38 protein-coding genes and 2 tRNA genes (1 of these 40 only partly in view) are annotated in these 42,754 nt (G+C 60.0%); 25 read left to right on the top strand and 15 right to left on the bottom strand.

Annotation, left to right across the window (positions count from 1 at the left end; all coding sequences use genetic code 11):
* Together AB5Z05_RS15490 and AB5Z05_RS15485 are read right to left on the bottom strand one after the other, a co-directional pair.
* Window positions 1–85, bottom strand: a tRNA-Tyr gene (locus AB5Z05_RS15490).
* A gap of 34 nt (window positions 86–119) precedes the next feature.
* Window positions 120–204, bottom strand: a tRNA-Tyr gene (locus AB5Z05_RS15485).
* A 124-nt stretch (window positions 205–328) separates the two neighbouring features.
* Between AB5Z05_RS15485 and AB5Z05_RS15480 the strand changes: the two genes are divergently transcribed.
* Window positions 329–838 carry a VC2046/SO_2500 family protein gene (locus tag AB5Z05_RS15480; protein WP_265061165.1) on the top strand — a complete coding sequence of 170 codons (510 nt, stop codon included), beginning with the start codon at window positions 329–331 and terminating at the stop codon, window positions 836–838.
* Between the two features lie 110 nt (window positions 839–948).
* Here the strand turns inward: AB5Z05_RS15480 and raiA are convergent, their stop codons facing one another.
* Window positions 949–1,287 (bottom strand): ribosome-associated translation inhibitor RaiA, encoded by a 339-nt coding sequence (gene raiA / locus AB5Z05_RS15475; RefSeq protein WP_005334257.1) that lies wholly within the window; start codon window positions 1,285–1,287, stop codon window positions 949–951.
* Between the two features lie 368 nt (window positions 1,288–1,655).
* Between raiA and AB5Z05_RS15470 the strand changes: the two genes are divergently transcribed.
* From AB5Z05_RS15470 to AB5Z05_RS15460, 3 genes are all read left to right on the top strand, one after another.
* A complete protein-coding gene (locus tag AB5Z05_RS15470; RefSeq protein ID WP_368152119.1) occupies window positions 1,656–4,160 on the top strand; it encodes a putative bifunctional diguanylate cyclase/phosphodiesterase in 2,505 nt (834 codons plus the stop codon).
* Between the two features lie 99 nt (window positions 4,161–4,259).
* The gene (locus AB5Z05_RS15465; protein ID WP_368152118.1) at window positions 4,260–6,161 is read left to right on the top strand and encodes a transglycosylase SLT domain-containing protein; all 1,902 of its coding nucleotides are present in this window, start codon (window positions 4,260–4,262) and stop codon (window positions 6,159–6,161) included.
* 177 nt (window positions 6,162–6,338) lie between these two features.
* Window positions 6,339–7,337, top strand: coding sequence for a LacI family DNA-binding transcriptional regulator (locus AB5Z05_RS15460; protein ID WP_069527099.1), 999 nt, complete (start codon window positions 6,339–6,341; stop codon window positions 7,335–7,337).
* Window positions 7,338–7,414: 77 nt separating this feature from the next.
* Here the strand turns inward: AB5Z05_RS15460 and AB5Z05_RS15455 are convergent, their stop codons facing one another.
* Both AB5Z05_RS15455 and AB5Z05_RS15450 read right to left on the bottom strand, forming a co-directional pair.
* Entirely contained in the window at window positions 7,415–8,479 is a 1,065-nt protein-coding gene (locus AB5Z05_RS15455; protein ID WP_368152117.1) for a 3-deoxy-7-phosphoheptulonate synthase, read from the bottom strand.
* A gap of 125 nt (window positions 8,480–8,604) precedes the next feature.
* Window positions 8,605–10,557 (bottom strand): TonB-dependent receptor, encoded by a 1,953-nt coding sequence (locus AB5Z05_RS15450; RefSeq protein ID WP_368152116.1) that lies wholly within the window; start codon window positions 10,555–10,557, stop codon window positions 8,605–8,607.
* A 266-nt stretch (window positions 10,558–10,823) separates the two neighbouring features.
* On the opposite strand from AB5Z05_RS15450, the gene AB5Z05_RS15445 reads away from it, so the two are divergent.
* From AB5Z05_RS15445 to AB5Z05_RS15395, 11 genes are all read left to right on the top strand, one after another.
* A complete protein-coding gene (locus tag AB5Z05_RS15445; RefSeq protein ID WP_368152115.1) occupies window positions 10,824–11,972 on the top strand; it encodes an isochorismate synthase MenF in 1,149 nt (382 codons plus the stop codon).
* Window positions 11,969–13,615 carry a (2,3-dihydroxybenzoyl)adenylate synthase gene (locus AB5Z05_RS15440; RefSeq protein WP_368152114.1) on the top strand — a complete coding sequence of 549 codons (1,647 nt, stop codon included), beginning with the start codon at window positions 11,969–11,971 and terminating at the stop codon, window positions 13,613–13,615. The genes AB5Z05_RS15445 and AB5Z05_RS15440 overlap by 4 nt, the downstream gene beginning before the upstream one ends.
* Window positions 13,612–14,544 carry an isochorismatase family protein gene (locus AB5Z05_RS15435; RefSeq protein ID WP_368152113.1) on the top strand — a complete coding sequence of 311 codons (933 nt, stop codon included), beginning with the start codon at window positions 13,612–13,614 and terminating at the stop codon, window positions 14,542–14,544. The genes AB5Z05_RS15440 and AB5Z05_RS15435 overlap by 4 nt, the downstream gene beginning before the upstream one ends.
* A complete protein-coding gene (gene dhbA / locus AB5Z05_RS15430; RefSeq protein ID WP_368152112.1) occupies window positions 14,541–15,308 on the top strand; it encodes a 2,3-dihydro-2,3-dihydroxybenzoate dehydrogenase in 768 nt (255 codons plus the stop codon). The genes AB5Z05_RS15435 and dhbA overlap by 4 nt, the downstream gene beginning before the upstream one ends.
* 125 nt (window positions 15,309–15,433) lie before the next feature.
* A complete protein-coding gene (locus AB5Z05_RS15425) occupies window positions 15,434–19,423 on the top strand; it encodes an amino acid adenylation domain-containing protein (protein ID WP_368152111.1) in 3,990 nt (1,329 codons plus the stop codon).
* Window positions 19,420–20,289, top strand: a complete 870-nt coding sequence (locus AB5Z05_RS15420; RefSeq protein ID WP_219263623.1) for a hypothetical protein — start codon at window positions 19,420–19,422, stop codon at window positions 20,287–20,289. The genes AB5Z05_RS15425 and AB5Z05_RS15420 overlap by 4 nt, the downstream gene beginning before the upstream one ends.
* 286 nt (window positions 20,290–20,575) lie before the next feature.
* A complete protein-coding gene (gene pdhA, locus AB5Z05_RS15415) occupies window positions 20,576–21,664 on the top strand; it encodes a pyruvate dehydrogenase (acetyl-transferring) E1 component subunit alpha (RefSeq protein ID WP_064338306.1) in 1,089 nt (362 codons plus the stop codon).
* Entirely contained in the window at window positions 21,657–22,643 is a 987-nt protein-coding gene (locus AB5Z05_RS15410; protein WP_368152110.1) for an alpha-ketoacid dehydrogenase subunit beta, read from the top strand. The genes pdhA and AB5Z05_RS15410 overlap by 8 nt, the downstream gene beginning before the upstream one ends.
* Window positions 22,640–23,740, top strand: coding sequence for a dihydrolipoamide acetyltransferase family protein (locus AB5Z05_RS15405; RefSeq protein WP_368152109.1), 1,101 nt, complete (start codon window positions 22,640–22,642; stop codon window positions 23,738–23,740). Before AB5Z05_RS15410 ends, AB5Z05_RS15405 begins: the two co-directional genes overlap by 4 nt.
* A gap of 208 nt (window positions 23,741–23,948) precedes the next feature.
* Window positions 23,949–24,158, top strand: coding sequence for a cold-shock protein (locus AB5Z05_RS15400; RefSeq protein ID WP_005302803.1), 210 nt, complete (start codon window positions 23,949–23,951; stop codon window positions 24,156–24,158).
* A 90-nt stretch (window positions 24,159–24,248) separates the two neighbouring features.
* Entirely contained in the window at window positions 24,249–24,554 is a 306-nt protein-coding gene (locus AB5Z05_RS15395) for a hypothetical protein (RefSeq protein ID WP_108540234.1), read from the top strand.
* Here the strand turns inward: AB5Z05_RS15395 and AB5Z05_RS15390 are convergent.
* The gene (locus AB5Z05_RS15390) at window positions 24,541–24,789 is read right to left on the bottom strand and encodes a TIGR02647 family protein (protein WP_005334209.1); all 249 of its coding nucleotides are present in this window, start codon (window positions 24,787–24,789) and stop codon (window positions 24,541–24,543) included. The genes AB5Z05_RS15395 and AB5Z05_RS15390 overlap by 14 nt on opposite strands.
* 245 nt (window positions 24,790–25,034) lie before the next feature.
* On the opposite strand from AB5Z05_RS15390, the gene AB5Z05_RS15385 reads away from it, so the two are divergent.
* Both AB5Z05_RS15385 and AB5Z05_RS15380 read left to right on the top strand, forming a co-directional pair.
* Window positions 25,035–25,583, top strand: coding sequence for a hypothetical protein (locus AB5Z05_RS15385; protein WP_151287064.1), 549 nt, complete (start codon window positions 25,035–25,037; stop codon window positions 25,581–25,583).
* Window positions 25,584–25,742: 159 nt separating this feature from the next.
* Window positions 25,743–26,135: a DUF2750 domain-containing protein gene (locus tag AB5Z05_RS15380; RefSeq protein WP_005334204.1), complete on the top strand. Its 393-nt coding sequence runs from the start codon at window positions 25,743–25,745 to the stop codon at window positions 26,133–26,135.
* 94 nt (window positions 26,136–26,229) lie between these two features.
* On the opposite strand, the gene AB5Z05_RS15375 is transcribed toward AB5Z05_RS15380, so the two are convergent.
* The 4 genes from AB5Z05_RS15375 to AB5Z05_RS15360 form a co-directional block, all read right to left on the bottom strand.
* Window positions 26,230–28,080 carry an extracellular solute-binding protein gene (locus AB5Z05_RS15375; RefSeq protein WP_368152108.1) on the bottom strand — a complete coding sequence of 617 codons (1,851 nt, stop codon included), beginning with the start codon at window positions 28,078–28,080 and terminating at the stop codon, window positions 26,230–26,232.
* A gap of 127 nt (window positions 28,081–28,207) precedes the next feature.
* Window positions 28,208–28,954, bottom strand: coding sequence for a DNA-binding transcriptional regulator YciT (locus tag AB5Z05_RS15370; RefSeq protein WP_098969024.1), 747 nt, complete (start codon window positions 28,952–28,954; stop codon window positions 28,208–28,210).
* Window positions 28,955–29,048: 94 nt separating this feature from the next.
* Window positions 29,049–31,481: a formate C-acetyltransferase/glycerol dehydratase family glycyl radical enzyme gene (locus AB5Z05_RS15365; RefSeq protein WP_368152107.1), complete on the bottom strand. Its 2,433-nt coding sequence runs from the start codon at window positions 31,479–31,481 to the stop codon at window positions 29,049–29,051.
* Window positions 31,482–31,485: 4 nt separating this feature from the next.
* Window positions 31,486–32,382, bottom strand: a complete 897-nt coding sequence (locus tag AB5Z05_RS15360; protein WP_368152106.1) for a glycyl-radical enzyme activating protein — start codon at window positions 32,380–32,382, stop codon at window positions 31,486–31,488.
* 128 nt (window positions 32,383–32,510) lie between these two features.
* Here AB5Z05_RS15360 and fsa point away from each other — a divergent pair, with 128 nt between their 5' ends.
* Together fsa and AB5Z05_RS15350 are read left to right on the top strand one after the other, a co-directional pair.
* Window positions 32,511–33,164 (top strand): fructose-6-phosphate aldolase, encoded by a 654-nt coding sequence (gene fsa / locus AB5Z05_RS15355; RefSeq protein ID WP_202001364.1) that lies wholly within the window; start codon window positions 32,511–32,513, stop codon window positions 33,162–33,164.
* Window positions 33,165–33,292: 128 nt separating this feature from the next.
* Complete coding sequence (locus AB5Z05_RS15350; RefSeq protein WP_368152105.1) at window positions 33,293–33,472, top strand: hypothetical protein; 180 nt, start codon at window positions 33,293–33,295, stop codon at window positions 33,470–33,472.
* Window positions 33,473–33,489: 17 nt separating this feature from the next.
* On the opposite strand, the gene AB5Z05_RS15345 is transcribed toward AB5Z05_RS15350, so the two are convergent.
* On the bottom strand, window positions 33,490–34,689 hold the full coding sequence (locus AB5Z05_RS15345) for an HD-GYP domain-containing protein (protein ID WP_019446125.1): 1,200 nt from the start codon (window positions 34,687–34,689) through the stop codon (window positions 33,490–33,492).
* A 168-nt stretch (window positions 34,690–34,857) separates the two neighbouring features.
* Here AB5Z05_RS15345 and rsuA point away from each other — a divergent pair, with 168 nt between their 5' ends.
* Entirely contained in the window at window positions 34,858–35,550 is a 693-nt protein-coding gene (rsuA, locus tag AB5Z05_RS15340) for a 16S rRNA pseudouridine(516) synthase RsuA (protein WP_368152104.1), read from the top strand.
* Between the two features lie 19 nt (window positions 35,551–35,569).
* Here the strand turns inward: rsuA and AB5Z05_RS15335 are convergent, their stop codons facing one another.
* Entirely contained in the window at window positions 35,570–36,469 is a 900-nt protein-coding gene (locus AB5Z05_RS15335; RefSeq protein ID WP_115520927.1) for a DMT family transporter, read from the bottom strand.
* A gap of 156 nt (window positions 36,470–36,625) precedes the next feature.
* Between AB5Z05_RS15335 and AB5Z05_RS15330 the strand changes: the two genes are divergently transcribed.
* Window positions 36,626–38,263 (top strand): peptide ABC transporter substrate-binding protein, encoded by a 1,638-nt coding sequence (locus AB5Z05_RS15330; RefSeq protein ID WP_368152103.1) that lies wholly within the window; start codon window positions 36,626–36,628, stop codon window positions 38,261–38,263.
* A 10-nt stretch (window positions 38,264–38,273) separates the two neighbouring features.
* A complete protein-coding gene (gene yfcE / locus AB5Z05_RS15325; RefSeq protein ID WP_144712502.1) occupies window positions 38,274–38,816 on the top strand; it encodes a phosphodiesterase in 543 nt (180 codons plus the stop codon).
* Between the two features lie 36 nt (window positions 38,817–38,852).
* On the opposite strand, the gene AB5Z05_RS15320 is transcribed toward yfcE, so the two are convergent.
* The 3 genes from AB5Z05_RS15320 to flgA all read right to left on the bottom strand — a co-directional run bounded on the left by AB5Z05_RS15320 (window position 38,853) and on the right by flgA (window position 40,361).
* Complete coding sequence (locus AB5Z05_RS15320; protein WP_268011325.1) at window positions 38,853–39,269, bottom strand: flagella synthesis protein FlgN; 417 nt, start codon at window positions 39,267–39,269, stop codon at window positions 38,853–38,855.
* The gene (flgM, locus tag AB5Z05_RS15315; protein WP_005334177.1) at window positions 39,266–39,586 is read right to left on the bottom strand and encodes a flagellar biosynthesis anti-sigma factor FlgM; all 321 of its coding nucleotides are present in this window, start codon (window positions 39,584–39,586) and stop codon (window positions 39,266–39,268) included. The genes AB5Z05_RS15320 and flgM overlap by 4 nt, the downstream gene beginning before the upstream one ends.
* A gap of 91 nt (window positions 39,587–39,677) precedes the next feature.
* Complete coding sequence (flgA, locus tag AB5Z05_RS15310; RefSeq protein WP_268011342.1) at window positions 39,678–40,361, bottom strand: flagellar basal body P-ring formation chaperone FlgA; 684 nt, start codon at window positions 40,359–40,361, stop codon at window positions 39,678–39,680.
* Window positions 40,362–40,505: 144 nt separating this feature from the next.
* On the opposite strand from flgA, the gene AB5Z05_RS15305 reads away from it, so the two are divergent.
* From AB5Z05_RS15305 to flgB, 3 genes are all read left to right on the top strand, one after another.
* Window positions 40,506–41,417 carry a chemotaxis protein CheV gene (locus AB5Z05_RS15305; RefSeq protein WP_005334174.1) on the top strand — a complete coding sequence of 304 codons (912 nt, stop codon included), beginning with the start codon at window positions 40,506–40,508 and terminating at the stop codon, window positions 41,415–41,417.
* A 17-nt stretch (window positions 41,418–41,434) separates the two neighbouring features.
* A complete protein-coding gene (locus tag AB5Z05_RS15300; RefSeq protein WP_005350656.1) occupies window positions 41,435–42,259 on the top strand; it encodes a protein-glutamate O-methyltransferase CheR in 825 nt (274 codons plus the stop codon).
* A 296-nt stretch (window positions 42,260–42,555) separates the two neighbouring features.
* A protein-coding gene (gene flgB / locus AB5Z05_RS15295) for a flagellar basal body rod protein FlgB (protein ID WP_005334169.1) crosses the window boundary here: on the top strand, window positions 42,556–42,754 show its 5' end (the start). Its footprint extends 200 nt past the window's final position; 199 of the gene's 399 nt are visible here — the first part of the coding sequence; the start codon lies at window positions 42,556–42,558; the stop codon falls past the right edge of the window.

The following is a 42,754-nucleotide window of genomic DNA, read 5'->3' as shown; positions in this document are numbered from 1 at the left end:
TGGTGGAGGGAGAAGGATTCGAACCTTCGAAGGCAGAGCCGTCAGATTTACAGTCTGATCCCTTTGGCCGCTCGGGAACCCCTCCACGGGGTATTGCTTTCAACTTGTCGCACTTGAAATGGTGGAGGGAGAAGGATTCGAACCTTCGAAGGCAGAGCCGTCAGATTTACAGTCTGATCCCTTTGGCCGCTCGGGAACCCCTCCACAAGTGCGAGGCGCATACTAACAGATCTTCCGGTTTTGTGAACCCCCAAGCAGGATTTTTCCATTAAAAGAATTGGATTTGTGGCCGATAACCAGTGAAATCGCCATTTTCGAGAGTTATCTCATGCTGCCCAGTTCAATCCGTAATCACCTGCTCGTTGATGAGGGCCAGTTGGGGCAGCGCCTCAACCGTGACCTGCAGCATGGGGATCGGGCGGATTTCCGGTTGCATCTGGCCCTGCTGACCGACGCGGTGGAGGAGCAGCCCTGGTTTGATGCCAAACCGGTGGCCACTCCCCAGAGCCGTGACTGGCGTCTGCACTTTGCGCTGAGACCGGCAGAGGTGCTGGTGGCTGAAGGGGCGGGGAGTGACTGCAGTGCCATCAATGAGCGGCTGCAGCAGGGGGGAAGCATGGTGGATGTGCGGCTCTGGCTGGCGCTGCAAACACCGCCGCTGGCGGTCAAACAACCGCTGCTGGATGAGGCTGTCTACGACAACCTGTCACCGCTGGCGCGGGAGCGGTTGCAAGGAAAGCTGGCCGATATGCCACGCCAGGAGGATCCGCTGGTACTGTTGCCGATCCTCGACCGTTTGCAACAGGGGGTGGATACCCGGTTGCACTGGCTCAGTTGATGGCGCCTGTTCACTGGTGTAACGCGATGCTTGTCGGCAAATCATAGGCAACAAAAAGGCGGGTGACCCCGCCTTTTTGCTCTTTAGAATTTTAGCCTTGCGGCATGCTATCAAGCGTCAGCTTCATCCGGTTGCGGCTGCTCTTTGAGCGCTGCGTTGGCACGACGGGCAATCGGCTTTTCGGTGTGACGGTTGAGTTGGCGCTCCAGTTTTTGCCCCAGTTCGTTGATGGCGGCGTAGAGATCCTCATGCTCTGCCTGGGCAAACAATTTGCCGTTGGGGATGCCAGCACTGGCTTCGACAGTGAACATCAGACGCTCTTTGGAAACAATCACATGGGGTGTGATGAGAGGCACCTGAAGACGTTCGAGCTTTTCAAAACGGGATTCGATGCGCTCGCGGATAGCCGGGGTGATGTCGATGATTTTGCTGGTAATTTCGATTTTCATATTGGCCCCCTTCGGGTCGTCTTGCTTGTGTCTTCACCTTCAGATTACTCATTGGTAAAGATTGAAATGTGATCCATGTCACATAACCTTCCCTTGGCTATTCAGCAACTTATAAATTGTGATCTTTTCCGGTTTCGTGCCAAAAACAGCTTGAGCTCCATGAAACTGGCAGGCAGTATGACGGGAATAGGATCGTTTCTGTCCCTTCTTGGCAGCACTTCGTGTCGACCTCATGTCCGGTTTCCACTGCTTGATATCGCATGTTTGTACTCTTCCCTCGCAACCTCTGATCTGATGAGCGGATGCAGGGGGCGTTGCTATGCCTGATTGGACATCAAACGTGGTTGGTTGTTGTGTTGGAGTGGTAAATGAAGCAGCAGGCCACGCAAGTCATGTGGTTTTTCGATCGGCAACATGATCAGTGGAGTCTCTCTGATCAGGGGGCCTACCAGCAGTGGCAAGGGGAGGGCAATCATCCCTGGGCCGCTCGCCTGTTACCGGAAGATGAGGCAGGCTTTGCCGACTTTCTCGTCCGGCTTCATGAATCATATCTGCCTGAACAGTTCATCGGTCATCTGAAAGATGATCAGGGGCAGCTCAACCATGTGCTCTGGAGCGGCCAGTTTGTGCCCACCCAGCAGATCTGCTGTGGCTGGCTGGCCCCTCTTGATACCGCCAACAGTGCGGTCTCCTCCCTCAATCTCTCTTTGCCGTTGCTGCAAACCACCCTGCTCACCCAGTTGGCGCAGGCGCTCTCTGCCCGCACTGGGCTCGATTTCTTCAATACCCTGGTCAGCCAGCTGGCTCATATTCTCAAGGTGGATGCGGTCTGGGTGGGGGAGTTGTGCGGTGCCGACCGGGTCAAAGTGCTGGCCGCCGACGGGCTGGCGCAGAAGGACTATCCGCTGGCGGGATCCCCCTGTCAGGAGCTCTACAAGCAAGGTGCCATCTGTTTCGAGGTGATCGACGAGTCGCAGGAGTATCAACCCTGGCTGGCGGCCGGGCAGACTTATTATGGTCAGCCGCTGTTTGATGCCAGAGGCCAACTTCTGGGCCATCTGGCGCTGCTCTATTCGGCCCCGGCAGATACCAGCAATCTCACCTCGGTGCTCAATACCTTCTCGGTACGGATGGTGGCCGAGCTGGAGCGATTGCAATCCGATGCCCAGATGCGCCTCTCTGCCGTGGCGTTTGAGACCCACGAAGGGATCATCATCACGGATCCGGGGTTCAAGATCCTGCGGGTCAACAACGCCTTCAGCCAGATCACCGGCTTTGACAGCCAGTCGGTGCTGGGCCTGCATCTGGAAGAGGATCTCTGGCCCAATCTGGGTGGGCTCGGCTACGAGCTCAATACCCTCAGCCGCTGGCAGGGGGAGACCCAGCGTCGCCATGTCGATGGTCACACCTATCCCCAGTGGGAGATAGTGACACCGGTGCAGGATGAAAAAGGGGTGATCAGCCACTTTGTCATCTGTTTTGAAGATATTTCCGAGCGCAAGGCGGCCGAGCGACGCATTCAGGATCTCGCCTATTACGACGAGCTGACCGGATTGCCCAATCGCCGTCAGCTCCACGAGACTCTGGTGCAGACCTTCAACGAGGCGACCCGCGACGGTCTGATTGGCGCCCTGCTCTTTATCGATCTCGATCACTTCAAGACCATCAACGACTCCCTCGGCCACGCCACCGGTGACTGGCTGCTCAAGGAGGTCGCCGCCCGTCTCAAACGGCTGGTGCGACAGGGGGATTGTCTGGCCCGCCTTGGTGGTGACGAGTTTGTGTTGCTGCTGCCATCGCTCTCGGCCAGCCCGCCCCAGGCGGAGATGCAGGCCGATATCATTGCCGAACGGCTTATCACCGAGATTGCCGCTCCTTATACCTATGTGGGGCAAGTGCTGCACATCGGCGCCAGTGTCGGCATTACCCTGTTTCCGGATCGGGAGCAGGGGGTCGATGATCTGCTCAAGCAGGCGGATACCGCCATGTATCAGGCCAAGTCCGCTGGCCGCAAGACCCGTCGCTTCTTCGATGCCTCGATGCAGCAGCAGGCGGATCGCCGTCTGCTTATTCACAACGAATTGCGTAACGCCCTCAGCCAGCAAGAGCTGACTCTCTACTATCAGCCCCAGCATATGGTCGATGGCGGCGATATCATCGGTGTCGAGGCGCTCATTCGCTGGCAGCCGGCCGGTCGCTCGCTGGTCTCGCCGGCCGAGTTTATTCCCATTGCCGAGGAGACGGACCTGATTGTCGATATCGGCAACTGGGTACTGCACGAGGCGTGCGCCCAGTATGTGCTGTGGGAGGAGAACGGCATCCATATTCCGCAGATCTCGGTCAACGTCAGTGCCAAGCAGTTCCATGCCACCGACTTTGTCGAGCGGATCCACGATGTGTTGGCGCAAACCGGCATGGATCCGGCCTGCCTCAATCTGGAGATCACCGAGTCCGTGGTGCTGGGCCATGCCGAGGACACCATCAGCAAAATGACCGAGCTCAAGGAGCTCGGCATCAGCTTTGCCATCGACGATTTTGGCGCCGGTTACTCCTCCCTGAGCTACCTCAAGCGGCTGCCTGCCGATGAACTCAAGATCGACCGCTCCTTCATTCAGGACATCCCGAAAGATGGCGACAACATGGCCATCGTCGAGGCGGTGATCGCCATGGCGCGACATATGGGGTTCAACGTCACGGCGGAAGGGGTGGAGTCCCGTCAGCAACTGGAGTTTCTCAAGGCGCAGGGGTGCAGTTTCTATCAGGGCTATCTCGCCTCCAAGCCGCTGCCGGTGCCCTATCTGGAGAAATATGTACAGCGGCTGACCAGACCGGAGCAACTGCGTGAAATGCAGCTGAGCGAGTCAGAAAAATAGTCCCTGCTCCCCGCTGTAGCGCTGCCCGGCAACGGGTAGAATGAGAGGCAGTAGACCCACCGCCACCGGGCGGTGTATTGCCCTCAATGGAGATGTTCAGTGAAAGCTGTATGGGGAATTGTTTTGTCGGCGCTGTTTGTGCCGACCCTGATGGCGCAGACTGCCGACCAGACGCTCTACCGTCAGGCGTATGACGCCGTACGGGCCAATGATCAGGCCCGTTTCCAGCAAATTCGTGCCCGTTTGACCCATTACCCCCTGCTCCCTTACCTCGATTACTATCAGCTCGCCTTTCGTCCGGGGGCGGCGGATTACAACGATGTGACCCGCTTTATCCGCCAGCATGGGGATACCCCCCAGTCCAACCGGCTGGAGCGCAGCTATCTGACCTATCTGGCCCAGAGCGAGCAGTGGTCGCAGTTCCTGCGCTTCTATCCGGCCAAGCCGAGCTCCACCGATCTGCTCTGCATGCACTATCAGGCGCTCTATTACACCGGCAAGCCGAAAGAGGCGTTGCAGGGGGCGGGCAAGATCTGGATGAGTGGTCAATCGCGCCCCGATGCCTGCTCCCCGCTGTTCCAGCTGTGGCAGGCATCCGGTCAGCGTACCCAGGAGAAGATCTGGCAGCGGATGACGCTGGCGTTCGAGGCGGAAAACCCCAATCTTATCCGCCACCTTGGCGCGACCCTGGGTAGCGGCTTGCAGAGCTATGGCGATCAGATGGTGACCCTGTTCGAGCAGCCTGCCAAGGCGATGAACCCGGCCTATTTCAGCAGCAACCCCTATTCCCGCAAGCTGCTCTCCCTCGGTTTGACCCGCTATGCCAATCAGGAGCCGGAGTCGGTGCTGCGCCAGCTTGCGCTGTTTCGCAGCCGTTTTGGCCTGACCCAGGCCGAGGTGAAACCGGTAGAGCGTGCCATTGCCCGCCGCCTGCTGCTGGATCGCTCCATAGCCCAGCGCAGCTGGGTCGACAGCACGGTGAAAAAGCTGGCGGATCCTGATATCACCGAGCTGCGGGCACGACTGGCCATCTGGGAGCAGGATTGGCGTGGCCTCTCCGGCTGGGTGAAGATGATGCCGATGGCCCGTCAGAAAGAGGATCGCTGGCGCTACTGGATGGCGCGCTCTCTTGAAGTACAGGGGCAGCAAAAACCGGCGCGGGATCTCTATCTGGAGACCGCCAACCTGCGCGGTTTCTACGGCTTTATGGCCGCCCAGCGCACCGGGGTGCCTTATCGCATCAAGAACCAGAGCGTCAAGCATGTACCGGACTGGCGTACGGCCAGCCAGCGCTGGCCCTTCCTGTTGCGGGTGCGCGAGCTGCTGTCGATGAACGAGATTGCGGCGGCCCGCTCGGAGTGGATCCACAACATGGATCGCAATCCGGTGGCCCAGCGTATCGAGTTTGGTCATATCGCCCTCAATCAGGGGTGGCACGAGCTGGCCATTCTCGCCAGCATTCGCGCCGAAGCGTGGGATGCCCTCGACCTGCGCTTCCCGCTGCCGCTCAAGCGCACCTTCTCCCAGATGGCGCAAGAGCGCACCATGAACACCAGCCTGCTCTATGCCATCTCCCGTCAGGAGAGTGCCCTCTATCCGCTGGCCCAGTCGCCGGTGGGGGCGCGCGGCCTGATGCAGCTGATGCCTGCTACTGCCAAAGAGACTGCCGGCAAGCTGGGGGTCCCCTATCGCAACGAGCAGCAACTGTTTGATCCGGCGATGAATATTCGTCTGGGGAGCGCCTATCTCAAGCGCTTGCTGGATGTCTATGACGGCAACCGGATCCTGGCGGCGGCCGCCTACAACGCCGGGCCAGGACGGGTAAAACGCTGGCGAGAGCAGAGTGACAACAAGCCGATGGACGTGTGGGTCGAGAGCATCCCCTACAAGGAGACCCGCAACTACGTGCAAAACGTGTTGTCGTTCGATCTCATCTATCAGCACAAGCTGCAGCAGCCGCTGCGCTTCATGTCAGAGCGGGAGCTCAATCACGCCTATTGAGTCGGGGGCCGCCAGCCGGCCCCTGTTTTCAAATTTCCCTGCTGCCGGGTATCATCGGGTAAGGTTTTGTTACCAAAGGAAACATGCCTGGTGACCTGGCTCCGGGAATTGCATCAGGCCGCAGGGTATACTCGGGCGTCGGCACCGACAGGTTCCCCCACAATAAAGGAATGGATAGTGGCAACGATTAAAGACGTTTCTCAGCTGGCAAATGTGTCTATCTCCACCGTGTCGCGGGTTATCAACAACACGGCACAGGTAGCACCGGAAAAGCGTGAGGCCGTACTGGCGGCCATGAAGGAACTGAATTTTCGACCCAACAGTTTTGCCCAGGCACTGGTCAGCAAGCGTTCCAACTGCATTGGCGTGCTGGTTGGCGACCTCTGCGGCGGCCCCTTCTTTGCCCAGATGATGCGTGGCATCGAAACCATGGTCGATCAGGCCAACAAGTTCACCATCGTCATGTCTGGCAACCACGATATCGCACGCGAGCGTCATGCCATTCAGGCGCTGCTGCAGCGCCAGTGCGATGCGCTGATCCTCCACAGCAAGGCGCTCCCGGACGAGGAGCTGAGCGAGCTGGCGGCAGGCTCTACCCCCATCGTCTTTATCAACCGTCAGGTGCCGGGCTTTGAGGATCGCTGCGTCTGGCTCGATAACCAGGCGGGGATCACTACCGCGTGCCAGCACTTGCTGGATGCCGGTCATCGCAACATAGCCTTTATCACCTCCGATGATGAAGAGTTTGTCGATGGTCAGCAGCGGATGGCCGGTTACACCCAGACCCTAGCGAGAGCCGGGATCGCCTTTGATCCTGCTCTCGTCAGCCGTGCCTATGCCGACGAAAATGGCGGCTATGTGGCGATGAGTGAACTGCTGGCCCGTGGCGTCGAGTTCACGGCCGTGCTCGGTTTCAACGACGGTATGGTGGCGGGGGCGATCTCTTGCCTGCTGGAGCGGGGTTACAAGATCCCGCAGCAGGTGTCGGTGGTGGGGTTCGACGATATCCCTTACGCCCGCTACATCTATCCCAAGCTCACCACGGTGCGCTACCCCATCGAGGAGATGGGCAGCCGCGCTGCCGAGCTGGCGCTGCGCCTGCTCGATCACAAGCCGGTGGACGGCCTGGCGCTCAAATTTGAAGCCCAGCTGGTGGAGCGTGAGTCAGTCGCCTGACGTGCGTCAGACAGCGAACAACAAGGTGGCCCCATCGGGGCCACACTCTTTTCTGCGTTATCTCTCTAATCCGCTATTTATCCCGCTAGGGCGATCCGCTGCTGGCGGCGTGCCTCCACCCCTTCTGCCACCATATCGAGCAGTTGCCTTGTCTGTTCCCAGCCGATGCAGCTATCGGTGATCGACTGGCCGTAGCACAGCGGTTTGCTGCCAATCTCCTGACGCCCTTCGCAAATAAAACTTTCCACCATGATGGCGGCGATGGCATGGCTACTTGCCCCCAGCTGGTTGGCAATGTCACGGGCAACCAGCAGCTGGCGGGCATGCTGCTTCTGGCTGTTGCCGTGGCTGCAATCGATCATCAGCCGGGGTGACAGATGATGCTGGCGCAGCAGCTCGCCAGCCTCTGCCACATGACAGCTCTGATAGTTGGGCAGGCGGCCACCGCGCAGGATCAGGTGGCAGTCGGGGTTGCCATGGCTGCGCACCAGTGCCAGCTGGCCATCACCGGAAGGCTGGGTATAGAGGTGGGCCGCTCGGCTGGCGAGGATCGCCTCTACCACGATCCGGATATTGCCGTCGGTACCGTTTTTAAAACCGATGGGGCAGGGAAGGGCCGAAGCCAGCTGGCGGTGGAGCTGGGATTCTGTGGTGCGAGCACCGATGGCGCCCCAGCTGATGAGGTCCCCCAGATAGAGCATGCTGGTGAGATCGAGAAATTCGGTGGCACAGGCGAGCCCTTCCTGTCCAAGGGCCAGAAGTAACTCGCGGGCTTGGGTTAGTCCCTTTTCCAGTTGATCGCTGCCATCGAGGTCGGGATCGAAGATAAATCCTTTCCAGCCGAGCGTCGTGCGCGGCTTTTCGAAATAGGTGCGCATCACCAGTTGCAGCTGCTCCCCGTATTGGCCCTGCAGTTCAGCGAGCCGGCCACCATAGTCGCGGGCGGCTGCCGGATCGTGAATGGAGCAGGGGCCGATCACCAGCAGCAGGCGGTCGTCCTCTCCCTGCAGAATATGGCGGGCTTGCTGGCGGCTGTGTGCGATTTGGCGAGCGAGCCGTGCCGGACAGGGTCTGGCCTTTAACATCTCGTCAGGGGTGGGCAGGGTGGCAAGGGGTGAAGCATTCAGAAGTGAGGTGAACATGAGCGATCCTGATGAAAATGGAAATCTGCATGCTCTTTGCTGTCCAGTGGGGATCTTCCCCTTATTCTCTTGGTTAACAGAGCGCGGGCATGGGCCCGCGCTCTGTTATATCGGCCTTGGCTACCTTAGAAGCGGGCTGAGCCGCTGACGTAGTAGCTGCGACCCGGTTCGACGTTCTGGAAGACGGTGTCTTTCTCTTGCAGGCGCACGTCGGTCAGGTTGTTGATCCCCAGTCGCAGGTCAAAGTTCTCGGTGACCTTGAAGCCGGTGCCGAGATCGAAGGTCTGATAGCTGGGCAGCTTGTGCAGTACGACAACCTTGTTAACGGTCTGCTCGGCAAACTGGGTGCCGGTGTAGGTGGTGCCGACAAAGGCATTGACCCGCTCGGTGGCCTGCCAGGTGATCTTGGCGTTGGCCTTGTGCTCCGGCCGCTCGGGCAGAGCCTGACCCTGATCGCCTTCCGCCTTGAGGTAGGTGTAGTTGGCTCCAAGGTTGATATTGTCGGTCAGATCGAGCTTGCCGGTCAGCTCCAACCCCTTGGTGGTGGCTTTCTCCAGGTTGTACCAGGTGCGGTCAGTGGAGTTCGGCAGCTGTTTGAAGGTGAGCATGTCGTCGATGTCGGAGTAGAAGAGGGTGGCGCTGGTTTCCCAGATCCCTTCTCCTGCGATGACACCCAGCTCGTAGTTGGTGCTGGTTTCCGGCTTGACCTTGTCACTGCCATAGATGCGGCAGCTGCCGCCGCAGCTCTCGATGCTGTAACCGTTGGAGTACTGGTGTGGTGCCGGTGCCTTGAAGGCCTGGCTGACACCGCCTTTCACTGTCACCACATCGTTCATCTCATAGACCAGATAGCCGCGCGGGGTGAAGTGGCTGCCGTAGATCTCGTGGTGATCGTAACGGCCGCCCAGCGTGAAGGTCAGGCTGTCGGTCAGGCCAATTTCATCCTGGGCGAACAGCGCCTCCTGAGAGTGACTCTCCTTGCCGCCGATATCCTTGTAGCTCACCGCATCCACCAGCTCCCGGTCCAGATATTCACCACCCAGGGTCAGGTAGTGGTTGGCCAGCGCCAGGTTGGTATAGCCCTTGAGGGTCAAGGTGTTCTCTTCCAGCTCCCGCTGCTGTGGGGCAGAGTAGCTGGTGTTGAAATCGTCGATCTGGGAGCTCTCGTAGTTGGCCATGACGGTGGTGTCACCCCAGCTCCAGTTCCCCTTGTGAGTCAGACCAAACAGGTTGCGATCGTTTTGCTGCTGGCGGCTGTGCACCTTGTTGCCGGTTTTGCGGAAGATATCGAGAGGCCGCTCATCCTGGTTGTAGAGGTAATCCAGCTCGAAGCGCTGCTGCTCATCCACCAGCCAGCTGAGGGTGGAGGCGAAGTTGCGGGTCTGTTTGGCTTCGATAAGGGGGATGCCGTCAGCAGCTTCGGTGGGGGTCCAGGCTTGACGGTCATACACCTCGCCGTTCATCCGGATCAGCAGGTTGTCGGTCAGCGGGCCGGTAAAGCCCAGGTTGGTTCTGTGCTGATCGCCGCCATCCTTGCCCTCGATGGCTTTGAAGTCGGCATCAGCCGCCCCTTGCCAGGTTTTGCCCAGCTGTTTGGTGATGATGTTGATGACACCACCGATGGCATCGGAGCCATAAAGTGCCGACATGGGGCCACGGATCACCTCGACCCGCTGGATCATGCCAAGGGGCACGGGAGTGTTGTCGAAGTTGCCGCCGCGCCACAGGGCATTGGAGGAGGAGAGGCGTTTGCCATCCACCAGCACTAGCGTGTACTTGCCGGACATGCCGCGAATACCGATATCGCTGCGGCCATTGGTGTCAGCTTCAGCCTGAATGCCCACTTCGTGGCGCAGCAGGTCGGCAAGGTCATTGACGGGCGCGGCGGCGATCTGTTCGGCCGTGATGACAGAGATAGAGGCCGGTGCCGAGCGGGTATTGTGCGCCGTTGTGGTGACGGTGATCACTTCATCTGCTTGAGGGGCGTTGCTGGCGGCGATCGCTTGCTGGGTCAGCAGAGTGACGATGGTGGTGGCCAGCAGACTGGGAGCAATAAAACGGGAGGTTGAGGATTTCATTATTTACATCTTCCATAATATACAAATGATAAGCGTTATCATTATCAAGTTGAATTTGCTCCGATCGCAACTCTTTTTTATCGGCGAAGTTCAGTTTCGTTCGTCACCTGCTTTTGACTAAAAAGAAGTCAATGAAATTGATTCTCATTTGTATTGATCGTTTTTTCGCTCCTTGTTAGGATGCCGTTCACCCTGATATCTGGTGAGTCAAATGACTCACTTTAAGTCGTGTCAGGCAGTGATTCATTCCAAGGAGTAGCACCGTCATGTGTGACCATGCACTGGAAGGAGAGTGGCCCGCCACAGCGGTCGGGTTGGATAAAGTGTGCTGTTTTGCAAGCGGTGACAGGGTATTGGTCGCCTCCGGTATCCACGACAGTTTTACCGGCATCCCACCGGAGAAGCTGCTCGCCCATCTGCGTCAGTTGCGCCAGCAGGGGATGGCCAATCCCATCGCCATCGGCGCCATTCCGTTTGATACCCAATCCCCCTGGCATCTGGTGATCCCGGCGCAATCGCAGTGGGTCAAACGGGATGCGTTGTTACCCGCCCGCTGTTGCCAGCTCCATGGCGAGGTGAGCGAAGTGACCGGCTCTGCCCACTATCAGGGGGCGGTACGGGCAGCGTTGCAGCAGTTTAGCGAGGGGCAGCTCGAGAAGGTGGTACTGTCGCGCGCCATCGACGTGCAGAGCGCAGAGCAGACCTCCCCCGCACACGCCTATGGCTCTCTGCTGGCCCAGAATCCGGGCGCCTATGTGTTCCAGATCCCGCTGCCGGATGGGGAGACCCTGCTTGGCGCCAGCCCCGAGCTGCTGGTATCGCGCAGCGAGATGGCGGTGGTGAGCAATCCGCTGGCGGGCTCCCGTCCGCGCCACGCGTTTTCCGATCAACAGGCGGCTAGTGCCGAGCTGCTGGGGGCGCAAAAAGATCGCTATGAACATGCGCTGGTGGCCGATGCGGTCGCTGCGGCCCTCGCTCCCTTCTGCCGCGAGCTGGATGTCCCTCTGGAGCCGCAGGTGATCGCCACTCCTACCATGTGGCACCTCTCGACCCGCATCGCCGGGCGGCTCCATGACCCCTCTCCCGTGCTGGCACTGGCGTTGGCGCTGCACCCGACACCGGCGGTATGCGGCACGCCGCTCTCGGCTGCGCGTCAGACCATCGCCCGGCTTGAGGGGTACGATCGCCGTTTCTACTGTGGTGCCGTCGGCTGGATGGATGCCGATGGCAATGGCGAGTGGGTGGTCACCATCCGCTGTGGCGTGCTGGCCGGCAAGCAGCTGCGGCTCTATGCCGGTGCCGGGGTGGTGGTGGGCTCCTCGCCGGAAGCAGAGTGGCAAGAGACCGCCGCCAAACTCGGCACCATGCTGCGGGCGTTTGGCCTCGAAAGCCGGGAGCCGGAGGTAACTGCATGAAGCCGCAGGTGCCCTTTACCCCCTGGCCCGCCGAGCTGGCAGCCCACTACCGGGCACAAGGGTGGTGGCGCGGACAACCGCTCACCGCCCTGCTCGATGAATCTGCCGAACGTTATCCCGAGCGCACGGCCCTGATCTGCGGGGAACGCACTCTCAGTTATGGCCAGTTAAAGCGTGAGGTTGATGCGCTGGCGGTGCGGCTGGCAGTGCGCGGGCTGGGCCATGGCGATACCGCTCTGGTGCAGTTGCCCAACTGCGCCGAGTTCTATATCTGCTGGTTTGCCCTGATCCGCTGCGGTGTGGTGGCGGTGCATGCCCTCTACAGCCACCAGCGGCGCGAGCTGGTGGCCTTTGCCCGCCAGATTGAGCCCGCCTTGCTGGTACTCAGCCCCTCGCATCCCGGCTTTGCCGGTGAAGCGGGGAGCCTCGCGGCCCTTGATGAGCGGGTATATCCCTCCTGCCAGACACTGCTGTTCGAGCAGGCTGAAGGCGCAGACCTTCAGTCAGGATTTGCATGGCGTCAGCCTGAAACCGTGGCTCGTGCTGATGGTTCGCCTCTGACGGCCACTGCGCCAACACCTACCCCGGCCGATCAGGTCGCCTTTTTCCAGCTCTCCGGCGGCAGTACCGGCACTCCCAAACTGATCCCCCGTACCCACGATGACTATGGCTACAGCGTGCGCCAGAGCGTGGCGGTGTGTGGTTGGGATGAGCGGGTGATCTATCTCTGCGCCCTGCCGGCGCCCCACAACTTTCCCCTGAGCTCCCCCGGGGCACTCGGAGTGTTTTATGCCGGTGGCTGCGTGGTGCTGGCAAAGGATCCTTCCGCGGCAACCTGTCTGCCGCTGGTGCAGCGCCATCAGGTCAACTGGGCGGCACTGGTGCCACCGGCTCTGGCGCTCTGGCTGGAGGCGGCCAGCCACTATCCGCAGACCTCTCTGGAGTGTGTGCAGGTGGGAGGGGCGCGCCTCAGCCCGGCTCATGCCGATGCGGTAGCGAGCCGCCTTGGTTGCCGCTTGCAGCAGGTGTTTGGCATGGCCGAGGGGCTGGTCAACTACACCCGCACCGAGGATGACCAGTGGCACATCGTCAATACCCAGGGCCGCCCGATGAGCTCGGGCGACGAGGTGGAGGTGCGAGACAGCGACGGGCACCCCTTGCCTGATGGTGAGTGTGGAGAACTCTGGACGCGTGGCCCCTACACCTTTCGCGGCTACTTCAAGGCTGATGCCCACAATCAGCGTGCCTTCGACCGGGACGGTTTCTACTGCTCCGGCGATCTGGTCTGCCGCTTGCCCAGTGGCCATCTGATGGTGGTGGGGCGCAACAAGGATCAGATCAACCGGGGCGGGGAGAAGATCGACGCCCTCGAGATTGAAGAGTTGCTGATTACCCATCCAGATGTGCGGCAGGCGGCGCTGGTCGCCATGCCCGATCCCATGCTCGGGGAGCGCAGCTGCGCCTTTCTGATGTGCCGCGAGCCCCTCAATCTGCCCCGCTTGCGCCGTTTCCTGCGCGAGCAGGGGGTGGCCGATTACAAACTGCCCGATCGCCTGGTGCTGGTGGAGCAACTGCCCTACACCCCGGTCGGCAAGATAGACAAACAGACGCTGCGCGAGCAGCTCGCCAAGGAGTGTGCATGACCATTCAATCCCTCGCCGCCTATCCGTTGCCCACCGCCGAGGAGCTGCCCACCGGGCGGGTGAACTGGCCTTTCGAACCGGGCCGCGCCGCCTTGTTGATCCACGATATGCAGCACTATTTCGTCGATTTCTACGGGCCGGACAATCCGCTGATCAATCAGGTCATCGACCATATCGCCACCCTGATCCGTCAGGCGCGTGCCCTCGGTATGCCGGTGGTCTATACCGCCCAGCCCGCCGAGCAGAGTCAGGCCGATCGGGCGCTGCTCAACGACATGTGGGGGCCCGGGTTGACCCGAGCGCCGGAGCGTCAGCCGATTGTTTCGGCGCTAGCCCCCGAGCCGCAGGATACGGTGCTGACCAAGTGGCGCTACAGCGCTTTTTGCCGCTCACCGCTGGCGGAGCTGATGGCCGAATGGGGGCGGGATCAGCTGGTGATCTGCGGCATCTACGGCCATATCGGGGTGATGCAGACGGCGGTCGATGCCTTTATGCGCGATATCCGCCCCTTCCTGGTGGCTGATGCCATCGCCGACTTCTCCCGCGAGGATCATCTGCTGGCGCTCTCCTATGTCAGCCGCAATGCCGGTCGGGTGATTACCGTGGCCGAGGTGATGGCGGCCAGCAAACGCCCCCTGACTCGCGAGTTGCTACGTGATCAGGTGCTGGCGCGGCTGCCCGCCGAGATGCAGCAGGAGCAGCCCACTGAGGATGACAACCTGCTCGACTACGGTCTCGACTCGCTGGCGGTAATGGGGCTGGTGGAAGAGTGGCGCCAGCAGGGGCTGGTGGTGGAGCTGTCCGAGCTGGCCCGCACGCCGACCCTGGCCCATTGGTGGGCGCTCCTCTCCCGTCAGCTTAATGTCAGTCAGGCCAAGGCTCGTCAGGTTAACGAAGATCACGTCAGCGAACCGGAGTGCACCCCATGAGCGAGTGGCAAGGCAGAACCGTCTGGGTGACCGGTGCGGCGCAGGGAATTGGCCATACGGTGGCGCGCACCTTTGCCGAGGCGGGGGCCAGCGTGGTGGCGTTCGATCTGCAGCTGGCCGAGGCGCTGCCCGGCAACGTGAAGGGGGTGGTGATCGATGTCAGCGACAGCGAGGCCGTGACCCGCTGCTGCGAACAGCTGCTCGACGAGGGGCTGGGGCCCGATGTGCTGGTCAATGTCGCGGGCGTACTGGCGACCGGCAGGCTCGATGAGGTGGATGACGCCCTCTTGCAGCGCACCTTCGCCATCAACACCTTCGCCCCCTTCTACCTGATGCGGGCCCTGACCCCCTGGTTTCAGGGACGACGCAGGGGCGCCATCGTCAATGTCTCCTCCAATGCCGGTCGGGTGCCGCGGGTGGGGATGGGCATCTATGGCGCCTCCAAGGCGGCGCTGACCAGCCTCACCCAAACGGCAGGGCTGGAACTCGCCCCCTATGGGGTGCGCTGCAATCTGGTGTCGCCGGGCTCGACCCGAACCCCGATGCTGTACGGCATGTGGCAGGAGGGGGAGGCGGAACAGCGCGAAGGGGAGCTGCGCACCATTGCGGGCCTGCCCGGGCAGTTCAAGCTGGGGATCCCCCTTGGCAAGCTCGGGACACCCGACGAGGTGGCTGCCTGCGTGCTGTTTTTCGCCTCTGATGCGGCCAGCCATATCACCCTGCAGGATCTGGTGGTCGATGGCGGTGCCACCCTGGGGGTCTAGCCCGCACGCTGCCGATCTTGCAGGCGCGACACTCTCTTTATGGAGGAGGCCTGGCCTCCTCGCTTTTCAGCCATGCGGGCAGGGGCTAGTCACTGCTCGCTCGATGTTTGCGCAAGGACATTCCCATGGAACAGACAATGGCGATGCGCGCCACCCACCAGCGTGGTGAGCACCCGCGCTGGCCGCTAACCACCGCTCAGGCGGGTATCTGGTTTGCCCAGCAAAAATACCCGCAGAGCCCCGCCTGCAACACCGGCGAGTACTGGCTGCTGGAGGGGGCGCTGGCTCCCCATCACTTCACCCGAGCGGTGCGTCAGACCATCGACGAGATCCCCGGTCTGCACTACGCCTTTGTGGCTACTGCCGATGGCCCGCAGATGGTGGCCAACCCCGCCTGCTGGCAACTGACCGAGCGGGATCTGCGCAGCGAAGCTGACCCGCTCGCAGCCGCGCAGGCCGAGATGCGTGCGCGGCTGGCCGTCCCCTTCAATCTGGCCGGGGGGCCGCTGTTTGCCACCACTCTCTATCGCCTTGGCGAGGGGCGGTGGGTCTGGTTTATCGCCGTGCACCATATCGCCATCGATGGCTTTGGCCTGAGCCTGCTCTACCAGCGGGTGGCAAATTGGTATGAGGCGCTTTGTGCGGGCGAGCAGCCTGCCCCCTGCCGTTATGCGACTCAGCAGGAGTTGTTGGCCGAAGAGGCGGCCTATAAGGATTCGCCGCGCGCCGCGCGGGATCGCGATTTCTTCGTGCAGCAGCTGGCCGGGGTGGAGAGTCCTGCGTCGCTCTCCCGCCGTCCGGCGCAAGGGCCGGGCCCCACCTATCGTCTTGAGCAGCGGCTAGTGGGCCGCCAGTGGCAGGCTCTGGTGGCACGGGCGAGTCGCTCGGCTTGTCACCCCTACAGCCTGCTGCTGGCAGCAGTGGCCAGCTATGTGCAGCGGATGAGCGGTGCTGGCGAGGTAGTGCTGGGTATTCCGCTGATGGGGCGGCTGGGCTCAGCGGCGGCCGATACCCCCTGTATGAAGGTCAATGTGGTGCCCCTGCGCGTCGAGCTGAGCGGCACCAGCCGGGTAGGGGAGTTGCTGGCACAGGTCGAGCGGCAATTTGCCGCCCTGCGCCGTCATCAGGGCTGCCGTCAGGAGTGGTTGCAACAGCGTCAGCCGGGCCAGCCGCTGTTTGGCCCTCAGGTCAACCTGATGCCCTTTGCCCGTACCCTCAGCTTTGGTGAAGGGCACAACCAGGTTCGTGGCGAGGTGCAGGTGCTGGCAGCGGGGCCGGTGGAGGAGTGCGCCTTCTACTTTGCCGAGGAGGCTGGCGCCATCACCCTGACCCTCGAAGCACATCAGGGGCGCTTCAGCCAACAGGAGAGTGAACGTCATCTGGCCCGGCTGGTCGCCTATCTGGCCGCCTGGAGTGAGGCGGGTGACGAGGCCGAAGCGGTGCGTTTGCCGCTGCTGCTGCCTTGCGAGCAGGCTGAGCTGGCGCGCTGGAACCAAACCGACCATCCGTTGCCGACCACCACTCTGAGCTCACTGCTGGCCGAGGGGCTGGCGGCGGCAGATCAGAGCGCCATCGCGCTGGAGTGTGGCGCCGAGCGCTGGAGTGTGGCCGAGCTGCGTCAGCGTACCCGCCAGCTGACCAGCTATCTGGCGGGAAGGGGCGTGGGTCCCGGTTGTCGGGTGGCGGTGGTGATCCCGCGCTCTCCCGAGCTTATCCTCGCCCAGCAGGCCATCATGGCGGTGGGTGCCGTCTACGTGCCCGTTGACCCTGACTATCCGGCGGAGCGGATCGGCTACATTCTCGCCAGCAGCGATCCTGCGCTGGTGTTGACCAGCCATACGCTTCAGATGCCGCTCGACGTGGCAGCGCCACTTGTCTGCCTCGATGCCCCCGGTGTGGCAGAGCAGCTGGCGGCGGTAGAGTTGGCAACGACAGCACCTTGTGAGCTGCCAGCCCCCAAACCGGAAGATGCGGCCTACATCATCTACACCTCCGGCTCGACCGGTCGGCCCAAAGGGGTAGTGGTGAGCCATGGCGCCATCGTTAACCGGCTGCTCTGGATGCAGCACATGTATCCCATCGGCCCGGCGGATCGGGTGCTGCAAAAGACCCCGGCCGGTTTCGATGTCTCCATCTGGGAGTTTTTCTGGCCCTTTATGACCGGGGCGCGGCTGGTGCTCGCCAAACCGGGCGGCCACAAGGATCCCGCCTACCTTGCCGAGCTGATTGAACAGGCCGGGATCACCACCTTGCACTTTGTCCCCTCCATGCTGCAGATCTTCGTCGCACAAGCCGAGCCTGCATGTTGCAGGTCACTGCGGCAGGTCTTCTGCTCCGGCGAGGCGCTGCCCGCCGATCTGGTGCTGCGCTGGTATGGAACATTTTCAGCCCCCCTGCACAACCTCTATGGCCCGACCGAGGCGGCGGTGGATGTCACCTGGTATCCCTGCCGGGCAGACGAGGCGGTGACCAGCGTGCCCATCGGTTATCCGGTCTGGAATACCAGCATCCACATTCTCGACCCCTGGTTGCAGCCGGTGCCGCCCGGTGTGGCGGGCGAGCTCTGGATCGGCGGCGTGCAGGTGGCGGAGGGCTACTTTGGCCAGCCCGAGCTCACCGCCGAGCGCTTTATTGCCAACCCCTTCGGGGCGGGACGGCTCTATCGCAGTGGCGATCTGGCCGCCTGGCGCGAGGATGGCGCCATCGAGTATCTGGGGCGCCTCGATTTTCAGGTGAAGATCCGTGGTCAACGCATCGAACTGGAAGAGATCGAGCAGGTGCTGCTGCGCCATCCCCGGGTGGCGCAGGCGGTGGTGCTGGCCCCCGAATTTGCCCCCGGCGATCGCCGTCTGGTGGCCTATGTGGTGACCGCAGATAGCACAGAGCTGACGCTGGCCGAGCTGGCACCCGCCCTTGGCGCGGCGTTGCCCGACTACATGGTACCGGGGCTCCTGGTAAACCTGGCTGAGCTGCCGCTTACCCCCAATGGCAAGCTGGATCGCAAGGGGCTGCCGCTGCCCGACATGGCGTCGGCGGTGGGTCAGTCGCTGCCGAAAACCCTGCTGGAGGAGCGGCTCTGTCGCCTCTTCGCCGAGGTTCTGGGGCTGGCGCGGGTCGGCGCCGACGATAACTTCTTTGCCCTCGGTGGCCACTCCCTGCTGGCGGCGCAGCTGGTGGTGCGTATTGAGGAATCAATCGGACAGGATCTCACTCTGGCCAGCCTGTTCGAAGCGCCGAGCCCCGCCCAGCTTGCGCGCCGTCTTGGCGGCGAGCGGGAGGCGATGCCCATGCTGTTGCCCCTGCGGGCGCCCGGTTCGCAGTCCGGCGTATCAGGCCCCACCCTCTTTTGCGTCCATCCCGCAGGGGGGCTCGGCTGGTGTTATGCGCCACTGGTGCCCCATCTGCCGGCCGACATGGCGGTCTATGCCCTGCAGGCGCGAGCACTCTGCCAGCCGGATGCGCCGCTGCCCGCCAGCTTCGACGAGCTGGCGCTCGACTATGTGACCGAGCTGCGTCGTCAGCAGAGCGAGGGGCCCTACTGGCTGCTCGGCTGGTCGCTTGGGGGCATGCTGGTGCACCGGATGGCCGCCATGCTGCAAGAACAGGGACAAGAGGTGGCCATGGTGCTGCTGCTCGACGCCTACCCCTGCCAGCAGTGGCAGACCCAGCCGCTGCCCGACGAGCAGCGGATGCTCGATGCGCTGCTGCGAATGGGGGGGATTGCGGTTGCGGACGATGCGCTCGATTCCCTTACTCGTGACGAGGTGGTGGCCCGACTGGGGGCGGAGGGGAGTGCGCTGGCCATGCTCGACGAGCAGGTGGTGAGCGCCATGATTGAGCTGGTGGGCCACAACAACCGGCTGATCCGTGAGCCGGTCGACTACTGCTACCACGGGGAGGTGATCTTTATCGAGGCGTCAGCCTCTCGCCAGCCCTGGCTGGATGGGCGCGGCTGGGAGTCGCTGACAAAAGGGGAGATCCGCTATGAGCGCTTCCCCTGTCTGCATCAGGAGATGGTGCATCCCGACTGGTTGGCGAAGATCGGCGCCCTTATTTGTGAGCGGGTCGATGGGGTCGGGCAGCAACCGCACATCCGGCAGAAGGAGGACGCATGACCCCGGTTGCCGCCATCCGGGAAGCTTTGCTGGCGGGCAAGCTGGTGGGGCTGGGGGAGCCGCATTGGCACCCGGATTTTATCCGGCGCCAGCATGCCTGGCTGTGTGATCCGGCGCTCTGGGGAGTCATGACCGATCTGGTGCTGGAGTGCGGCAACCGCCGCCATCAGGGCTTGCTCGATGCCTGGCTGACGGGGGAGGAGAGCTGGCAGGGTGAGCCGCTGACGCTGGCACGGCTCTATCCGGTTTGGCTCGACTCCTGCGCCTTTCCTGCCTGGATGGCCCCCGAGTTTCCGGCTCTCTTTTCCGCTCTGCGCCAGAGTAATCTGGTGCGCCCTGAACATGTGCGGCTGCGGGTGCATCTCTGCGAGCCCTTATTCGAGTGGCAGGAGATGAGTCCGGAGCGCTGGCAGCAGCACAACAGGGGGCGGGATCTGGCGCTGGCCGACTATCTTCTTGCACTTCCCGCCCGCGGCGTGGTGGTGCTGGCGGGGGCGCGTCATCTGCTCAAAGCCGCTGGGGATCCCCACTTTGCGCAGCCGACGCTGGGCCAGTTGCTGGAGGCAGCACGGCCGGGCTGGCTGCAGGTGCTTCACCCCTGGCCAATGGCTGATGGAAAGGGAAATGAGAAAGAGGAGCGAGTGTGCGAGCTGGCCGGGATCGCGACTGCCGACCTCTATCCCCACTGGCCGACGCATCCGCCGCTGGAGACTCTTATCGACAGGTTGGTGCGCGTGACTGACCGGGGACGGGAGATGCGAATTTGCCCGACTTTGCTGGCCGAGCCCTGGCGCAGCCACTTGCTAAGTCGCGCTCACTTGCTGCCAGCTGGCATGGCCAGCCAGCTGCAACAGTGGCTGGCGTAACTGCTGGTTGGAGTAACCCCTGACAAGAAGTAACAGCTAACTGAAGTAACTCAATGGGGGAGCAAGGCTCCCCTTTTTCACACTTTGCATCCTGCATTCAGCGCTGCAAAGTTGCACCATTTACGGCATACCTTGACACTCATCGCCGAAAATTCAGCTCCTTCGCTACTTTAAAGAAGTTTCTACTGGTCTTACCTGAGTAAATCCCTTTGCTTTTTATTTAACAAGGTATTTACATCTAGGTGTCACCAGCATCGGTGACGCTCACAACGGCAAGGAGCCAGTTATGACCCATGTCGACATCCCTTTCCTTCGTTACCTCGATGCGGAAGGGTGCCCGGTCGCCACCTTACCGACCTGGCTGGACAAGGCGATACTGCACACCTTCTACCGCAATATGGTGATGGTGCGCAGCTATGACAAAAAAGCGATTGCGCTGCAACGAACCGGCAAACTCGGTACTTTTCCCTCCCATCTCGGCGCAGAAGCCGTGGGGATTGGCATTGGGCTCGCCATGCAGCCGCAGGATGTCTACGTTCCCTACTATCGGGACATGCCCACCCTCTATGTGCGGGGCGTGCCGATGGAGAAGAACTTGCAATATTGGGGCGGTGACGAGCGGGGCAGTTATTTTCTCAAACCCGATGGGACTCCCTCTGAAGATCTTCCCATCTGCGTCCCCATCGCCACCCAGATCACTCATGCCTGTGGCATTGCCTCGGCCTTCAAACTGCGTAATCAACCGCGCGTCGCCGTAGTCACCATCGGCGATGGCGGCACCTCCAAGGGGGATTTTCTGGAGGGGCTCAACTGCGCCGGGGTCTGGCACCTGCCGATGGTCATCATCGTCAACAACAACCAGTGGGCCATCTCGGTGCCGCGCAAGCTGCAATCGAGCGCCCCAACGCTGGCCCAGAAGGGGATTGGTGCCGGGGTGCGCAGCCTGCAGGTGGATGGCAATGATGTGGTGGCGGTCTACGATGCCGCGCGCAGTGCCGTCGAGCGGGCCCGCAGCGGCAAGGGGCCGACCCTGATCGAGGCGGTCAGTTATCGCCTCGGCGATCACACTACGGCCGACGATGCCACTCGCTATCGTGACGGGGCCGAGGTCGAGGCCGCCTGGGCGAAAGAGCCGGTCAAGCGGCTGCGCCAGTTTATGCACAGCAAAGGCTGGTGGGATGAAGAGCAGGAGCAGAGCCTGCTGGCGGAGGCTACCCGAGAGGTCGAACAGGCGGTCGCCCGTTATGAGGCGATGGCGCCCCAGCCGCCGGAGGCGATGCTCGATTATCACTACGCCAGCCTGCCTGCCGAACTCTTGCCCCAGCGCGAGCGAGTGATAGCCAAGGGGATGAAGCAGGAGGTTGGCCATGAGTGAGATCAGTTTGCTGGAAGCGGTCAACATGGCTCTTCACTACGAGATGGAGCACGACCCGGATGTGGTGGTACTGGGCGAGGATGTGGGGGTCAACGGCGGGGTGTTTCGCGCCACCGTGGGCCTGCGCGACAAGTTCGGTTTCAAGCGGGTGATCGACACGCCGCTGGCCGAGGGGCTGATCGCCGGGGTGGCGGTCGGCATGGCGACCCAGGGGCTCAAGCCGGTGGCTGAGTTCCAGTTTCAGGGTTTCATTTTCCCCGGTATGGAGCAGATCATCTGTCAGGCGGCGCGGATGCGAAACCGCACCCGTGGCCGCCTCTCCTGTCCCCTCGTCTATCGCTCCCCCTATGGCGCTGGCATTCATTCGCCTGAACATCACAGCGAGAGCGTCGAGGCGCTGTTTGCCCATATTCCCGGGCTGCGGGTATTGATCCCCTCCAGCCCGAGACGCGCCTATGGCCTGCTGCTCTCGGCCATCCGCGATCCGGATCCCGTGATGTTTTTCGAACCGGATCGCATCTATCGCTCGATGAAATCCGAGGTGGTGGATGACGGTGTCGGCCTGCCGCTGGATGTCTGCTTCACCCTGCGCCCGGGCCGAGATATCACGGTAGTGGCCTGGGGGGCCTGCATTCAGGAGGTGATGCGGGCGGCGAACCTGCTGGCCGAGCAGGATATCCAGTGCGAGGTGCTGGATCTGGCCACCATCAAGCCGCTGGATATGGAGACCATCCTCGCCTCGGTACGCAAGACCGGCCGCTTGCTGGTGGTACACGAGGCGTGTGGCAGCTTCGGGGTCGGGGCCGAGATTGTGGCGCGGGTGACCGAGCAGGCACTTCCCTGCCTCAAGGCGCCGCCCAAGCGGCTGACCGGCGTAGATGCCGCCGTTCCCTACTATCGCAACGAAGCGTATTACCTCATCACCGAGCAGGATATCGCCGATGCCGCTCACCAGCTGATGGAGAACCAGTGGCTATGAAATTTTTCAAATTACCGGATCTGGGTGAAGGGTTGGCCGAAGCCGAGATCGTCGAGTGGAAGGTGAGTGCCGGGGATACCGTCGAGGTCGATCAGGTGCTCTTGTCGGTGGAAACGGCCAAGGCGCTGGTGGATGTACCCTCTCCGGTAGCCGGGGTGATTGCCCGTCTCTGCGGCGCCGAGGGGGATATCCTCCATATCGGTGCGCCGCTGGTGGAGTTCGAGGGGGGGGAGGATGATGGCACCGTGGTGGGCAAGGTGAGCGCCCATCAGCAGCATATCGAGGATCACTTCGTGGTAGGGGCCATTGCCCCGGGGGGATCGCTGGTGCAAGCCATGCCTGCCGTGCGCCTGCTGGCGCAGAAGCTGGGTCTGGAAATCGACCGGATCAAGGGAAGTGGCAGCGGCGGCATGGTGACCGAGCTGGATGTGCAGCAGGCATTCGAGGCCCAGCAGAGCAGTGGCAACGAATTCCTCAAAGGGTCGCGCAGGGCCATGGCCAAGGCGATGGAGCTCTCTCATCAGACTGTGGTGCCGGTCAGCATCACCGACGAGGTGGATTTGCGTCACTGGCGGCCTGATGAGGATGTGACGGTGCGCCTTATCAAGGCCATTGGCATGGCGTGCCGCGCCGAGCCCTCGATGAATGCCTGGTTTGATGGCGACACCCTGTCACGGCGGCTGTTCAAAGAGGTCAATGTGGCCATCGCGGTGGATTCAAAGCATGGCCTCTATGTGCCGGTGATGGAGAACGTGGCCGAGCGGGAGGGGGCAGATATCCGGCAGGGGCTGGATCGGATGATCGCTGATGTTAAGGCGCGCGCCGTGCCGCGCGAGATGTTGCAGGGGGCGACCATTACGCTCACCAACTTCGGTGCCATCGCAGGCCGTTATGCCAGCCCCATCGTCACGCCGCCGCAGGTGGCCATCATAGGGGCAGGCAAACTGTTCGAAAAAGTGGTGTTCATCCACGGTGAAGCGCGTCCCGTCAGGGCATTGCCGCTGTCGATGACATTTGACCACAGAGCCTGTACTGGCGGGGAGGCGGCTCGTTTTCTCAGAGCACTGGTGGAAGCGTTGGAAGCGGCCACCTTATAACGGTTTGTGCCCTGCCGTTGGCAGGGCACAAATTTGTTTGCGTAATCTACAAAGCCACGTATAATCCAAACCAGCTTGAAAGGGCGATAGTTATGTCAATGAATACGATGTTTCACATCTTGTCCTGTTGTTCATAAGTTAATCCCGTTTTTTGAGCTTTACCCGCTGAAAAGCATAAGTAATTATTTTGAATACAGGTTTAAAAGATATGTCTAACATGATCACCGGTACCGTTAAGTTTTTCAACGAAACCAAAGGTTTTGGCTTCATCCAGCAAGAAAACGGCCCGGACGTTTTCGTTCACTTCAGCGCCATTCAAGGTAACGGTTTCCGTACCCTGGCTGAAGGTCAGCGCGTACAGTTCTCTGTGACCCAAGGTCAGAAAGGCCCGCAGGCTGAGAACGTAACCGCTCTGTAATTCTTACAGAATTTAAGAAAGCCGTGGTACCTCTGGTGCCACGGCTTTTTGTTTATCTGGCTTCTGCTACTGACTCCCATGTGCTGAATCATGCTGCTATCGCTCCTGCTTGCTGCCACCTTGACTCCGACGTCTGATGCGCCGGTACCGGTTCAATCCGCGATGGAAGCGCAGGTGATCTGCCAGCAATTTGTCCAGGTCCGGATGGGCACTGCACAGCAACCCGATGAGGTGAATGCGCGACTGGTGCCTGAAAGGGAGGGGGAGTGGCTGGTGGATGGCAAAGTAAAAGGACCCGAAGGTCCTTTGCTGTTTGCCTGTCATCTTCACCAAGGGGAGCGCTGGGAGCTACTCAACTTTTCACTCTGGGCACCACAGCCGGTCAAAGCGGTTTGAGTGCGACCAGCAGATGTTGCAGGTGTTCAACCATGGTCATGCCAAACGGGGTGAGATAGCCGCCATCTTCTGCGCTGATGAGCCCCTGTTGATGCAGACGGGCTGCCGCCTGGCACAACTCTTCAGACATATCGCTGCGTAATTTAATCCCCAGGCTCATGTTGGCCGGATCAAAGCATGCCAGTATTTTCAAATCGTTCACGAATTCGTTAGAAACCTGGTCGATCCCAATCATGGAGTTACTCCTTACGCTAAAGATGTATGCAAACTAGCATCCCCGGATCCACTTTAGTGGGCGCTGGCTCAAATTATTGATCTTTGGCTGGATGCTGTGTTTCAAATGCTGTTTTTTTCGGCGTAATCAGATGGTTGGCTGACAGCTTCGCCAAGGGCCGAGCCGGATCAAACGTGGTAGGATAGGGCACTTCTTTATATCGGACGGTCTATTGGTGGCTGTTCGCCCTGTTCAAGGTATCGCTCATGGTCAAGATCACTCTGGTATCCCTGCTGCATTCACTTTGTGCCCGCTTTCCGGTTTACCCCGCTGCTTCGTTGACGTCACTGCTGGATGCCCATCAGGGCGAGGTATGGTTGCCTGCACGCAAGGGGGCCGACATTGCGCTGTTACGCAAGCATGCCAAGGGAGCTCATGAGCTGGCGTCACTCGATGCGGGCTGGTGTGATTTTGCCGCCAGCGACAGCGGTGATACACCCGAGCTGGATGCACTGGCCAACTACGACAGCGAGATGATGGATAACCTGCTGATGTACTGGCACACCGCCGCCAAGATCAACAGCCCGATCACCGATAACCTGTTCGAGCTGCGTCGCGAAGTGGTGGATGAGGCCCACGGTGCCAAACTCGCTGCCGCCTGGGAGCAGCAACAACAGCTGCGTTTTGAGCAGCTGATGGCGATGGCGGCCAATGGCCGGGATCTGCTCTGCTTTGTCGAGGTGGAGTCCGCCTACTGGCTGCGGCAAAAGCTGAGCGAGCAGCCTGATGTGGAGCTGATCACCCCTGCGTTGTAAAAGGGGCAATATGATGGCTGGCAGCCTCGTTATCGAGGAGGCTGCTCTATCCTTATTTGCGTCATTGTCCTCCCCATCCGGTGCCAAGGGGCTGCAAGCTGGACAAGCTGACGACAAGATGTGAACATGGCGCCCTTTATCGAGAGAGAGACTTGGCCAATGAGCTATGAACTGAGCGACACCGAGCGCAATGCCGCGCTGCAACTGAACGCTGATTACCGTTACGATCACTTCATCAGCAAGCTGGTCGAGCATGAAGAGCTGTTCGTCCTGACTGACGAGCATGGCGTCATGATGCTGACCACCGATGATGAAGATTGCATTCCGGTATGGCCGCACCCGGAGTACGCCAAGGCGTGGGCTGAAGGCGAGTGGGCCGATTGCAAGCCGCAGTCCATCACCCTCAAGGTATGGCTGGAGCGCTGGGTTGACGGTATGGAGCAGGACGAGCTGTGTGTTGCCGTGTTCCCGACCCCGGATCAGGAAGGCATCGTACTGGAGCCGGCCGACGTGGCTGACGCCATTGCCGAGAAGCAGGCCAAACGCGGCTGATCACCGCTCGATTCGCAACACCGGTTGCCAACAAAGACCCCGCTATCTGGCGGGGTCTTTGTTTTAGGTCTGTTTGCCAAATGAGTTGTGGCTATCAGGGCTGGCGATAGGTGGTGTCGATGATGGGCTTGGCCGGGAAGGTCTTGCCACTCTTGATGGCTGCCCTGGTCTCGGATTTTAGCTCTTCATCGATCCACAGCAGACCGCCATAGCTGTAACCGCTGTTGTCGCCACCGAGGGGCCAGTAGAGCTGCTCGCTCTTGGGGGTTGCTGGTACTTTTGGCAGTTTGATCCAGCGCCATGCCCCTTCCCGGGTGTAGGGCACCTGATACGCAGGCACGAAGCAGGCCAGCTCATAGAGCCGCTGCTGGATCTGCCGTGACAGGGCCGCCTTTTTGGCAAAGTCGAACTCCTTGTCATACTGCTCCACCAGCGCAGTGATGGCATCGTCATCGATGTTCATGATGTTGTTGGTCTGGGGTTTGTTGGCGTTGATCTTGTGGAAGAACTCCCAATAGACGGGATAGCGGCTGCCAGCCCAGGCCATCCAGGCGCTCTGGTGCTTTTTCTCCAGCATCGATTTGAAACCGGCTGAGGCATCCATCAGGTTGAGCTCCAGATTAAGCCCCGCCTTCTTGGCCTCTTCCCGCAACAGCGTGAGCCGCTGGGCGTGCTCTGCGGTGGTGTAGGTGATGGCGAGGGTCAGTGACTGCCCCTTGTCGTTTTGCAAAATCCCCTGCGGCCCCACTTTGTTAAAGCCTGCCTTGGCAAAGTATTCCCGCGCCAGTTTGGGATCGAACGGACGGGCCTTGATCTCGCTGTTGGTAAACTCACCCTGACCTGAGCCATAACTGTTGAGTCGCTGGTAATCCCCCCGCAGCAGGGTGGTGAGCATCTTGTCGAGGTTGAGGGCATGCTGGATCCCGAGCCGCACATCTAGATTATTCAGCAGCGGATCGGTGGTGTTGAGATAGAGCCCCATTGGCGATTGCGGGGTCTGGTTGTAGAACCAGGTACGCGCGATATAACCCTTCTCGAACTCCGCGGTTTTGGTCTTGTCGTGCCACCAGTTGGGCATCACCAGCGGAAAGGTGTCGAGATCGCCGCGCAGGAAGTGCTGCCAGGCGATGTTCAGATCCCTGAGCACCTTGATCTCGATCCGCGCGGGGTTGAAGCGATGCTGGAAGTAGCGCTCGTCATCTCCCCACCAGTTTTCAATCCGCTTGAAGGTGACCGATTTACCCTTTTTCACCTGATCGATCTGATAGGGGCCGGTGACTGGCAACACCTTCCAGTTGTACTCCTTGACCCAGTTGGCGGTGAGCTTGATGGCGTGGCTCGGCTCCGGGCTGATGGGCAGTGACTCGAGCAGATCCTGGCGGCTCTTTTCGGTGCCGCTGGTGATGGCCAGGGTGTGATCATCAAACTTGGTGATATCGGCTATCTGGGTGCTGTAGTAGTTGTTGTACCAAGGGTCGTTGATCTCTTTGCTGCGCATCATCTTGAGGGTAAAGAGCCAGTCATCGGCGGTGACCGGCTGGCCGTCTGACCAGCGCGCCTTGGGATTGATGCGAAAATAGAGGGTCTTGTTGTCGGCGCCGAAGGCCCACTCGTTTGCCAGCATCGGCATGGGGTTGCCGGTGACGGGATGAGTGCTCAGCAGTGGCAGGTTGGTTTCCCGCACGTAACCGGCAAAGCCGCCGTTGGAGTCGGGGCCATATTTGCGCAGGGTCAGGGGGAAGCTGGTCATAAAGGTGCGAAAGGTGCCGCCGCGTTTGGCGGCCGGATCGGCATAGAGAGGATCCTGGTTGTTGCTCTCCCACTTCAAGTCGGCAGGCAGCGTGGCACTCCAGCCAAACGGGCTCCAGCACAGGGTCAGGGTGATGGCGGTGGCGCGAATGATAGGGGAGAGTCGGCGCTCCCCGGCGGTGATGGTCGATGGCATGTCCTTGCTCTCCTGAAGTCTGCTTCCTGCAGATCACGCACTGGTGATGTCAGTCCCGATGGGGACTGGCTCATCATGAAAATTTTATCCTGTCAGGTCAATGAAATAGCGTGAATTAGCGGGTGGCCTAGGCCGCAACGCAGTGCAGGGTGATCCCCTTGGCTGCGATGGCCGCACGCATGGGGGCGGGCAGGGCATCGTCGGTGACCAGCACCTTGATCTGGCCCGGCGCGCCAAGCTGGCTCGGGTGGATGGCGCCAAATTTGCTGCTGTCGGTGATCACCACATTGGTCATCCCCTTGGCCAGCACGCTGTTGACCACATCGGCCCGCATCATGTCGCGGCCGGTAAAGCCCACCTCGGGGTGAAAACCGTCGACCCCGATAAAGGCCTTGGAGAAGTGCACCTGCTCGATACAGAGGCGCGTCAGCGGCCCCACCACGCTCTCGCTCTGATGCTGGAACAGCCCGCCGAGCAGCACCACCTGAGCCGGGGTGTCTTTGAGCAGATGGGCGATATAGCTGCTGATGGTGATGATGGTGACCCGTTTGTGCAGGGCCAGATGGCGCGCCAGCATGGCGTTGGCGCTGCCCCCTTCGATAAAGACCGTCTCGCCATCTTCCACCAGCTGGGCGGCCCGCTCGGCGAGGCGCTCCTTGAGCAGGTAATTGATGTTCATCCGGGCATCCGGGTCATCGGTCTCCAGCGCCATGGCCGAGCCATGTACCCGTCTGAGCAGCCCCTGTTTCTCCAGCGCGGTGAGGTCGTTGCGCACCGTCACCTCGGAGACGCCGGTGTGTTGGGAGAGCTCACTCACGCTCATCTTGCGAGCCTGATGGACCAGAGTGAGGATCAGTTGGTGGCGTGGATTCATGGTGCGCTCGCATGCAAGGTGGTGGATAGCGGCAAGCCACCCGAGGGTGGCATGCCAATCATATGACGTCACAGGCGCCATGGGGAGCGCCCCGTCAGAGACTGTGCTCGGTGCGGGCGATAATATCATCTTGCGCATCCGGGGATAAGGCGGTGAAGAAGGCTGAATAGCCCGCCACCCGGACTACCAGATCCCGGTACTGATCCGGATTGGCCTTGGCCGCCAGCAGGGTCTCCCGCGAGACGTTGTTGTACTGCACGTGCCACCCCTTGTGTACCTCGAAGAAGGTGCGCAGCAGGCTCATCAGCTTTGCCTTGTCTCGGTCGTTTTCAAGGCTGGCCGGACTCAGCTTCTGGTTGAGCAGCACCCCGCCGAGGATGGCCGCCGTGGGCAGCTTGCCGATGGAGTTGAACACCGCCGTCGGGCCGAGACGATCCGAACCCGACGAGGGGCTGGCCCCTTCCGCTAGCGGCGTGCGGGCGTGGCGTCCATCCGGGGTAGCCATGGTGGCGGCACCGAAGGGCACGTTGGCGGAGATGGAGGAGGTGCCGGCATAGTAAGTGCCGCCGATGGGGCCACGGCCGAAGCGGGTGTTGTGCAACCCTTTGAGCTCGTCGATGTAGCTCTGGTAAGCCTGCACCAGCAGCAGGTCAACCTCGTCCAGATCGTTGCCATATTTGGGGGCGGCGTTGGTGAGGCGCTGGCGCAACTGCTCCCCCGCCAGCCCGACAAAGTCTTGCTCCAGTGCGGCGGCCAGCTCTTGCTGATCCACTACACCTTGCTCGAACACCAGTTTCTTCAGGGCCGCCAGACTGTTGCCGAGGTTGGCGATCCCCACCTGCAGACCGGAGACCCAGTCATAGACGGCGCCCCCCTCCTTGATGGTCTTGCCGCGCTCGATGCAGTCATCCACCAACGTGCTGCAGAGGATGTCGTGGGCTTGAGCCTCTAGCACGCTGTCGACCACGCAGTCGATCTCGATGGATTTGCGGGTGAAGTAGCGCACCTGCTCGTCCCAGCGGGCCATCACCTCGTCAAAGTTGCCAAAGCTCCCGTCTCGCAGCGACTGGGGCTGGGGCAGGAATACCTTGCCGGTGGTGGCATCGCGGCCACCATCGAGCGCCGCCAGCAGGATGCGGGCGAAGTTGATAAAGCTCATGCCGGTGCAGCGGTAGCCCCACTTGCCGGGCACGGCGGTCTCGATGCAGCCGATGGCGGCGTAGTGATGGGCATCCTCCACGCTTACCCCGAGCTTGATGAACTCGGGGATCACCACCTCGTCGTTGTTGAAGGCGGGCATGCCAAAGCCGCAGCGGATCACCTGAATGCAGGCGTCGAGGAAATCCTCGCTCATCCCGGCGTGGTAGCGCACCGAGAGGTTGGGCTGAGTGGATCGCAGCTGGCCACAGGACTCCAGAATCGCGTAGGAGAGGCCGTTGACAGCGTCATGGGCCGTACCATCGCGCCAGTTCTGGCCGCCGATGGTGACGTTTTGATAGAGCGGGCTGCCGGCGGAGGCCTTGGAGTGGGTGCCGGAGCGGATCTTGTTCACCTCCAGCAACTTGAGCCAGCACCCTTGCAGCAGTTCGATGGCGCGCTCACGCGGCAGGGATTCCGACAGCTCTACTTCGCGGCGATACCAGGGGTAGAGGTACTGATCCATCCGGCCAAACGACACCGAGTGGCCGTTGGATTCGATCTGCAGAATGAGCTGGATAAAGTAGCAGAGTTGCAGCGCCTGCCAGAAGGTCTCGGGGGGCTGGTGGGCGATGTGGGCGCAGTTGAGCGAAATGGTCTGCAGCTCGGCTTGACGATCTTGTCGTGATTCCTGCTGGGCCATTTCGCCAGCCAGGATGGTGTAGCGCCCGATATGATCGCTGACCGCATCCAGGGTGATGGCGACGGCGTGCAGGAACTGCTCGCGCTGCAGGTCGGCCCAATCCGCCAGATCCAGCCGACTGCGCCGCTCGGCCACCTTGGCCTTGAAGCCATCGAGCCCCAGCGTGAGCAGCTCCTCATAGTTGACCGCGAGGTGGGCATCCCCCGAGGTCATGTTGCCCTCAGCCTTGATGATGCCGCTCTCCAGCAGCGCTTTTTGCTCGTCGGTAAAGAGGCCGAAGCAGCGATCCTGCACCGTCTGGCCGCGCCAGAAGGGGGTGAGGGCGTGGATGATCGCCTTGTCGGTTTCGCTGACCGCAAAACCGGCACCGGGGCGGTCTGCCAGCTCGTCGATCTCCTTCTCAATCCAGCTCACCGTGTATTCGGGAAACAGCGGCGCCGCCCGCACCTGACTGGCCTGATTGCCGACGATGAGCTCGTCGTGCTTGATCCAGATGGTGCGTTCCTTGAGGTGATGAGCCAGCGCCAGGGCGCGGCGCACCGGCAGCGGGCGGGCGAGGTTAGCCTGATAGGCCTCGGTGTAGTGGCGGGCACGCTCGGTGCAGACCGGTGGCTGAACGATGTGGATCAGGCTCTCTTTGTGGGTGCGGAGCCGCGGGCTGAGGGTATTGAGGTCGAGCTGGGTCATGATCTTATCCTCTGGTCACAGGGGTCAGCCCCTGACGTTGGGCGTATGCATGGGCAAAGTGGAGTAAATCGGGGTCGTCGAGCGGTGTCTCCGGCGCCTGATAGGGCAGATCCAGCAGGGCATATTTGCCCACGCCTAAGGTGTGGTAGGGGAGGAAGTGGATCTCCTGCACGGTGCCGAGGCTGGCAGCGGTGTCGGTGATGGCTTCGATCGATGCGTGGTCGGCATTGAAGCCGGGAATGAGTGGCATCCGGATCTGCATCGGCACGCCGCGCTCGGCGAGGCGCTTGAGGTTCGCGATGGGCAGCTCCACCTTGCCGCGGGTCCAGTGGAAGAAGCGTTCTTTATCCACGTGTTTGAGATCCGCCAGCACCAGATCCAGTGAGTGGAGGCTTGGCTCAATCTGGTGCCAGGGCACATGCAGGCAGCTCTCGACCGCCGTGTGCAGCCCTTCGGCCTTGCAGCGGGCCAGCAAAGCGGCGGCAAAGTCGGGCTGCATAAAAGGCTCGCCACCGGAGAGGGTGACGCCACCGCCGCTGCGTTCGAAGAAGGGATGATCCCGCAGGATGGTGTCCATCAGGGTGTCCAGCGTTTCATCCCGGCCGCACACCTGCAGCGCTTCGCTGGGGCAGAGGCCGCGCAGCCGTTCCATATCGCCGGCCTTGAGGGCCGAACGGCTGAGCTGGATGCCCTCGCTGTCACGCAAGATTGCCGGACACGCCTGGCTGCATAGCTGGCATCCCTCGATGCACTGGCGCCGGTCTAGTAGTATGTCCGGCTTGGGAGAGCGGCTTTCCGGGTTTTGACACCACAGACAGGCCAGCGAGCACCCCTTGAGAAACACCAGGGTGCGAATGCCGGGGCCGTCGTGAGTTGAATATCGTTGCAGGTCGAAAATCATACCGCCTCCTTTTGTATTTGCATTCTATTTGCTTTCATTCGAAAGTTGATTTGATTTCGATCAAGCTATTTGCAGATATTTTATCGCTAGAATGGCGACATATTGAACATCCCGTTAAGGAGTTAGAGATGGAGCTGTATCTCGATACCGCTGATGTGGCGGCAGTGCGTCGCTGGTCACGGATCCTGCCGTTGGCCGGTGTCACCACCAATCCTTCCATTACCGCCGCCGGGGGATTGCCGCTCTGTGAGCTGCTGCCCACCCTGCGCGACGTGCTGGGGCCCAAGGCGCGCCTGTTTGCCCAGGTGATGGCCAAAACCGAAACCGAGATGGTGCGCGAGGCGTTCGCTCTGCGTGAGCTGGACCCGGATCTGGTGATCAAAATCCCGGTATGCGCAGAGGGGCTGGCTGCCATCAAGAGCCTGACAGCCAATGGGGTGCCGACGCTGGGCACCGCTGTCTATACCCCGCTGCAGGGCTGGCTGGCGGCGGTGGCGGGGGCGGAATATGTCGCGCCCTACGTTAACCGGCTGGATGCCCAGGGGGGCGATGGCATTGCCACCGTGCAGGAGTTGCAACAGCTGCTTGCGCTGCACGCACCGAACAGCAAGGTGCTGGCGGCGTCATTCCGTACCCCGCGCCAAGCGCTCGACTGCCTGCTGGCCGGTTGCCAATCGATCACCTTGCCGCTTGATGTGGCGGAGCAGCTGCTGAACGTGCCGGCGGTGGATGCGGCGCTGGTGAAGTTCGATCAGGATTGGCAGCGCGCTTTCGGTCGCTGATCCCGGTGGCAAGCTGATTGCCGTGATTGAGGGGGGGTGAAGAAGCGCGGGTGATGGGGATTGACCGACTAGACTGGAAAGAGGTGGCCACGTTCGCGGGCCGCCCTGCAGTCTACCGGAGGTATCCCATGAGCGACCATCTGCTACTCCCCCATGGTGAAGATTTGCGTCGTGCGGTGCTTTGGCTCAGCGAGCATCACCAGCACGATCTCGCCGCCATTGAAGAGGCCAGTCTGCGTTTTGATCTCTCACCGCTGGATGAGGAGTTTCTGATCCGGCACTGGCTCGACAACCAGCGCCAATCATGAAGATCCGAGGTGAGGGATTAGAAGAAGTTGGCGAGGTTGATGCCAAACTCTTTGGGGTCGACCGTGTTTTCGATGCTCTCCTGCACCCCTGACTTGGCCAGATCCAGCCACTGTACCTCGAGGTAGTGACGCTGGGTGGCGTGATAGATCACCTTGACCACTGGCTTGAGCGGCTGCTGCTCGTTGCGCTGCATCACGATAGCCAGGCGCTGGTTTGAGAGCTGTACCAGGGTTCCCACCGGATATACCCCCATGCACTTGATGAACTTGGTGACCAGCTCGGCATCAAAGTGCTGATTGATCCCCTTGAGCAGAATGCGGAAGGCCTGGGTTGGCTGCATACCTGCTTTGTAGACCCGATCTGCAGTGATGGCATCATAGACATCGACGATGCCGCTCATCCGGGTATAGAGAGATAGCTGCTCCCCCTTGAGTCGCTGCGGGTAGCCGGAGCCATCGAGCCGCTCGTGGTGGTTGGCGGCCACCTCCAGCATGGTGGGGGTGATGCCAGGGGTATTGCTGAGGATCTCGTAACTGTGCACCACATGCTGACGCATGATGGCGAACTCCTCATCGGTCAGCTTGCCCGGTTTGTGGAGCACCTCGTCCGGGGTCATGATCTTGCCCACGTCGTGCAGCAGGCCACCCAGGGTCAACTCCTTGAGCACGCTGCGCTCAAGCCCCAGATAGCGGCCGAAGTTGGCCAGCAGAATAGCCACGTTCATGGAGTGCTCCATCAGGTAGGCATCCTTGGCGCGAATACGGGCCAGACAGAGCATGGCATCGCCGTGGGTGAACATGGTGTCCACCATCTCTTCGGCGACTTCGGCCAGCGGGGTGATGTCGATGGGTTCACCCGCTTTGAGGTGGCGAATGAACTTGCCTTGCAGCTCGCGCGCTTCCTGATAAAGGCGGCGGATTTTAAGCTCCCGTCCTTCGCCGTTGGCACTGGCACGGCGCCCTACCTGGGCGCTGTTGGCATTGAGATCGGGGGAGGTAACGGCGTCACTCTCGGCACTGCCCAGCTTGCTGCGGGCCAGATCGATGCGTACCGTAAGCACCCCCTGACGCACCAGATTGGCAATTTGCGCCACGCTGGTCACCAAGCCCATCTGGGCGATCTCCATCCCACCTGTCTGGCTGGCGATAGCAATAACATACATGCCGGGTTTCAGCTGGTTGACGGGAATGACGGGATAGGATGCTTGAGACTTCATGAGGGCTTCCTGAGTCTTATTATTATGAGTATCGTTCGGATGGGTCACACCGGAGAAGTGTAACATCGGATGACCAGTTCGTCATAATTGGCAACCCCTTAACAGTGGCGTTGTCGCCCCCGCCCGATATAATGACGCCCCTTTACTTGTTGGACTCCGAGGTTGTGAATGCGGCTTGATAAATTTCTGTGCGATTGTTCCGATTTGACCCGCTCGCTGGCAGGCAAACTGATCCGTCAGGGTGAGGTCATGGTGGATGGCATTGTGGTCAAGCAGCCCGCCTTTCATATCAATGAGCAGAGCCAGATCGAGTTTGACGGCGTGCTGCTGACACTGGAGCAGCGCAACCGCTATTTCATGCTGTACAAGCCGGAAGGGTATGTCTGCTCCAACGAGGATCCGGATCACCCGACCGTCTTCTTCCTGATGGATGAACCGGCGATGGGCAAGCTGCATGTAGTGGGGCGCCTCGACCTCGACACCACTGGGCTGGTGCTGGTGACCGACGACGGTCAGTGGTCCCACCGCATCACCTCGCCGCGCCATGAGTGTGCCAAGACCTATCACGTCTGGCTGGCCGATCCGGTAAGCCCGGATGCAATCGAGCTGTTCGCCGAAGGGGTCTACCTGCGTAACGAGACCGATAAAACCCGTCCTGCCCAGCTGGAAATTCTCGGCGAGTGCGAGGCCCGCCTGACCATCCACGAAGGCAAGTACCATCAGGTCAAGCGGATGTTTGCCTCCATCGGCAACAAGGTCGTTGGCTTGCATCGCGAGCGGGTGGGCGGTTTGACGCTGGATGACGAGCTGGCCCCTGGTGAATACCGCGAGCTGACCGCTGAGGAGATAGCCCTGTTCTGATCAGGGATGGCGCCGGGTGTCAGTGAGTGCTGAAACCCAGCACCAGCGCCGTGCCCAGGGTGGCAATCAGTGCCCCCGCCCAGGCGGCAACGGATGGCCGCTCCCCCGAGTGCCACCACAACAGCGGCAGCAGCAGTACCGGCGTGGTGGAGGAGAGAATGGCCACCATGCCCACCTCTCCCTGCCGCAGCGCCATCAGGATCAGCGTCATCCCCAGCCCCATCGCCAGAAAACCGTTGGTGGCAATCATGGCGAGGATATGTCGATTGACCGGTTTGAGCGGCATGGCCAGCGGCAAGCGCCCCAGCCGCAGGACGCAGTGGGCCAGCAGGGCACTGCCCATCCGGATACCCGATGCACTCACCGCATCCACCTCACCACTCATCATCACTGGCTTGGCGATGATGGCTCCCACGCTTTGACACAGTGCCGCCGTCAGGCCAAGGCCAATCCCCAGCGCCAGATTGCCACGGATCTGCTCCCACTCGTTGCTGCTACTGCGTCTGCCAAACAGGATCGCCAGCATTACGCCAGCAAAGACCAGCATGGCCCCCAGCAGTCGCCAGCCTGTCAGCTGTTCATTAAAGAGCCAGAGCCCAAGCAGGGCGGAAAACAGCGCATGGCAGGAGAAGAGCAGGGCACTGCGTCTTGGCCCCAGCCGGTTCATGCAGGCAAACAACGCGGTATCGCCCACGAAGATGCCGACCAGCCCCGAGATGGCGAGTAGGGGCAGGGCGCTTGCGGTGAGGGTTTGCCAGCCACCGGTGAGCAGACTCATGGTGCCGAGCATCAGGCTGACCAGAAACATGCGCCAGCGGCTGTAGGCAAATGCGCCGAGATGACGGGCCGGTTTGACCGAAATTAGCGCTGCAACTGCCCATAAACTGGCCGACGCCAGGGCCAGCCACTCATAACCCATAAAAACTCCTGAAAAAATTAACCCGAAAGACTCCATCTCCCGGGCAAGCCCGATACAATACGGGGCGTTTTCGGGGATAACAAGAGCGGCATCAGGCATTCATCAGGCGCGCCGTCGGCCTTCCCCTCCTGCAGTGGTTTTATTCGAGGTTTTGTCATGAGGTATGGTTTCTTCCCCAAGCTGGCGCAACGCTGGCTCTCCCCGCTATTGCTTGCCGCGCTGGCTGGGCCCCTGGCCCATGCCACCACCGTTGAGCAGCAGCCTCTGCTTGCCGATCGGCAAACCCTGGTAAAGGGCAACGGTGCCGAGCCGGAGTCGCTGGATCCTGCGCTGGTGCGCTCCGGTTTTCCGGGGGAGGCGGTACTGGTCGATCTGTTTGAAGGGCTGGTCAGTGATGATGGGCAGGGGAATATCGTTCCTGCTCAGGCCCAGCGCTGGGAGGTGAGTGACGATGGGCTGGAGTGGCGATTCTTCCTGCGCCCTCAACTGAAATGGTCCAATGGCGAGCCGCTGGTGGCCGCTGATTTCGTCTATGCCTGGCGCCGTCTGCTCGATCCGGCCATCAACTCCCCTTCTGCCGGATTGCTGCTGGCGACGGGGATCAACAATGCGCAATCCATCTATGCCGGTGCGCTGGAGCTCGGCAATCTGGGCATTGAAGCGCAAAGCGATCAGATCCTAAAAATCACCCTGGAGCGGCCGGCTCCCTATTTCCTGCAGCTCATCAGTCAGCGCCCCTTTGTGCCGGTCAATCAGAAGGCGATAGCTAAATTTGGCAAACAGTGGACCGAGCCCGGCAAGCTGGTGAGCAATGGTGCTTACCGGCTGACAAGTTGGACGCCAAACGAGCGGATAGAAGCCGAGCGCAATATCCACTACTGGGATGACCTTCACACCCGTATCCGACGGGTTACCTATCTGCCGATCACTTCGCAACATGCCGAACGGCTGCGCTATGAGGCTGGTGAAATACAGCTCACCAACAAGGTCTCCCTCGGCTATTACCAGAAGATGAAGCGCGAATCTCCGGAGCGGCTCTGGGGCTTGCCGCTGTTTGGCACCTATCTCTATGCGTTCAATCTGAAGCGCCCCGAACTGCAGGATGTGCGGGTGCGTCAGGCGCTCTCCATGGCGGTTGATCGACAGCAGCTCATTGGATCGGTGAGCGGGCAGGATGAACAGGCGGCATGGTCGCTGTTGCCGGAGATGCCGGGTTACCCCCGGGTGATATTGCCTGTGGCGCTTGAGGATATGCCAACCCGCCAGGCCAAAGCGGCAGCGCTGCTGTCAGCGGCCGGGTATAACAGTGCCAATCCACTCAAGCTGAGCATTACCTACAACAGCGCAGAAACCCACAAGCAGATGGCGATGGCCATTGCCGCCATGTGGCAGAAGCTGGGGGTACAGGTCACTCTCAACAGTCTGGAGTGGGGCGCCTATCAGGTGGCCAAGGATAGCGGTGATTTTCAGGTGGCCAGAAGCTTCCTGTTTGGCGATTACGTGGAGCCGTCAGCCATGCTGGGCAGCTTCCGTTGTCAGGATCTGCGCAACGAGAGCGGCTACTGCAATCCCGATTTTGATCTGTTGCTGGAGCAGGCAGCCAATACGCTGGACAGCGCGAGTCGGGTTGAACTCTACCGACATGCCGAACAGTTGCTGCTTGAGGAGGCGCCGATCCTCCCCGTGTATCATTACAATCAGATGAGACTGGTCGATCCCGCGCTGCGAGGGCTGCCCAGCCAGAATTTGAAAGGGACGATTGCCACCAAGGATCTCTATTTCAGCCCGCAGTGAGGTGCATTTCATGAAACTTGCCATCATTTCCGACATCCACGGCAGCATCATTGCGCTGGAACGGGTGCTGACCCAACTTGAGCCCTGGCAGCCGGACCACTATCTGCTGCTCGGCGATCTGCTCAACCATGGCCCGCGCAATCCTCTGCCGGAGGGATATAACCCTGCCGCCGTGGCTGATCGGCTCAACGAGCTGGCACCGCAGATCATCGCGGTGCGGGGCAATTGTGATTCCGAAGTGGATCAGATGCTGTTGCGCTTTCCCATCACAGCCCCCTACAACCAGTTGCTGGTCGATGAGCGGCGCTGGTTTGTCAGCCATGGCCATCTTTATCGCCCGGACGAGGTACAGCTACCGCCGGGTAGTCTGTTCCTGAGCGGCCACACCCATGTGCCTGTGCTGGAGTGGCAGGGGGAACGGATCTTGATGAACCCGGGATCGATTTGTTTCCCGCGCGGCGAGTTGCCTGCCAGTTACGGGAGCTATGAGGGCGGGGTACTGCGCGTCAATGCGTGTGAGGACGGGCGAGAGTTGTTGCGACTGGTGCTTTAAAACGGACAGTAAAAATGCAAGGCCTGATAAGAGATGTCAGGCCTTGATACCGTAGGAGCGGGTGCCAGAGCGAGTGTTGCCCTTGGCGTCATAGGTCAGGCTGTTGCGATCGCGCAGCTGACTCAGAAAGGTTGCCAGACGACGGTTTGATACGATGCTCAATTCAAGCAAGCGACCGTTGATATCATTTTGTGCCTGGCAAGCATCCAGTTTTGCACGAAGCTGCGCCATCTCGTCGGGATAGGCTGCCAGCTGCAGTGCCAGTTCCGGTATCTCTGCCAGTGTCTTGTCCAGAGTTTCTATCGCAGCAAGCATCTGCTGTTTGCGCTCGGTCAGTGCGGGCAGGGCCAGTGCCTGATGCTGTTCGAGCAAGCTGAACTCCTCTTCCAGAATGCCTTGCATCTGGCTGAGGTAATCATCTTGGGTGTGCAGTAACGAAGGTAAGTCCATCATCCCAGAACTTTGTCCAGATTGGCCTCAAAACTGAACATCTTCTTGGCCACAGCGTCGCTGTTAACCTGATATTCGCCACTCGCGACGGCTTTTTTCAGCCGTTCGACCTTGCTCTCATTGCCGGTCGAGGCGGTATTGAGGTTTTGTTGCATCTTTTGCAATTGTTGCGCCTCACTGGTCAAGGAGACGGAGTCCAGCTTGACAGTAGCCGCTTTGTTTTCGGGCGATGAGGTGACTGACTTGCTGCCTGTCCCCTGGCTATTAGCGGTATTTTGCAACCGATTATTCGCCAAGTTGTTGATATTGTTGATGGCCATTTTAGTTACCTTCGTCTGCTTTAAGGTTTGCTTACCTGTTTATCGGTGCGGCAGATCAAAACTTTAGAAAAAAGTTGTCAAGGATCCGGATTTAAAAAGTGACCGATACGGCACCTACCGCACTGACTTTACCCTCAACGGTTTTGCCGGAGCGAATATTGACGAGTTTGATGATCTCTCCGAAGCTGCCATCTTGCAAGGCTCGGGCCATGGTTTTGATCTGGAAGTTGCTATTTTCTGCCGTCAGGGTGACCTGATCCCCTTTGCACACGACACAAACCTGGCTCAAACGGATGGGTTGCCCCGGTTTTAGCTCCCGCTTGCTGCGTACTCCGATAAGAGGGGCGGTGTCAGTCAGGTAGTCGCCGCGGATGAGGGTCTGATCTTGATAGGCCAACACCAGCTGGCTTTCACTCAGCAGGTCCCCCTTGGCGATGGGGTTGGTCACAGTGACATAGGGCTTTTGAATGCTGACCCGCACCGGGAGATAGACGTCCCAGGGCCTCTCTGCCTCACATTTAAGGTAAACTGTTGTATTACGGCGAATTTCCATTTTTGCTGGTAAGCTGATAGTGAGCAGATCTTCGCAGCGGGTCAGTGGGAGCCGTTCATCCAGCGTGGCAGAGGTGACCTCAGCTCTGGCATCCAACGGAATATCCAGCTGGCTGTAAACGAACTCTTGTGCCTTTTCTTGCAGATAAGTAGTGACGTCCGAGGCGTAGCTGGAAGATATGCTGCCAAAAAAGAGGCTGATGAGTAAAAGTCGGTTAATCATTTTCGCTCGTTGGTCGATAAGTTGTTCACGCATATCACCATATTTAACTATGATTGCTTCAGAATCTGTTCGTTGTCACATCGATAGTCTGACGCAATCCATCACGCATGCATGATTAATGCCAAGCGTTTTTAGGGAGTGTTTATGGCCAGTATCCTGGACTCGGTCAACCAACGTACCCAGCTAGTGGGGCAAAACCGGCTGGAGTTGTTGTTGTTTCGTCTCAATGGACGTCAAAGATTTGGCATCAACGTATTCAAAGTGCGTGAAGTGTTGCAGTGTCCCCCCTTGACCGTGATGCCCAAATTGAACTCCTGCATTCGCGGAGTGGCTCATATTCGTGGCCAGACTATCTCGGTCATCGACCTCAGCATGGCGGTTGGTAAACGCCCGATTGATGATCTGAGTAAATGCTTCATTATCATCTCCGAGTACAACCGCTCTATTCAGGGTTTTCTGGTGCATTCGGTCGAGCGCATCATCAATATGAACTGGGAATCCATCCTGCCTCCGCCTAAAGGTGCGGGTCGCATCAACTACATGACAGCCGTGACTGAAGTCGATGGCGAGTTGGTCGAAATCCTTGATGTTGAGCGGATATTGAACGAAATTTCGCCGGTTGCAACGGATGTGAGTGAGGAGCTGGTCCAGGCCAGTGTCGACCATCCGACTCTGGGGCGTCCTGTTCTTGTTGCGGATGACTCCTCAGTGGCACGCAAACAGGTACAACGTGCGCTTGAGGCTATCGGTGTCGAGTGCGTGTTGGCAAAAGATGGCCGCGAAGCATTGAACATGCTGCTGGAAATGACCAAAAATGGTCCTATCAAGGATCAGGTTGCGCTGGTTATTTCGGATATCGAAATGCCGGAAATGGATGGCTATACCTTCACTGCCGAGATCCGGAATAATCCCAATCTCAAGGATTTGCATGTTATTCTGCATACCTCGCTCAGTGGAGTATTCAACCAGGCAATGGTGCAGAAAGTTGGTGCGAACAATTTTATCGCCAAGTTCCAGCCTGATGAATTGGCCAAGGCCGTACAAAACGCACTCTAATAAAGAAGAACAGCTGCATGAAGACACTTTCGGACGACTTATACAAACAGTTCAGCAACTTTCTGGCGGTACAGAGCGGAATTGTGCTGGGGGATAACAAACAGTATCTGGTGAAGAGCCGTCTTTCACCTTTGATGGCTCAGTTTGGCATCGAGAGTCTGTCTGATCTGGTTACCCGTGCAATGAGTGTGCGAGAGCGTGACCTGAAAATGGCCGTGGTGGATGCCATGACGACCAACGAGACCCTCTGGTTTCGTGATACCTATCCGTTTCAGCTTCTTACCGACAAGATTTTCCCCGAGTTGGGGAAAAGTGGCCGCCCCATCAAGATCTGGTCGGCTGCATCCTCGTCAGGTCAGGAGCCCTATTCCATTGCCATGACGGCACTGGAGCAGCAGATGAAAAAGCCGGGGACCTTGCCTGGTGGCGTGCAGATTGTCGGGACGGATATTTCGACGACCATGCTCAATCAGTGTAAGGAAGGCGTTTACGATAGCCTTGCTCTGGCCCGCGGTTTGTCACCGGAGCGCAAGAAGATGTTTTTTGAGCCTTACGGTGACAACAAGATGCGGGTTGCCGAGCGAGTCAGAAAATTGACCACCTTCCGGCCACTCAACTTGCTGGAGAGTTATAGTTTGCTCGGCAAGTTTGACATTATCTTTTGCCGTAACGTGCTCATCTATTTTGCGCCGGAAGTGAAGTCGAAGATCCTCAACCAGTTTGCAGCCAGTCTCAATCCCGGTGGATATCTGATGCTGGGAGCGTCGGAGTCACTGGCCGGGTTGACCGATCGGTTTGAGATGATCCGCTGCAATCCGGGGATTGTCTACAAGGTCAAATAGGCCTGATGGCCATGATATTCGAGGTTTTACCGGATATAACCAGTTCATGTAAAGAGGGAAGCAGCGAGCTTCCCTCTTTCTTTATCTACAGCTCAGTCTTTCTATTTACCTACCATATCTCGCCATCGCAAAAGTGGTTGAAGCCTTAAGGTGGCCAAATGATGCCGTCTGACTCAATGCGCGAGATGCTCCTGCCGTTTTCGGTCTGAAATGTGCTCATACCCAAACCATCGAACTGAGAGATTTGCTTATGGCACACCTCTTGCAAACAAAATATACCAAGCAGGAGGTGTGCTATGGCTCTTTCATTTGACAAGGCATTCGGTGTGCATCAACACACCATAAGCGTTCGCGCCAAGCGTGCAGAGGTGCTTTCCAGCAATATTGCCAACGCAGATACCCCGGGCTTCAAAGCCAGGGATATCAATTTTGCTCAGGCATTGCAGGAGGCCCAGTCGCATCAGGGGTTTGGTTTGGCAACGACCAGCGAAAAGC

This window comes from Aeromonas sp. R2-4 (assembly GCF_040908365.1).
GTDB lineage: Bacteria > Pseudomonadota > Gammaproteobacteria > Enterobacterales > Aeromonadaceae > Aeromonas > Aeromonas veronii.
Note: the sequence above shows the minus strand (reverse complement) of the source record. Positions and strands in the feature narration are given on the sequence as shown.

Bases quoted from the DNA above. Each gene is read 5' to 3' on its own strand.
- AB5Z05_RS15480 (WP_265061165.1), top strand. From the start codon at position 329: ATGCTGCCCAGTTCAATCCGTAATCACCTGCTCGTTGATGAGGGCCAG.
- raiA (WP_005334257.1), bottom strand. From the start codon at position 1,287: ATGAAAATCGAAATTACCAGCAAAATCATCGACATCACCCCGGCTATC.
- AB5Z05_RS15470 (WP_368152119.1), top strand. From the start codon at position 1,656: ATGAAGCAGCAGGCCACGCAAGTCATGTGGTTTTTCGATCGGCAACAT.
- AB5Z05_RS15455 (WP_368152117.1), bottom strand. From the start codon at position 8,479: ATGTTCACCTCACTTCTGAATGCTTCACCCCTTGCCACCCTGCCCACC.
- AB5Z05_RS15450 (WP_368152116.1), bottom strand. From the start codon at position 10,557: ATGAAATCCTCAACCTCCCGTTTTATTGCTCCCAGTCTGCTGGCCACC.
- AB5Z05_RS15445 (WP_368152115.1), top strand. From the start codon at position 10,824: ATGTGTGACCATGCACTGGAAGGAGAGTGGCCCGCCACAGCGGTCGGG.
- AB5Z05_RS15440 (WP_368152114.1), top strand. From the start codon at position 11,969: ATGAAGCCGCAGGTGCCCTTTACCCCCTGGCCCGCCGAGCTGGCAGCC.
- AB5Z05_RS15435 (WP_368152113.1), top strand. From the start codon at position 13,612: ATGACCATTCAATCCCTCGCCGCCTATCCGTTGCCCACCGCCGAGGAG.
- dhbA (WP_368152112.1), top strand. From the start codon at position 14,541: ATGAGCGAGTGGCAAGGCAGAACCGTCTGGGTGACCGGTGCGGCGCAG.
- AB5Z05_RS15425 (WP_368152111.1), top strand. From the start codon at position 15,434: ATGGAACAGACAATGGCGATGCGCGCCACCCACCAGCGTGGTGAGCAC.
- AB5Z05_RS15420 (WP_219263623.1), top strand. From the start codon at position 19,420: ATGACCCCGGTTGCCGCCATCCGGGAAGCTTTGCTGGCGGGCAAGCTG.
- pdhA (WP_064338306.1), top strand. From the start codon at position 20,576: ATGACCCATGTCGACATCCCTTTCCTTCGTTACCTCGATGCGGAAGGG.
- AB5Z05_RS15410 (WP_368152110.1), top strand. From the start codon at position 21,657: ATGAGTGAGATCAGTTTGCTGGAAGCGGTCAACATGGCTCTTCACTAC.
- AB5Z05_RS15405 (WP_368152109.1), top strand. From the start codon at position 22,640: ATGAAATTTTTCAAATTACCGGATCTGGGTGAAGGGTTGGCCGAAGCC.
- AB5Z05_RS15400 (WP_005302803.1), top strand. From the start codon at position 23,949: ATGTCTAACATGATCACCGGTACCGTTAAGTTTTTCAACGAAACCAAA.
- AB5Z05_RS15395 (WP_108540234.1), top strand. From the start codon at position 24,249: ATGCTGCTATCGCTCCTGCTTGCTGCCACCTTGACTCCGACGTCTGAT.
- AB5Z05_RS15390 (WP_005334209.1), bottom strand. From the start codon at position 24,789: ATGATTGGGATCGACCAGGTTTCTAACGAATTCGTGAACGATTTGAAA.
- AB5Z05_RS15385 (WP_151287064.1), top strand. From the start codon at position 25,035: ATGGTCAAGATCACTCTGGTATCCCTGCTGCATTCACTTTGTGCCCGC.
- AB5Z05_RS15380 (WP_005334204.1), top strand. From the start codon at position 25,743: ATGAGCTATGAACTGAGCGACACCGAGCGCAATGCCGCGCTGCAACTG.
- AB5Z05_RS15375 (WP_368152108.1), bottom strand. From the start codon at position 28,080: ATGCCATCGACCATCACCGCCGGGGAGCGCCGACTCTCCCCTATCATT.
- AB5Z05_RS15370 (WP_098969024.1), bottom strand. From the start codon at position 28,954: ATGAATCCACGCCACCAACTGATCCTCACTCTGGTCCATCAGGCTCGC.
- AB5Z05_RS15365 (WP_368152107.1), bottom strand. From the start codon at position 31,481: ATGACCCAGCTCGACCTCAATACCCTCAGCCCGCGGCTCCGCACCCAC.
- AB5Z05_RS15360 (WP_368152106.1), bottom strand. From the start codon at position 32,382: ATGATTTTCGACCTGCAACGATATTCAACTCACGACGGCCCCGGCATT.
- fsa (WP_202001364.1), top strand. From the start codon at position 32,511: ATGGAGCTGTATCTCGATACCGCTGATGTGGCGGCAGTGCGTCGCTGG.
- AB5Z05_RS15350 (WP_368152105.1), top strand. From the start codon at position 33,293: ATGAGCGACCATCTGCTACTCCCCCATGGTGAAGATTTGCGTCGTGCG.
- AB5Z05_RS15345 (WP_019446125.1), bottom strand. From the start codon at position 34,689: ATGAAGTCTCAAGCATCCTATCCCGTCATTCCCGTCAACCAGCTGAAA.
- rsuA (WP_368152104.1), top strand. From the start codon at position 34,858: ATGCGGCTTGATAAATTTCTGTGCGATTGTTCCGATTTGACCCGCTCG.
- AB5Z05_RS15335 (WP_115520927.1), bottom strand. From the start codon at position 36,469: ATGGGTTATGAGTGGCTGGCCCTGGCGTCGGCCAGTTTATGGGCAGTT.
- AB5Z05_RS15330 (WP_368152103.1), top strand. From the start codon at position 36,626: ATGAGGTATGGTTTCTTCCCCAAGCTGGCGCAACGCTGGCTCTCCCCG.
- yfcE (WP_144712502.1), top strand. From the start codon at position 38,274: ATGAAACTTGCCATCATTTCCGACATCCACGGCAGCATCATTGCGCTG.
- AB5Z05_RS15320 (WP_268011325.1), bottom strand. From the start codon at position 39,269: ATGATGGACTTACCTTCGTTACTGCACACCCAAGATGATTACCTCAGC.
- flgM (WP_005334177.1), bottom strand. From the start codon at position 39,586: ATGGCCATCAACAATATCAACAACTTGGCGAATAATCGGTTGCAAAAT.
- flgA (WP_268011342.1), bottom strand. From the start codon at position 40,361: ATGATTAACCGACTTTTACTCATCAGCCTCTTTTTTGGCAGCATATCT.
- AB5Z05_RS15305 (WP_005334174.1), top strand. From the start codon at position 40,506: ATGGCCAGTATCCTGGACTCGGTCAACCAACGTACCCAGCTAGTGGGG.
- AB5Z05_RS15300 (WP_005350656.1), top strand. From the start codon at position 41,435: ATGAAGACACTTTCGGACGACTTATACAAACAGTTCAGCAACTTTCTG.